This is a genomic window from Brucella pituitosa, from assembly GCF_965577835.1.
GTDB lineage: Bacteria > Pseudomonadota > Alphaproteobacteria > Rhizobiales > Rhizobiaceae > Brucella > Brucella pituitosa.
Genome location: NZ_OZ264092.1, coordinates 115343 through 173013, shown reverse-complemented (window position 1 = coordinate 173013; position 57671 = coordinate 115343). Strand labels below are relative to the sequence as shown.

Below are 57671 nucleotides of genomic sequence, written 5' to 3'. Positions count from 1 at the left end.
TATATCCTTAGCCTGTTTACTGAATTTCACTAAGTATAATCCTCAAAAAATTGAGCGAAATAGTTCAATCTAGTTAGCTATTAAAGTATAGCCTTATATAAGAATTCTGATATTGGAACTGACCGTCGTGCGCCCTTTGATGTTTAGACACAAGGAATGTTTATCGCAAAATAATGCCCACTACCGTATAGAGGACGCAAAAACACTCGGAACAGGTGGACATTTCCGCGCGTCAACCAAAATCCGGTTGATTGGTAGGAGCGCTTGGTGGCATGTCTACCGCCATAAAAGAAGCAGTTTCATTTGTAATACCCTGCGGCTGCGGAATAACTGCTTCTTGAAATCGAGCCTATAGTGATTTGATAGTTTGAGATAAGAACGATAATGGCTCAAAAGACGCAAATTTGCGTCACTGCGCGGTTCCCTCTCCCGGCTGCGCGTATGAACCGGAAAGCGATGCGATAATGACCAACAAAAAGACCCCCTCCACTTCCACGCGTTCAGATTTTGACGAAGCGGCACTGTTTTTCCACCGCTATCCAAAGCCCGGTAAGCTGGAAATTCAGGCCACCAAGCCGCTTGGCAATCAGCGCGATCTTGCGCTTGCCTACTCGCCTGGCGTCGCGGCCCCTTGCCTGGCAATCCATGAAGATCCTGCCGCTGCTGCCGAATATACGGCGCGCGGCAATCTGGTAGCAGTCGTTTCCAACGGTACAGCCGTTCTCGGTCTCGGCAATATCGGCGCGCTCGCATCCAAGCCCGTAATGGAGGGCAAGGCTGTCCTCTTTAAGAAATTTGCTGATATCGATGTTTTCGATATCGAAATCGACGCTCACGAAATCGAACGAATTGTGGACGTGGTTTCTGCTCTGGAGCCGACCTTTGGCGGCATCAATCTCGAAGACATCAAGGCACCTGAGTGCTTCGAAGTTGAAGAGCAGCTCCGCGCCAAAATGAATATCCCGGTTTTCCATGACGATCAGCACGGAACGGCGATCATCGTCGCTGCGGCAGTGCTTAATGGTCTGGAACTTGCCGGCAAAAAGATCGAAGACGCAAAGATAGTAACGTCAGGTGCCGGTGCAGCAGCACTCGCCTGTCTTAATCTCCTCGTCAATCTCGGTGCCAAGCGCGAAAATATCTGGGTCTGTGATCTCGAAGGTGTGGTCTATGAAGGCCGTAACACCCTTATGGATCGTTGGAAGGAAATTTATGCGCAGAAGACTGACGCGCGCGTACTCGCCGATGTCATTGGCGGCGCCGACGTCTTCCTTGGACTGTCAGCAGCGGGCGTTCTCAAGCCTGAACTGCTCAAGCAGATGGCAGACAAGCCGCTTATCATGGCGCTTGCAAACCCAAATCCGGAAATCATGCCGGAAGCCGCTCGTGAAGCACGTGCTGATGCCATGATTTGTACCGGACGGTCGGATTATCCGAACCAGGTCAACAATGTTCTCTGCTTCCCATATATTTTCCGTGGCGCGCTTGATGTCGGTGCGACGGCGATCAACGAAGAAATGAAGCTTGCAGCGGTTCGTGCCATTGCAGCACTTGCACGCGAAGAACCTTCAGACGTAGCCGCCCGCGCCTATTCAGGCGACACACCGACTTTCGGACCGGACCACATTATCCCGTCGCCTTTTGATCAGCGTTTGATCCTGCGCATTGCTCCTGCGGTCGCTAAGGCTGCGATGGAAAGCGGTGTTGCGACGCGTCCAATCGACGATTGGGAAGCCTATATGGACAGGCTGAACCGCTTTGTTTTCCGCTCCGGCCTCATTATGAAACCGGTCTTCGCTGCAGCGCGCGCGCAGAGCAAACCAATGCGCGTAATTTATGCTGATGGTGAAGACGAGCGCGTATTGCGTGCCGCACAGGTGGTAATCGAAGAACGCATCGCACTGCCAATCCTGGTCGGTCGTCCGCATGTTATCGAAACACGCCTTCAGCGCTACGGATTGAAGATTCGTCCGGGCAAGGATTTTGATCTTATCAATCCGGAGGATGATCCACGCTACCGCGACTATGTCGATCTTTATTTGTCCTACACCGGTCGTCAGGGCGTAACGCCTGAGGCTGCACGCACAATCGTTCGTACCAATTCAACCGCTATTGCAGCGCTTGCTGTCATGCGTGATGAAGCTGAAGCTATGATCTGCGGTCTGGAAGGACGTTTTGAACGCCATATGCGCGTTGTGAAGCAAATTATCGGCAAGCTGCCGGGCATCAGCGATTACTCAGCACTTAGCCTGCTTATTTCGCAGCGCGGCGCTCTATTTCTCACTGACACTTATGTCAGCGTTGAACCGGAAGCTGAAGAAATTGCGGAAATGGCAATTTTGGCGGCAAAAGAAATCAGCCGCTTCGGCATTGAACCCAAAGCAGCCCTCGTTTCGCATTCGAACTTTGGTTCGAAAGAGTCGGCAAGCGCCGAGAAAATGCGCCGGGCGGCAGCAATCCTTGCTGAGAAGGCACCAGAACTGGAATCGGACGGCGAAATGCATGGTGATTCAGCGCTGTCACAGGCTCTGCGTGATCGTGTGTTCCCGAATTCCCGTCTCAAGGGCGAAGCCAATCTTCTGGTTTTCCCTAATCTCGATGCGGCGAATATTACGCTGAACGTCGTCAAGACTGTTACCGATGCACTGCATGTCGGGCCCATCTTGCTTGGTGCGGCGCGCCCTGCCCATATCCTTACACCATCGGTTACATCGCGCGGTGTGGTTAACATGACTGCACTTGCGGTTGTTGAAGCACTTCAGCGCTCCGGCGAAGTAAAAAGACAGGGCTAAATAAGCTATTGCTTTAATATAAATAATACGCTTTAATAAAAAACGCCAAGTATGATTAATCATACTTGGCGTTTATGCTTTTTTAATCGCAATAAACGACAATCGACACATACGAACAACAGAACGGGCTTGTTCTATGATGATTGCTTATAAGATTTTTTTTCGTGTATCTTCTTGGGCGGCGCTGATGGCGACCGCAGTGTTGGTTGCTGGCTGCACGACAACACAACCAATACAGCAATGTACTCCAAAAGAAAAAGCACGTTTAACGAGTAATCTCGCTTCTGCAAAATTAAAGCTTGATCGCAATAAAGCAGAACTTTCGCGAACTCGCACCGAGATGGCTAAACTGAGCTGTATTGGAATTTCTGCAAGTAAATCTTCTGGTTGCTCGCGTCTTAAGTCAAGAGCGGACAAGCTTCAATCAGAGATCAGGACACTAGAGAGCCAGCTTTCTGAGCTGAATGCTACAATTGCAGGTAGGTCTCATGCTGGCAGGTTTGTGCAGGCATGTTCCGCAAACTGGATGCCAGCTCGGAAGATGCAAAAGGCTGCACCAAAGAAATCATCAGCGAGCAAGGTATCGAAACAAGGTCAAGCCAAAGTCGCGAACGCAGTGAGCGAGCCGGTTGAAGATTTCGTTGTGCCGGCATATGAAACGCCCGAAACGGGTTATGCGCCCACGGCTCTACCAAAGGTGCAACCAACCGCTTATGTCGCTCCGGCAGCAGCTACACCGCCGACGGAGCGAACTTATACGGAAAGTTCGAAAGTCAGAGTAGTCGGCTCTTCGTTCTATCCGGACCAATCAAAACCAGTAGGTCCGCAAGCTCCGGACCATGCGCCTGCCCCGTAAGTGCTAAGCGCAAGGGCATGAACAGTGTCTTACCCTTGCGTCCCGTTGCTGCTTTGACAGCATCGGTCCAGATCTTCCAGGTCTGTTTGTCCCAAGGCTCAGTCGGCAGCATCGTGGATGATTCACGTACGAAGGCACGATCCTCTTCGGATAGCTCAGGATTTTCAGGTAAATCAGCATTGATGATCTGCCACCAATGAGCAGCATCATTAAATCGTTCAAGATTGCCGCGTACAGTCAACCAGAACTGCTCTGCATTCTCACCATGAATGCCCAACGCTTCGAGACGACTTGTTGCCTTCTCATAAGGCATCTCGTGTAATAGCGCCCGATTGAGCGTATCAAGCTCAGCCGGATCGAATTTTGCCGATGACTTAGAAATGGAAGCAAGGTCAAAGCGGTCTGCAAGCGCATCCATATCTGTAGCAGCAGAAACCGACTCGGAAGTGCCGATAAGCACGGCGAGAGACGCAACAGACATTGGCTCATATCCACTGTCGCGCAGCGAGCCGATCGATAGTGCACCGGAGCGCTTGGAAAGGCCCTCGCCCGAAACCGTTGTCAGAAGATTATGATGCCCAAACACAGGCGATTTAGCGCCGAGTGCGTTGAAGATCGCAATCTGGACACCTGTATTGGTGACGTGATCATCACCACGAATGATATGCGTGACGCCCAGATCAATATCGTCAACAACCGATGGCAGCGTATAGAGATAAGTACCGTCTTCACGAACAAGAACAGGGTCTGACATCGATGCAAGATCGACCGTCTGTGGACCGCGAACCAGATCGTCCCAATGGACTTCTGTGCGCGTTGTTACGAACGGGTCGCTCTCGAAATTAGGCAGAAGAAAACGCCAGTGCGGTTTATGTCCTTCTGCTTCAAAAGATGCCTTTTCTTCATCAGTGAGCTTCAGCGCTTCCCGACCATAAACAGGTGGAAGACGGCGAGCTAATCGCAGCCGGCGACGGCGTTCCAATTCATCTGCTGTTTCATAGCAGGCATAGAGCAACCCCGCCTGCTTCAGCTTCTCGACAGCCTTCGCATAAACGTCAAAACGCTTTGACTGGTATTCAATGCGGTCAGGCTTCACGCCGAGCCATTCGAGGTCAACCGCAATAGCGTCAGCATATTCCTGCTTGGAACGTTCGACGTCGGTATCGTCGTAACGCAGAATAAAACTGCCGTTATTCTTTTTGGCGTAAAGCCAGTTCGAGAGTGCGGTACGCGTGTTACCAATATGAATATAGCCCGTCGGAGACGGTGCAAAACGAACGGTTACGGTCATTATAAAATCTTTCAGCGGTCGCGGAAGCGGTTCGTTATTGGATAACGACGATCACGTCCGAAATTCTTCTTGGTAATTTTTACACCTGGCGCAGATTGCCGGCGCTTGTATTCGGCCAGATTGAGCAGATGTTCGATGCGTTGCACCGTTTCAAGCGCATGACCGCGTGCGACAATCTCTGCGTTACTCATTTCATTTTCAACGAGGCATTCGAGAATGTCGTCCAGCACCGGATAAGGCGGCAGACTGTCCTGATCGGTCTGATTTTCGCGCAATTCTGCGGATGGTGCCTTCGAAATGATGTTCTGCGGGATCACTTCGCCATCAGGACCAAAGCTGCCAACCGGAACATGGCTGTTCCGCCACTCAGACAGCGCATAGACCTGCATCTTATAGACGTCCTTGATGGGGTTGAAGCCGCCATTCATGTCGCCATAAAGCGTTGCATAGCCGACAGACATTTCCGACTTGTTGCCCGTGGTCACAACCATTGAGCCAAACTTGTTGGAGATAGCCATAAGAATGGTGCCGCGCGCGCGGCTTTGCAGGTTTTCTTCGGTTACGCCGCTTTCCGTACCTTCAAACAAAGGCTTGAGTGCAGACAAAAAGCCTTCGACAGGTTCCGCAATCGGCACAATGTCGTAACGCACGCCGAGCGCCTTGGCGCAATCAGCCGCATCTTTCAGCGACTCATCCGACGTATAGCGATATGGCAGCATCACGCAGCGCACGCGATCCTTGCCCAATGCATCGACGCCCAGCGCAGCGCAAATTGCCGAGTCAATACCGCCCGATAGGCCTAGAACGACGTCTTTAAAGCCATTTTTGTTCACATAATCGCGCAGGCCCAACATACAGGCCGCGTAATCAGCTTCGAGACCTTCGGGCAGTTTTGCTTTTTCAGTATCTTCACAGCGCCATCCGTCGCCATCCCGCTTCCAGACGGTCAGTGCGATTTTCTCTGCAAATTGCGGCATCTGCAGGCAAAGGCTCTTGTCTGTATTGAACGCAAACGAACCACCATCGAAGACCAGCTCGTCCTGTCCACCCATCTGGTTGGCATAGAGAACAGGCAATTCAGTTTCGATAACCTGCTTCAGCACAACCTGATAACGGCGCTCGATCTTGGCGCGATGATAAGGCGAGCCATTAGGCACCAGCAGGAATTCTGCACCACTTTCGGCCAGCGTTTCCGCAACACCCAGATCACCCCAGATGTCCTCACAAATCGGAATACCAATGCGCACGCCACGAAAATTGACTGGGCCAGGCATTGGGCCGGGCTGGAAAACGCGCTTTTCATCAAACTCGCCGTAGTTCGGCAAGTCGACCTTGAACCGTTCGGCAATGATTTCGCCACCGTCGAGAACGGCGATTGAATTGTGCAAGCCGCTATCGCGCTGCAATGGCGTACCGATAATAACGCCGGGGCCGCCATCGACTGTGTCTCTGGCAAGCTCTTTCACTGCCTTTTCACAGGCTGCGACAAAGGCTGTCTTCAGAACCAGATCCTCAGGCGGATAGCCTGCAATGAACAGTTCGGTAAACATTACAAGGTCGGCATTTAATTCGGCAGCTTCTGCGCGTGCTGCACGTGCCTTGGCAAGATTTCCGGCAATGTCGCCCATAACAGGGTTGAGCTGTGCAACGGCAATACGAAGCATATCGAGATTCTCGCTAGCGCTGATCATGCCCAAGCTTTAACGCGCTTGTGCAATTAATTGCAACGGATGGTGTTGAAGAACAGTCGTTCTTTGTCAGATCATATAGGTCGTGAAGAGGATATAAATCCATACTGCAGCGACAAAAATGATAGAGATCAGCACAGCAAGCGAACCGCAATCCTTGGCGATCTGAATTTCTTTATGAAAATCGCGAGAAACCGCGTCGCAGGTCGCTTCAATGCTGGTGTTGAGCACTTCAACCAGAATGAGAAACAGGATCGCCCCTGTCATCATCAGGAATGTAAGCCAGCTCGGCGCAATGAAAAAAGCAACAGGAAGTGACAACAGAAACAGCACCAGCTCCTGCTGAACTGCCTTTTCGTGTTTGGCCAGATGCCTGAGAGCACGCATGGAGTTGAGAAACGCCAGCAAAATTCGCTTCATCGATGCCCCCTAAGAGTTTTCGTGAAAATCAATAAGCGAGTTCAGCTTAAATGCAACAGGGCGGAGAATGAATTCTCCGCCCTGTTCAATTGAAGTGGCTTTACCCAATCAGGCGTTAACGGCCTGCTTTTCCGAACCCAAATCACGTTCCTTCTTGAGAAGCTCTGCCAGAAGGAAGGCCAGCTCAAGCGCCTGATCTGCATTCAGGCGTGGGTCGCAATGCGTGTGGTAACGGTCGTGCAGGTCTTCCGCCGAAATTGCGCGAGCGCCACCTGTGCATTCGGTGACGTTCTTGCCAGTCATTTCGACATGGATACCGCCCGGATGTGAGCCTTCGGCGCGATGGATTGCGAAGAAGGATTCTACTTCCTTGAGGATACGGTCGAACGGACGCGTCTTGTAACCGCCAGCGGTGATCGTGTTGCCGTGCATCGGGTCACAAGACCAGACAACCTTGCGGCCTTCACGTTCAACAGCGCGAATGAGCTGAGGCAGATGATCGCCAACCTTGTCGTAGCCGAAACGGGCAATAAGCGTCAGGCGCCCTGCTTCGTTTTCAGGGTTGAGAAGGTCGATCAGACGGATGAGATCATCCGGCTGCAAAGATGGACCACATTTCAGACCGAGCGGATTCTTGATGCCACGGCAATATTCGATATGTGCATGATCGGCCTGACGTGTGCGATCGCCAATCCAGATCATGTGACCTGAAGTGCCGTACCAGTCGCCCGACGTCGAATCGACGCGTGTGAGCGCTTCTTCATAGCCAAGCAGCAATGCTTCATGGCTGGTGTAGAAATCAGTTTCACGGAGCGAATGATTGCTATCGGACGTGATGCCGATAGCACGCATGAAGTTCATCGTCTCGGAGATGCGCTGAGCGAGAGCTGCATAACGCTCTGCCTGCGGGCTCTTGCCAACAAAGCCGAGCATCCACTGATGCACATTCTCCAGGTTAGCGTAGCCACCCTGCGCGAATGCACGCAGCAGGTTCAGCGTCGCAGCAGACTGGCGGTAAGCCATGTCCTGACGCTGCGGATCAGGGATACGCGAAGCTTCATCGAAATCGATGCCGTTGATGATGTCGCCACGGTATGATGGCAGCTCTACACCATTCAGCGTTTCCATGTCGGAAGAACGCGGCTTGGCGAACTGACCAGCAATACGGCCAACCTTAACAACAGGCTTGGAGGCACCAAACGTCAGAACAACGGCCATCTGCAAAAAGACGCGGAAAAAGTCGCGGATATTATCCGCGCCATGTTCTGCGAAACTCTCCGCACAATCGCCGCCCTGAAGCAGAAATGCCTTGCCTTCGGCAACATCCGCGAGCTGGTTCTTCAGCTTGCGGGCTTCACCTGCAAATACGAGCGGTGGATAGGTACGAAGGCGAGCTTCAACATCGGTCAGAGCCTGTGCGTCTGGATAAAACGGCACTTGCTTGATCGGTTTGTCTCTCCAGGAATTCGGGGTCCAGTTCTTCGTCATTTCACACCTGTTTAATTATCCGCGCGATTTCTCTCGGATTGCTTCCTCCTTAACACGAAAGCCGGAATCCACTTCATCAGACAAATCAATGCCTGAACACGGATACCGGCATACGTGACCGCGTTGATATAATGCAGACGCTCGCTTTATACCAGTGAGAATCGTTAACAGGATAAAAGCCCCGAAAGATTAGCTTTCGATCTTTTCTCCGTTCACGACGCGGTAGGTCGGCTTGTACATTGTCAACAGCTCTTCTGCCGCTGTTGGATGGACCGCCATGGTGCGATCAAAGTCATCCTTGGTTGCACCCGCCTTCAGCGAAATGCCGAGCAACTGTGCCATTTCACCTGCATCCGGACCCATTATATGCGCGCCAATAACCCTGCGGCTCTTGGCGTCTACAATGAGTTTCATCAGCATTTTCTCGTTTCGGCCCGAAAGCGTGTTCTTCATTGGGCGGAACAAGGCGCGATAGACTTCCAACTCAGTATATTTCTTCGCTGCTTCATCTTCCGGTAAACCGACTGTGCCGATTTCAGGCTGCGAGAAGACCGCTGTCGCAATCAGTTCGTGATCGGGTTTTGTCGGATTGTTCTTGAAGGCGGTTTCAAGGAAACACATAGCCTCATGGATGGCTACGGGCGTCAGTTGAACCCGGTTGATGACATCACCAACAGCCCAGATGTTGGAGACGCTGGTGCGTGAATAATCATCTACTTCAATTGCGCCGAGCACATCGGTTTTGACCCCGGCCTTCTCCAACCCAAGGCCTTGCGTATTCGGCTTGCGACCAATGGCCAGCATAGCCTGGCCGGCATGCAGCGTTTCGCCATTGGTCAGCGAAACTTTCAGCTCGCCATCAGCCTGCTTTTCGACTTTCTCGAAAACCGCACCGCAAATAATTCTGATACCCTTTGCTTCCATCGTTTCATGAAGCAGGCGTCGAATATCTGGATCAAAGCGGGAGAGGATTTCTTTACCTCGATATACAATCGTGGTTTCAACTCCGAGGCCATGGAAAATATTGGCAAATTCGACAGCGATATAGCCACCACCTGCAATCACGATTGCTTTCGGCAGTTCTTCGAGATGAAAGGCTTCGTTGGAGCTGATGCAATATTCGTTGCCTGGCAAGGCTTCATGTGCGCTTGGATGTCCGCCTGTCGCGATCAAAATCTGATCAGCAGTTACGCGGCGTCCGTCCGCCTTGAGTTCAATTGTGTGCTCATCGATCAGTTCAGCGCGGCTTGCGAATATCTCAACTTTCGAATTTTCGAGACCTTTGCGATACAGGCCTTCAAGGCGGGTGATCTCTTTGTCCTTGGCTTCGATCAGCTTCTTCCAGTCAAAGCTGCTTTTGCCAACTTCCCAGCCATAACCGGCAGCATCTTCAAAATGCTCGGGAAACTGTGAAGCATAGACAAAAAGCTTCTTGGGAACGCAGCCGCGAATGACGCAGGTGCCGCCCATACGATATTCTTCGGCCAATCCGACCTTTTTGCCCATGGCGCCAGCAAGACGCCCAGCTCGCACGCCACCGGAGCCACCGCCGATAACAAAAAGGTCATAATCGTAGCCGACCATGGTGTTCTCCGTTCAAAATCTGGAGCGCGTTTCAATCAGATTGCATCAGATTGGCGCTCTAATCCTTTGTTTAAACGCGCATCCTTCCCGAAAACCGCTTAACATTTTTCCGGATGCGCTCTCATGTTGAAACCTATGTAAGCAAAAGAAAAAGCCCGGCCAAGTAGCCGGGCTTTTAAAATCTGCGTTACAATAGCAAATTACTGCTGAGCTGGCTGTTCAGGAGCTGGGGCAGCGGTTGCGCCAGCCTGGGCTGCGAGAACTTCTGCAACAGATGTTGCGAGATCGCGTGCAATGCCATTCTGCCAGATATTAGCGGCCTTAACGACTTCACGCGTCACGATTGGGCCTTCTGCAAGAAGCTTCTTGCCAGCGTCCGACGTGTAAAAAGCAGCGATTGCCTTGAGTTCGTCTTCGCTGAAAGCATTTGCGTAAGCGCGGGCAGATTCGGTTTCGAGGTCTGCACGGCGGGCTGCAAGAGCCAGAGCCTTGTCATCAACCGTCTTGGTGATGAGTGCTTCAAGGTTTGGATCTTTCTGGATGAGCTCACCCTTGAGGGCGCGCGCAGCACTCGGCAAGATCTCGTCGAACTGCTCAGTGGCATTGATCGAGGAGATTGCTGCACGTGCAGCTTCCAGATGAGATGCTGAAATCTCCTGAGCAGAGGCCGCATGAACGCCTGACATCAGGACGAGTGCGGAAAACGGTGCAATCAGACGGCGGAAGCCAGTTGCCGGGATCATATGGTCAGTACTCCGTTCAAACAATTCTTGTCGGCGTTTCAAAGCCGGTTCATGGTTCGGATGCCGTCAGCGCCTGCGATAACCGCGGCATTTGCCAGTCCGATGAAAAGTCCATGCTCAACAACACCCGGTATGGCGAAGAGAGCGTCAGATAGAATCTTTGGATCGGGAATGCGGCCAAAAGATGCATCCACGATATAATGTCCACCATCCGTTACAAACGGCGAGCCATCTTTTAACCGCAGGACCAGTGGACCTGCAAGGCCGCATTGCGATGCAGCCATTTCAATAGCGCGTAAAGTTGCGCCAAGGCCAAAGCGATTGACTTCAATTGGCAAAGGAAAACGGCCAAGTGTTTCAACCACTTTCGATCCGTCCGCGATAACAATCACTGAGTCGGAAGCAGCTGCAACGATCTTTTCGCGCAACAAGGCACCACCGCCCCCCTTGATGAGGGTCAGGTTCACATCCAACTCGTCCGCACCGTCAACGGTGAGATCGAGATGTGGAGTTTCTTCGAGGGTTGTCAGAGGAACGCCGAGTTCAGCGCAAAGAGCAGCGGTACGTTCGGAAGTCGGCACGCCGATGATGTTGAAACCGCCACTTACTTTTTCAGCGAGCAACCGTACGAATTCTTCGGCGGTAGAACCGGTCCCAATTCCCAGACGCATTCCGTCCTTGACGTGCGTCAATGCCTCTGCTGCAGCGGCGATCTTCAGCTTGCGTGCTTCATCCATGCCTGAATTCCTGATTTCCTAGTGGATTGAATTTGACGTTTGAATCCCGACCGAGTGAGATGCTGTTTCAAACGTCAAATTCGAAAAATCCACTAGTTTAATACGGTTCCTAGTGGTCCTTTTGATTCCGATATTTGCTCGACGCTTGTTACAAAGGGATACAAATATCGGAATCAGACCACTAGCGGATTCTCATCCGGCTCCGAGAACGCCTCTAGCATGTGCGTGCAGCGCAACAAAGCTCTCAATACAAAATATCGCGATTTTTGCGATAGGCCCTCGTTTCGGCACGAAGTTTAGCCTATTTGAAATAGCGATTAGAAATGCGCTCGCAAGTCTCATTCCTGAAGGAAGTCATATGTCCGCTGCAAATTCCAAGCCTATCATCGTTTTCGACCTCGACGGTACACTGGTCGAAACGGCACCGGACCTTCTGGATAGCTTAAATCATTGTCTCGCAATTTCAGGTCTGCAAACTGCTGACAAGGATTCCCTGCGCCGTTTTGTCGGACAAGGTGGTCGCGTCATGATCGAACGTGCCTTTGCTGCACAACAGAAGCAGATTGACGATGTGAAACTCGATCATCTAGTTGAAGAATTTCGCGAGCATTATGCAGCCCACATGCCGGGGCATTCGACGTTCTATCCCGGCGTTCTGGAAGCAATGGACCGCTTCTCCGCGAACGGATATACGCTCGCCGTATGCACAAACAAGTTTGAAGCCCTTTCCGTCAAGCTGCTCACTTCAATGGGCGAAGCGCATCGCTTTGCCGCTATCTGCGGCGCGGACACATTTGCTTTCCGTAAGCCCGATCCGCGTCATCTGACGGAAACAATTGCCAAAGCCGGTGGAAATCGTGACCGCGCAGTGATGGTTGGAGACAGCCGCACCGATATCGACACGGCCAAGGCCGCAGGTATTCCTGTCGTTGCGGTCGATTTCGGTTATACTGATTTGCCAGTGCAGCACTATGAGCCAAGCCGTGTCATCTCTCACTATGATGAATTTACGCTGGAAATGGCGGAACAGCTTTTGGAAGCAGTCGCAGACAAAGTCTGAGATAAGGCGATATGATTATGAAGCGATTTCTTATGTTTACTGCCGTTTTCTCAATGGCATTGTCAGCAAGCGCTTTTGCAAATGATCCGTCACCTACTGGTCTTCCCGGCGTAGAACCACAGAAGCCGATCGTTTCGGCTCCTCCACCTGCGCCGGAGCCTAACTCTCAGCCTGCTGGAACATGGAAAAACTTCCGTGTGGGCAATACCGACGTTTCGATCTCCGGCAGCATCACGGTCGATGTCGGCACTGGAGGCAGCCGCAGTTCAGGGCGTTAACCCAGACCACACCGCAGGCAACTGGTTTGGCAAGTCTTCCGCGATAAGTCCATGGCCAAAACGTCGAGCGGCATCAGCATGAACCCACACGGCAGCGCTTGCCGCTTCAAAGGCGGACATTCCCTGTGAAAGCAATCCGCAAACAATACCCGATAGTACGTCGCCCGATCCGGCAGTTGCCAGAAAAGGCGTTCCATTTGCGTTGATAACGGCTTGCCCATCAGGTGCTGCAATCACCGTATCTGGACCTTTGTAGATCACCACTGCATTCGCGCGTTTCGCTGCTTTACGTGCCTTATCGGTCTTGGACAGATTGTTCTCAGCCGAAATGTCAGGGAAAAGACGGCGAAATTCGCCTTCATGTGGTGTGAGAACGAGAGCATTGTGCGAGTTACGCTTCGCGTTAAAGAGTTGCTCAGGCTTGCTTTCAAATGCCGTGATGCCATCGGCATCCAGCACCAGTCCTTTTAGGCTTTCTGCGCGCCCATCAGCGGCTGTCAACAGCATCAAGGCATGATCGCGCGCAAATGATGGGCTGCCATAGCCCGGCCCCAGCACACAAGCAGCGACTTTTCGGTCGATCAAAAATGCTTCTATATCTTTGATGCTGCGTGTTTCTCGCACCATAATGCTCGTCAAATGCGCCGCATTGATTGACAGCGCATCCGGTGGAGAAAGCAGCGTTACCGCCCCTGCACCACTTCGCGCCGCTGCCATTGCTGACAGGCGGGCAGCGCCAGTCGAATGTGCAGGTCCAGAGAATACAGCGGCATGGCCACGGCTATATTTATGTGCGTTGGTTGAAAGCGAAGGTAAGCTATCTCGCCAAAGCTCGGGCGCATTTTCAAAAGTACTGGGTTTTATCTTATTGAGCACATTGTCAGAAATACCGATGTCTGCGACATGCAGCACGCCGCAATGAGTTCGGCCAGGCTGCAACAGGTGTCCGGGTTTCTTCCGGAAAAACGTTACGGTCGCCCGTGCATGCATTCCCGTTCCAAGAATCTGTCCACTTTCACCAGAAACCCCGCTCGGCAAATCTACCGCGAGCACAGGAATATCCGACGCATTAACCGCTTCTATCACACGAGCCTCTGCCCCTCCCACGGGACGCGCCAACCCGGCACCATAGATTGCATCAATAACACCGATAAAGTCTGAAGGTATCAAAGCGCTTATGCGCCGCACTTCGCCTTTATAAAAGAGAAGCGCCCGCATGGCGTCGCTTCCCTGACGCGGTTGCGCTGTTCCGAAACAGACGACATCACGTCCAGCTTCGTGGAGGAATTGCGCGGCAACATAGCCATCACCGCCATTGTTTCCCGGCCCGCATAGAATTGCCACCGGCCCTTCGCCGACAAACATGCGCTGAGCGACATCCGCCACAGCGTGACCTGCAGCAAGCATAAGAGAAAAGCCGTCGCGTTGTCCGGCATCAATTGTCAGGCTATCAGCTCGTGCCATTTCTTCCGGTGTCAGCAGTTCGAACATGGCACACTCTTTCCCTCTGATAATGCGGATGATTAATTACGCGGCAGTCGTCCCGACACGAGATTGACTAACTTCTTTGCATTTTGTCTAATTTTTAATCACAGCTAACGAGATCGAAACCCTATTAAAAATCTTTCACACAGACCGTCTTGTCGAGATAACAATAATAATGCCACTCTAGGGCAAAGAAAGTTGCACTTCTGAGATTATTGAAATTACGCTAACCTCGACAATAGCGCTCTTTTCAACAGGAGCCATACGGTAATTGCGGGAAATTTTGCTTGAAAGAGCAACGAACTTAAAAAATCTGGTCAGCACTTACCGAGTTGGCACAGTTCGTGCTTCTATATCAGCGAAACGGGCACGATGCCCATTTCCGAACAAGAGCGGAGACCATTCTCTGATGAAAAAGATCGAAGCCATCATTAAGCCTTTCAAGCTCGATGAAGTGAAGGAAGCCCTTCAGGAAGTTGGTTTGCAGGGAATTACTGTAATTGAAGCCAAGGGCTTCGGCCGACAGAAAGGCCACACTGAGCTTTACCGCGGTGCGGAATATGTTGTCGATTTTCTTCCCAAGGTGAAAGTCGAAGTCATCGTCGCCGACGAAACCGTCGATGGCGCCATTGAAGCTATTCGCAAGGCAGCCCAGACGGGTCGTATTGGCGACGGTAAGATTTTCGTCTCCAATATCGAAGAAGTTATCCGTATTCGTACCGGTGAATCCGGCGTGGATGCTATCTGATAAAACCAGCCTACCCGACCCCAGTCTACCGACCATCGTCGTGCAAACAGGATACTAAAATGACGACTGCCAATGACATTCTGAAACAGATCAAAGACAACGACATCAAGTTTGTTGACCTCCGCTTCACTGACCCAAAGGGTAAGCTGCAGCACGTCACGATGGATATCGGCCTCGTGGACGAAGAAATGTTCGTTGACGGCGTTATGTTCGACGGCTCTTCGATTGCTGGCTGGAAGGCCATCAATGAATCCGACATGGTCCTCATGCCAGATCCGGAAACGGCTCATATTGACCCATTCTTCGCTCAGTCCACGCTGGTTATTCTCTGCGACATTCTTGATCCGATTTCGGGTGAAGCTTATGGCCGCGACCCACGCACGACTGCGAAGAAGGCTGAAGCCTACATGAAGTCGCTCGGCATCGGCGACACTGTTTACGTCGGCCCGGAAGCCGAATTCTTCGTCTTTGATGACGTGAAGTACAAGGTTGATCCGTTCAACACTGGCTTCAAGCTCGACTCGACTGAACTGCCATCGAACGACGACACCGATTACGAAACCGGCAACCTCGGCCACCGTCCGCGCGTCAAGGGTGGTTACTTCCCAGTTCCGCCAATCGACAGTGCACAGGATATGCGTTCGGAAATGCTCACCGTTCTGACGGAAATGGGCGTGACCGTTGAAAAGCATCACCACGAAGTGGCTTCGGCTCAGCACGAACTTGGCGTCAAGTTCGACACGCTCGTTCGCAACGCCGACAAGATGCAGATCTACAAGTATGTTGTGCATCAGGTTGCCAATGCCTACGGCAAGACCGCAACCTTCATGCCGAAGCCAGTTTTTGGCGACAATGGCTCGGGTATGCACGTTCACTTCTCGATCTGGAAAGAAGGCAAGCCAACGTTTGCTGGTAACGAATATGCCGGCCTGTCGGAAAACTGCCTGTTCTTCATCGGCGGCGTCATCAAGCACGCCAAGGCTGTGAACGCATTCACCAACCCGTCGACCAACTCCTATAAGCGTCTGGTCCCAGGTTATGAAGCTCCGGTTCTGCTGGCCTATTCGGCTCGTAACCGTTCCGCTTCCTGCCGTATTCCATTCGGCTCGTCGCCGAAGTCGAAGCGTCTTGAAGTCCGCTTCCCGGATCCAGCAGCGAACCCATATCTCTGCTTCGCAGCCCTGCTGATGGCTGGTCTTGACGGTATCAAGAACAAGATCCACCCAGGTCAGGCTATGGACAAGGATCTGTACGATCTGCCTGCCAAGGAACTCAAGAAGATCCCAACTGTTTGCGGTTCGCTTCGTGAAGCTCTGCAGTCGCTCGACAAGGATCGCGAGTTCCTCAAGGCTGGTGGCGTATTCGAAGACGATCAGATCGATAGCTTCATCGAACTCAAGATGGCTGAAGTGATGCGTTATGAAACAACGCCTCACCCAATCGAGTTCGACATGTACTACTCGGTTTAACCAATATTGCGGGTCGACAATCAATAGATTGGAGACCCGCCCTGGTTATCTCAGTTACCGAGGGGAACGACGTGCTGAAGCACGCGAAAGAAAACCCGGCGAAAGCCGGGTTTTCTATTATTATCAATATATTATGTTTATTAATTGAATAAAGACCAGAGCACATCCCGAAAAGTGGGAACCGGTTTTCGGAACAAGATGTGCGCAAAACAAATATTTAGAGCGCTTGCAGAACCTGCGCAGCAACCATCATTTCGCCTTTACGCGTCTTGCGGCGGGCTTGCGCTTCGGCGTCTTCACCCCAATGCTCAATGGTCCAGTCTTCATCGAGATGCGCGCGCGACCAACCGTCTTCGACGGATATCTCGCCCTTGGCAATTGCCAGCGCGATAAGTGCCGAACCTGTCAGCGTCGTCATGGTGTGGAGTGATGCCAGCGCTATCGGATTTTTGAATTCTGTAAGATGAATGCCAAAGGCAGCAATCGCTTCACGGGATTGTTCGACATGCATCACACCTTCAGCCAGTGCGAAGCGCGCGCCAAGACCTTCGGCCCAATCAATCAGCGGGTCCCATTGTTCAGTCTGCCGGGCAACCAGTTCCTTGGGACTTGCCGCACGATAGCAGATCATGTCTGTACCAGCGAAACGCAGGATGTCTTCGAAAACCGCCTGTGGGTCTTGCGCGATGCCATCGATGGCTGTGTTTACCAGACGTGTGGCCGGCATCTTGGAAGGATCAATGACCTTTTCCTGCGCACGGAACTCTTCTGCAATAATTTCGGCAGCTGATGCAGTTGGCAAAAGCAGAACAGCACGTGCCGGCGTTTTGACCGGGCGACCATCCAGATGCACGGTGAAACCGCCTTCGACTTCCGCCACTTCTGCTTTTTCGTAAAAGCGTTTCGGCAATGGCGTCCGCATGAGTTCCTGCGAGCGCGCCACCGGGTCTTTTTGCGAAATTGGCATTTCAGATTGAGGATCGCTCAGAGTATCGCGCATAATATTGTCCAGTTGTTTAGAGCATTTCCTGTTTTTCTTGAAACATTGGAAATGCTCTATCTCTTTGTTTTTTCGCATTATCCGACGCAAAACCGCTTCGCACTTTTGCTGGAAATGCTCTAGTGTCAGGAAGCCAAAGCATCCATTTCATGCAAGATCGCATGGAGTTCTTCAGGCCGATTCAGGACATGATGAGCGCCTGCTTCTACAAGTAAGCTCGGGCCATGATAACCCCAGGAAACCCCTGCGGCACGCGCACCTGCTGAACGAGCCATTTGCATGTCGTAAATCGCATCGCCGATCACGATTGTTCGATCCGGTTCTATCCCCATTTCGACACAGGATTCAAGCACCATGGCCGGATGCGGTTTGGACGGACAATCATCAGCAGTACGAACGACCATGAAATGGTGTCCGATACCGTGTCGTTCAAAGATAGACCGAACGCCGCGCTGCGACTTGCCGGTGACAATCCCCAGCAGAAGATCGTCACGACTGCCAAGCTCGGTCAGAAGCGGCAGAATACCATCATAAAGCGGCTCAGAGAAATCCGGCGTCTGACGCAGGCGCACGAAGTTTTCCTTATAGCGCTGTGTAAGCCAGTTAACCTGCTCATCAACTTCACGACCCAGTAATTGCGCAATGGCCAAAGGAAGCGAAAGACCAATGATCGAATGCGTCTGAGCAAGTTCCGGTGGCTCCAGCCCTGCGTCGGCAAAGCTTGCAGCCATACAATGGTGAATCGTGTCACCGCTATCGACAAGCGTGCCGTCACAATCAAAGAGAACGAGTTTCATCGGGCGGCCCCCGTTTTTGCTGGTCGGTTGATGATAATGAGGCCCAGCCCGATGAGAGCAAGCGCCACAAAGATTTTCCAACCCAGATGTTCGTTGAGCAGAACGCCGCTCAACAGCACGCCGAAAGCGGGGGTGAGGAATGCGAAATTAGACAGTTTGGATGCTGGATAGCGCCGCACCATCCAGAACCACAACGGATAAGTCACAGCTACCACGAACATTGACTGAAACAGAAATGACAGAACCGAGAGCATATCGGGATCACGGATCAATGGTCCGCTCAATGGTATGAATGGCAATGGCACGAGTGCTGCCACGGCAAGCTGATAAAGCAACGTCTTCTCAGGCGCCGCACTTGCAAGCTTCGACCGCTTAATGACGAGCGTGGTCATTCCCCAAAGCATACCGGAAATCAGCGCGAGCAGATCGCCGTAGACCGCATTGGGACCGGGACGGCTGATATGGTCTGAAAAGACCACGAAAACTCCCAGAAACGCCACGCACATGCCAATGAAGGCGCGCACGGACATACGCTCCCCCAAAAGAAAATGACTGCCGATCGCTACCCAGAACGGCATAACGTTCATCATCAGTGTGACGCGACCGACGCTAGTCAGCTCCATCGCGAGAAAGATCAGGACGAATTCGACACCAAAAAGAAGACCAGCCAGAATGCCAGGCTTTAACGTGCCGTCGCGCCCGAAAAGCGGAATACGTTTCCAGTAGCACCAGAGAAAAACGCAGAAGCCACCCAATGCCGCACGGCCTGCTGCCATGAGCATGGGGTTAAAACCGCGATTGCCGATCTTGATGGCAACCTGATTAAGTCCCCACGTGAACATGATGAACATGACGAGGGCGATTGCCAGCCCGTCGAATGACACCCGGCCCGGAACTATTCCTCCTGCCGATCCTCCCCCAGCACCCGACATTCTTATTCTTCCGCGTTTGCCTCATCGAAGCCTAGCAAATTCCACGACTGCACCATGTGCGGTGGCAAAGGGGCCGTGACGTCAATGATACCGCCTGAGGGATTAGGAATACGAATGCGGCGCGCATGCAGATGCAGCTTTTTCTGAATACCGCCCGGAAATTCCCAGTTTTGATCTGCCTCAAAATATTTCGGATCGCCGATGATCGGATGGCCAATATGCGCCGCATGCACACGAAGCTGGTGGGTGCGGCCTGTATAGGGCTCCATCTCCAGCCAGGTCAGATTGTTACCAATCTTTTCGATGATCCGATAATAGGAAACTGCGTGATCGGAATCCGGTTCGCCATGCTGGCAAACGCGCATCTTGTCGCCATCCGGCGTCTGCTCTTTGACCAGCCATGTCGAAATCTTGTCTTCACGCTTGCGCGGAACGCCCTTCACCAAAGCCCAGTAAGTCTTTTTGGTTTCTCGTTCGCGGAATGCAGCGGTCAGCGCCTGTGCGGCGCCGCGCGTGCGTGCCACAACCAGAACGCCCGATGTATCACGGTCGATACGATGCACAAGGCGAGGCTTTTCACCTCTTTTATTGCGCCATGCTTCGAGCATGCCGTCAACATGGCGAACTAGTCCTGAACCACCCTGCACTGCCAGACCTGCCGGCTTATTGAAAACAAAGACCTTGGGATCTTCGTAGATCAGCATCTGTTTGAGAACATCGCCATCATCCTGACTGCGGATGGTGCGAGCCGTTACCGGGCCAGCTGCCTTCTCATCAACACCAAGCGGCGGAATGCGTACCGACTGACCTGCCTGCAAACGCGTGTCTGATTTGGCGCGACCGCCGTCGACGCGGACCTGACCGGAACGCAGCAATTTCTGCAGGTGTCCGAACCCCAGTCCGGGGAAATGGACCTTGAACCAGCGATCAAGACGCATACCCGTCTCGTCTGCAGCCACACTCTTCTGTTCAACGCCTGCCATGGAAAACCCGATCAATACTTTTTGGGCACGAGCCTGCGTGCCTGTCTTTTTTGTGCGTCTTATATCCGAGAGCCCGTTTCGTCTTTCGAGATGCGCTTTAAATCAGTCAATAGACGCGCCAAGGGCGGATTGCTAGGCTAAATTGGGGAAAACAACAATCTGCCGCTGTTTTGCTAAAGCGTGAACCATCCACAAAGAATAGGAATGCGGCTATGAATCTTCACGCTCGGTTACATGCATTTTTAATTTATGGTCAATCTTAACACGCATTCGCCACTTCTTGCCTTCATTTCATATTGATAGAACAACAGGACTGCACCATTTAGTTCTGTGAAATAGAACGAGCGGGAGTGCGAAGGTGTCATTGCTCAAAATCTACTGGCGTGCCATGGAATATCTTGCGGCTGAAAAGGCTGCAACGATAACTATGTGTATTGCAAGCGTATTGGTTGCCCTTGTCATGCTGGCCGAACCGATCCTTTTCGGTCGGGTTATCCAGGCTATCTCGGACAAGGGAGATATCGTTACGCAGCTCGCCATGTGGGCTGCACTTGGTGCGTTTAATATCATTGCCGCAGTCTTCGTTGCGCGTGGGGCTGACCGCCTCGCCCATCGTCGCCGTCTCGGTGTAATGATCGACTCTTATGAGCGCATCATTACCATGCCGCTTTCCTGGCATCAGAAGCGCGGTACTTCGAACGCGCTGCACACACTGATCCGTGCCACCGACTCCCTTTTCACGCTCTGGCTTGAATTCATGCGACAACACCTGACCACAGTCGTGGCACTGGTTGCGCTTATTCCGGTCGCTATGAGCATGGATATGCGTATGTCCACGGTGCTAATCGTGCTCGGCATCATCTATGTGATGATTGGCCAGCTCGTCATGCGCAAGACCAAAGACGGTCAGACCGCTGTTGAAAAGCATCACCACAAGCTGTTCGAGCATGTGAGCGATACGATCAGCAACGTGTCTGTTGTGCAGAGCTATAATCGCATTGCTTCTGAAACGCAGGCGCTGCGTGATTATGCCAAGAACCTTGAAAACGTTCAGTTCCCTGTTCTTAACTGGTGGGCGCTTGCCAGCGGCCTTAACCGCATGGCTTCGACCTTCTCGATGGTTATCGTGCTGCTGCTCGGTGCGTACTTCGTGACCAAGGGCCAGATGCGCGTCGGTGACGTGATTGCCTTTATCGGCTTCGCACAGCTTATGATCGGTCGTCTTGACCAGATCAGCGCGTTCATCAACCAGACTGTAACGGCACGCGCCAAGCTTGAAGAATTCTTCGAGATGGAAGATGCGACTGCTGACCGTCAGGAACCACAGGGCGCAACCGATCTTGAAAACGTCAAGGGCGACATTGTTTTTGACAACGTAACCTTTGAGTTCCCGAATTCGGGTCAGGGCGTCTATGACGTGTCATTCGAAGTGAAGCCTGGCCAGACTGTGGCTATTGTCGGCCCAACAGGCGCTGGCAAGACAACGCTGATCAACATTCTTCAACGCGTGTTCGATCCTGCTGCCGGTCGTATTCTGATCGATGGCACCGATACACGGACTATCAGCCGTCGATCGTTGCGCCACGCGATCGCAACCGTCTTCCAGGATGCGGGTTTGTTTAACCGTTCGGTCGAAGAGAATATCCGCGTCGGCAATGAAAACGCGACCAACGAAATGGTCCATGCCGCCGCAAAAGCCGCCGCTGCACACGACTTCATTCTCGCCAAGGGCAATGGTTACGACACGGTCGTCGGTGAGCGTGGTTCGCAGCTTTCGGGTGGTGAACGTCAGCGTCTGGCAATTGCACGCGCTATCCTCAAGGATTCACCGATCCTCGTGCTCGATGAGGCGACCAGTGCGCTCGACGTAGAGACCGAAGAAAAGGTCAAGCAGGCTGTCGATGATCTGAGCCAGAACCGAACGACCTTCATCATTGCGCACCGTCTGTCGACTGTACGCTCTGCCGATATTGTTCTGTTCATGGACAAGGGCCATCTAGTCGAGCGTGGCAGCTTCGATGAACTGGCTGCTCGCGGTGGCCGCTTCTCCGACCTGCTTCGCGCAGGTGGATTGCAGCTTGAAGACAAGTCTGAGAAGGCTAAGGACGAAAGCAGCAATGTCATGCCGTTCCCCGTCAAGGGTTCAGCTGCCTGATCAACAACTACAGCTCAAAAAGAAAAGCCCGCTGCGAATACCGCAGCGGGCTTTTTTCAGATGGAAACTTCAAAGCGCAACCCGTCATAGCCGGGCTCTACGTGATCAGGTGTTTCACGCATGACTGTTTCGTAATCGAGCGGTATGTGCATGTGGGTTAGTATCGCGCGCTTCGGTCCGAAAAACTCGATCCACTCCAGCGCCTGTTCCAGTGAAAAGTGACTTGGATGCGGCCGATATTGCAGAGCATCGATAATCAGCACATCTGCCCGGCGGATATATTTCAGGCTTTCATCGGGGAAAGCGCTGACATCTGTGCAGTAAGCGACATTGCCGATAAGGAAACCAAGCGATTCAATATCACCATGAACCTGATTAAATGGCTCAAAGCGGATGGGCCCGCCAGCACCGGTGATCGAGAATGCCGTTTCAGCCATGATATCATGCATCGACAGGATCGGCGGATAGCTCGATCCCGCTGGCGTCTCGAAACAATAACCGAAAGCTTCAAACAGACGGTTCCGCGTCAGGCGGTTGGCGTATACATCCATCAGCCGACGGTTTTCCACGACATAGGTTCTCAGATCATCAATGCCGTGAATATGATCGGCATGAGGATGCGTGTAAACGGCAGCATCAAGCGAGCGCACATCGGCATCGATCATTTGAGCGCGGAAATCGGGGCCTGTGTCGATCACAACAACTGTGCTCTTTCCCTCTGCGTCGAAACGTTCGACAAGCAACGAAGCACGACCGCGCTTGTTTTTGGGGTTTTTCGGATCGCAATTGCCCCAATCGCCATTGATGCGCGGCGTTCCCGGGGATGAACCGCATCCCAAAATCGTAAAACGCAGGCAATTGCGAGGAGAACCCACGATGACTATCCCTCAACCGGCTTTGGCATTTTGGAGAAAAGTCGGAAGACATTTTCGCTGGTAATGTCAGCGATTTCATCTTTGCTCACACCAATTGTTTCTGCAAGCACAGCTGCTGTATGCTGCACGAAGGACGGCTCATTGCGCTGACCACGGTGCGGCATGGGCGCGAGATAGGGCGCATCAGTCTCAACCAGCAAACGGTCACGCGGAACAATCTGAGCTACTTCGCGAATATCAGCCGAGTTCTTGAAGGTCAGAATGCCTGAGAGCGACACATAACCACCAAGCTCTACGCCCTTTTCAGCCAGTGCTTTGCCTGATGAGAAGCAATGCAGGATGAAGGGGAATGCACCTTTCGCCGTCTCAGCTTCCAGAATATCGGCCATATCCTGATCCGCACTGCGTGCATGGATCACAAGCGGCAACTGCGTGCGACGTGCAGCCTCGATATGCACGAGAAAGCCCTGACGCTGGGCTTCCTGTGGCGCATAATCATAATGATAATCAAGCCCCGCCTCGCCTATGGCGACAACTTTCGGATGCTCTGCCAGCTTCACGAGATCGTCGGCGGTCACATCGAGTTCTTCATGCGCATTGTTCGGATGGGTGCCAACCGAACAATAGACGCTTTCGTATTTCTCGGTGAGTGCGAGGATCGTATCGAACTTGCGCACACGCGTTGAAATCGTGACCATGCGCTTGATGCCGGCATCAAGCGCGCGTTGTACAACAGCGTCGCGCTCTGGCTCGAAATCCGCAAAGTCGAGATGGCAATGACTATCGACAAGCATAATAGGCTCAGTTCTGTTCTTCTGGTTCCACATAGCGCGGGAAAACCGGCTGCGGCGCTGGCAGTTCTGCACCACCGACAAGCGGATGCGCGCTTACATCAGAGAACTGACGCTGATCTGCCGGAATTGCCAGAGTATCGAGCAGCTTTTCTGCCGACTGCGGAATGAAAGGCTGAACCATGATGCCGACGCGGCGGATCACTTCAGCCGTCACATAAAGCACCGTGCCCATGCGTTCCATGTCAGTCTTGCGCAGTGCCCAAGGCTCCTGCCCGGCAAAGTAGCGGTTTGCTTCCGCAACAACCGCAAAAATGCCGCCAAGCGCGATGTGCAATGCCTGATCGCCGACCGCCTTACGCGCGGTTTCCAATGCTGCATCAGCCTGATCTAGAATGGCCTTGTCGGCATCAGAGAATGCACCCGGAACCGGAACTTTGCCTTCGCAGTTCTTTGCAATCATCGATAGCGAACGCTGTGCGAGGTTGCCAAGATCGTTGGCAAGATCGGCATTGGTGCGGTTGACGATTGCATCGTGGCTGTAGCTGCCATCCTGACCAAACGGCACTTCACGCATCAGGAAGTAACGCAGCTGGTCAAGACCGTAGCGCTCGACCAGTTCAAACGGATCGATGACATTGCCGAGCGACTTCGACATTTTTTCACCGCGATTGAACAGGAAGCCATGTGCAAATACGCGCTTTGGCAGCGGAACGCCCGCCGACATCAGGAATGCTGGCCAGTAGACCGCGTGGAAACGCGAAATATCCTTGCCGATGATATGTGCATCTGCTGGCCAGTAAGCCCACTTGTCGTTCGTCGTGTCCGGATAGCCGAGCGCCGTGATATAGTTGGTCAGAGCATCGACCCAGACATACATGACGTGCTTTTCATCGCCGGGAACAGGAATGCCCCAGTCGAATGTCGTGCGCGAAATCGACAGATCCTTCAGGCCAGACTTTACGAAGCTCACAATCTCATTGCGACGCTCCGCAGGCATGATGAAGCCGGGATTGTTTTCATAGAGTTCAAGTAGCTTGTCCTGATAATTGGACAGACGGAAGAAATAGCTTTCTTCTTCAACCCATTCAACAGGTGTGCCCTGTGGACCGTAGCGAACATTGTCGCCACGCACTTCAGTTTCTTCCTCGCCGTAATAGGCTTCATCGCGCACCGAATACCAGCCCGCATAACCGCCCTTATAAATATCGCCATTGGCCGACATTGCCTGCCAGATTGCCTGACTGGCCTTATAATGGCGCTCTTCCGAGGTGCGGATATAATCATCGTGCGAGCTGTTCAGAAACTCGCCCATGCGCTGGAAAGCAGCTGTGTTGCGATCTGCGAGTTCACGCGGCGTGATGCCTTCCTTGCGTGCGCTCTGCAACATCTTGATGCCGTGTTCGTCCGAGCCGGTCAGGAAGTGAACATCCTTGCCATCCAGACGCTGGAAACGCGCCATGGCATCAGTCGCAATCAATTCATAAGCATGACCGATATGCGGCTTGCCATTTGGGTAAGCGATTGCGGTGGTGATATAGAATTTTTCGCGGCTCATCAGAAATCCGGCTTCTTCAAGTGTGATGTTTAAAAAACGTTAGCGGTGACATAACGCAAGTGAAGCACCATGTCACGTAAGCGGAGGCATGCCAGATCGAAAAGCGCGATGCGTTTTTTCTAAAAGGATCATAACAGCCTGTTTCCGGTCGAGATTATAGGTCTCGGCGTTCGAAATTTCGCGCGTCAGTTCACTCCAGTAGCGCGACCATTGATCGGCATCCGGCAACCGGCCCGAATCTGCATAGCGTCGAGCCTCGTCCGCGATCCGGCTCATAAGATAATCGCGGAACAGTTCATATTGGACTTCGGCCTCCCGGCCGTTCAGAACGCCTGAGAGTGTTTGAGCCTTTGGAAGATCAAAAGTCTGTCCTTGCAAGATTGCATCGACAGTATCCGATATCTCCAAACCGCCATGGGCTACGAGAAGCAACGCCTTGCGAACGCTGCCTTCTGAGCGGGCCAGAAGTGATTGAGTGATGTTACCCGCATCAAGCCCGACACTCGGTCCAATATATGCAAGCGCATCGGTCAGCGCATCATCTTCGAGCGGCTTAAACTGGATGCTCTGGCAGCGCGAACGGATGGTTGGCAGAAGCCGTCCCGACGAATGCGAAATAAGAATAAACATCGCGCGTGCCGGTGGCTCTTCCAGAGTTTTGAGAAGCGCATTGGCTGCGTTGCGGTTCATGTCGTCGGCTGGATCGACAATGACAATACGCCATGCGCCATCCGATGCGGTGCGGGTCAAGAAATGGGTGACGCGGCGAATTTCCTCGACAGGAATGCCGGTTTTGAACTTGCCTGTTTTCTGATCGAAGGGCCGGTTAATATGCAGCACGGCAGGATGCATACCACCCGCGATCTGTCGCCAGAGCGGCTTGCTGAAATCAGGCACGCCGATAGTTTCAGGGGCAAGCGCCTGATCTGCATGGCCCAGCATATGGCCTGCCAGATGAAAGGCCAATGTTGCCTTGCCGATACCCTGCTCTCCCTCAAAAAGCAGTGCATGATGCATACGGCCTTCACGATAGGCCTGTGCCAGGAAAGCTGCTATTTCGCCGTGACCTGTCAGATAATCGCAGGCGGACGGCTCGGCCACGCCTTCAATGGAATCATGGGCTTTTGGGACATCAAGTTCTTCGATCACAGAAGTCCCTTTTTCTTCAAAATCTCGTCTGCAATGCCAACAATATCTGCTGATATCACATCCTGAGATCGATCAGCATCGACCACCTTGCAGCGATCGGGCTCGTCTTTCGCGATTGCAAGAAACGCCTGACGACGCGCTTCATGCACGGCAATCGCTTCTTTCTCGAAACGATCGGCCACATCAGCGCCGCGACGCTTGACTGCGCGTGAGAGACCTTTTTCAGCAGGAATATCAAGAATGATTGTCAGGTCGGGCATTGCGCCGTCGATAGCAATACGCTCGATGGCTGCCATATAAGTAGCATCCAGATTTCCGGTCACGCCCTGATAGGCACGGCTTGAATCGATAAAACGGTCGCAAAGCACAACACGACCCTCGGATAATGCGGGTCGGATTAGCTGATCCACGTGATCGGCACGAGCCGCAGCGAAGAGCAGTGCCTCCATGGCAGGACCGTAGCTTTCAGCATTGCCGCTTAGAATCACATGTCGCACAGCTTCAGCACCTGCGGAACCACCGGGTTCGCGCGTGATCAGCGGATCAAAGCCAAGAGTGCGCAGATGCTCTGCCAGCAAGGCGATCTGGGTCGATTTACCCGCGCCTTCCCCACCCTCGAATGTAATGAACAATCCGGTCACACTGACTTCCGCAAAATTGAGTTCATGCCTGTTTAGGCTTTCAAACTGTTTAACGGCGTTTGCGAGCTAGGTCGAGAGTTTACAAATATTTCCTCAGCCAGCCCGTGGAGAGTTCAAGTGCTGCCCCCATTGCTCGCTGTGAGAGACTGCCAACAGGCACCGCTTGCGCCGTGTAAAGCGGTATTTGCTGAACCACATTGCCGTTCAGTTCAAACTGCAGCATCCCGACTTGTGTATCGGCCTCGATAGGCGCGTTTAACGGCCCCTCGTAGAAAATACGTGCTTTGAGCTTGTCGCGCCCTTCCTTGGGAAGCAGCAACTGGACACCATCTTTGACTTTCAGCGGGACGCTGGATGCTGATCCACCAAAGACCTGCGCAGCGCTGACCTTTTCATTAGCCGCATAAATACTGACAGTATCGAATGAAGTCATACCCCATTGAATGAGATTTTTCGCTTCTTCCTCACGCTCCCTGATACTGGTCAAACCGCTCATTGCAAGAAACAGTCTGCGACCATTCTGCTCAGCCGAGCCCACCAGAGCATAGCCAGACGCTTCGGTGTAGCCTGTTCCCAAACCATCAGCGCCAATGTCGAGCCGCAAAAGCGGGTTGCGATTGCGCTGCATGATATTGTTCCAGGTAAATGCCGGTTGGGCGTAATAGGTGTAACGTTCGGGATGAGCGCTATGAATATGACGTGCGAGCTTTATGAGGTCGGATAGCGTTACCGTTTGTCCTGCCGCGGGCAATCCGGTTGAGTTCACAAAGTTTGAGCCGGTGAGTCCCAGCTCTTTTGCACGCTCGTTCATCTTTTGCGCAAAGGCCGCTTCACTGCCTGAGAGCCCCTCCGCGAGAATGATTGCACCATCGTTGGCAGCCTGTACAATCATACCTTGCAACAAATCAGCTACTGTCAGAGTCGATTTTATCCGGGCAAACATCGTTGAAGTGCCTGAAGGCGCACCGCCGGTGCGCCACGCATATTCAGAAACGGGATAGCTGGTTTCGAGCGTTATCTGGCCTTTTTCAAGCGCTTCAAAGACAACTTCGGCCGTCATCAGTTTGGCAAGCGATGCGGGCGGCACCTTCATGCCCGGATTTTTTGACAGAAGAATGGTGCCACTCTTATCGTCCAGCAACAGTACTTGGGGTGCCTTGGTAGCGAATGCAGCCTGCACAGTCTCTGCATAGCCCGGCGCGGTCATTGAAAGCGCAACGGAAACTGCTGCCGCAAGCTTTACGCTGTTTGAAAAACGCCCCATGCCTCACCCGTCCGCTTAGAGCGATTCCAGTTAAGACTGAATCGTTGGAACCGCTCTATCTATTTGTTTTTAAGCATTTTCCTATGCAAAACCGCTTCACGCTTTTGGCTCAAATGCTTTAAACTTCCGACGAGCCTACGCAGCTTTTCCGGCCAAAATTAGTCAGGGCGAACGACAAAAGCGTCGGTCGCTCCAGCATTCCATGCGGCACGAAGCAAATCGTCATTGTTGCCTTTTTCAGCAAAAGCCGTCAGCTCGTAAATATCGCCCTGCTCCGTCGGTATTTTTGTGCGAGTCACACGCGCAGAGCGCGGCAGAGATTTTTCAAGCTTCGCCACATCTTCCAGCGAATTGAACACACCGATCTCAACATATTCACGCTGTTCTTCCGCATTTCTGCGCTTCCATGCGTTCGAAACCGCGCTTGCAGTCAGGATGCTGCCATAAGTGCGTTCTTCTGCAAAGGCGGACGCTGCCAAGCGGTCGGACGCATAGCCAAGCCCACCAATATGAGCCGCAGTGGCGACACCGAAGCTGCCCGCTGGTCGCTGTGAAGGAACCGGAACATTTGCAGGCAGCAAAGGTATCTCGCCATCACCATAAGCCGGATTGACCTCAAACGGCGATGACTGTGGAACCGGCATTGCCGCAATCCCGGCTGGTGTCGGCGTTGGCGCGTTCATAGCCATCATCACACCCGTGGCCGGCTGCCCAATTGGATCACCATTGCCCGGACGGTAGGATGCCATAAGATACTCGTCGTCCTGGCCATCAAGTGGCGCGCGTCCGACATATTCGACCTTCACATCAGCAGTGCCATGATGCTGATAATCCAGCAACTCAGCAGCCTTTTGCGATAGATCGATAACGCGATCACGCTCGAATGGCCCGCGATCATTCACACGAACGATAATGGAACTGCCATTGTACGTGTTGGTGACACGCGCGTAACTCGGCAGCGGCATCGTTGGATGCGCCGCCGTCAGATGCGTCATGTCATAGATTTCGCCATTGGCGGTCAGACGCCCATGGAAAGCGCTGCCATACCAGGAGGCGCGCCCCGTTGAGGCGTAATTCTTGTTTTCCTTCGGGTAATACCAGCGGCCTTTGACCTGATAAGGCTTTCCAACCTGATTACGTCCACCGCCACGCGGCAGAGGTTTGCCTTGAAGGTTGGTTACGCGCGGGCTGGCTTTGACGCCATATTTGGATTCCGCGAAATATTCTTTGGGGTGCTTTTTCTTCGATTTCGGCTGCGGAGCGCTTGCACAACCCGCCAAAACCACGGCCAGCGCCATGAATGTCAACATCGCAGTCGATCCGCGCTTTTCACGCATCATCGATAGCTCTGCACTTTTAGCACGGTTTCGCCACCCGTTTGAACTCATACGCCACACGCCCGCAATACACTAACTATGACCGTAAGGCCGATCGTATCTTTTAGAAATAAGTGATGTCACTGAATTATTGACGGATCATTAAAGTTTTTGCGAATCCCCTGAAATGAGTCGAGCCGAAGCCGTTGCAAACATAATCACTATGGGAACCAATTTTCTGCCAGATCGTTGAAATTACAACATGAAGGAGAGACAATATGTTCCGTGCACTAATTCTTTGGCTTCTCGGCGTACCATTCATCGTTGTTCTGTTTATCTGGTACTTTTTCTTCTGATGATGGAACGATTAGACGTCTCAGCCGTTTCATCTACGGCTCTTATGACCTCCGAGCCAGTCACCTAACGTCATGAATTAGGCCCGCTCTTTATCGAGCGGGCCATTTTTTATGTTTTAATCAGAATGAGGATGGCCTGTAAGCATTGACCACTTCGCGATGCAGGCGAAAGTGGGCTGGCGTCCAGGTTGATAGCTCACCGTCAGTGTTCACCGGCCTCGTTTTTTTGGTGCGAATGATAACTTCTGTTGTCGGAAATGCGCGCACATCATCCCATTTCGACTGCGTCCCTTGACGCAGGCTGGGCAGCAGGCGCAACAATTTCCACCAATGATCGACTTCGAGGCTGTAAAAGTCGAGCTTGCCATCATCTATGGCTGCATCTTTTTCGACAGCCATGCCTCCGCCGTAAAACTTGCCATTTCCGACCGAAACTTGAAGCGTCTTTATCTGTTCCGTAATCCCGTCATGTTCGAGATAGGCTGTGAACAACTCCGAACGCATCAGAATACGGCCTGCCGCAATGGCGTAGCCTAGTTTACCCCACTTCTTCTTGGCTTCTGCGCTGAGTTTCTGTGCGAGTTCCGCACTAAAACCGATACTGGCCACATTGAAATAGAGGTGGCCGTTCACTTCACCTAGATCGATGGGATGCTGTTTATATGTGAGCAGCTGTCGCGTCGCTTCTGTAGGATCGGCGGGAATGCCAATTGTACGAGCAAAGTCATTCGCGGTGCCAAGCGGCAGGATAGCCAGCGGCACCTTCGTTTCAACGAGGCCCGGTGCGGCTGCATTCAATGTACCGTCGCCGCCCCCGACAATAGCTAAATCCACTTCGCTGTTGGCACGAATAACATCAGAAATGGTTTCATCGCCCTTCGCCGTCTTCTCAATAAGAGAAATGCCGCCGCGCTCGAGTATGCCGCGCATGTCGGCATTAAACCCTTTGCCGTTGCGGGCTTTTGGATTGACGATCAGCAATGCTCGGCGCTTGGAAGATGTGGCCATAGGTACCTGTTGGACATTCCGATTTGAAATATTGAGTACCGCAAATGGCGACGGATTTACGGATATCAATGGGAACGGCAATGAAATCTTCTTACGTCCATTAATGATTGGATCGGATGACAATAAAATTGCGATGAGCATGTTGATACTTTTAACAACACTGGCGTGCTACCGTGTCTCTTGCTAGGATGGATCAATACCGGGCGGGTATGATGTAATGGTAGCCTGCTAGCTTCCCAAGCTGAATGCGCGGGTTCGATTCCCGCTACCCGCTCCATTTACATTTGGGCTGTTACGGACGGAAAACACTATGGCGCGACTGAAATTGGCTCTCGGCACCCTCTCCCTGCTTCTCGTCACGACCAGTTCACAAGCAGCACTTGCCCCAAACTATCAACGCGCGAAAGAACTTACCGCTGTCATTGAAGCGGCTGCAACCGCGCTTCCGCAACATCCGATAAGCAAAGTGATCTATCAAAAAGAGGACCAGTATCAGATCATTGCCGGGCCGTGTTCTCTCAGAGCTACTATTGTCTCCAAGCCCATGAAAAATGGAGTGGTCGGGCCGCGTCAGTTTGAGGTGAAACTCGGGCAATCGCGCTGTCGCTAGTGGATTGAATTTGACGCTTGAATCCCGACTGACATAAATGCTGTTTCAAACGTCAAATTTGAAAAATCGACTAGATAGGTTTGCGTAGAATATAAATTAGCAACTGCTTGCATTTTTCCGCATTTCTGGCTTCATGAGTTTGTTGAATTTAAAACTCATATTTGGAGAAACTGATGGCAGAACCAAGCTCGCTCAATAAATATCAACCCTATGCCATTGGCATCCTGCGTATTGTGACCGCACTGCTCTATTTTGAGCACGGTACGCAAAAGGCGTTCGGCTTTCCAATCGCGGGCCCCGACAGCCTGTCTGCGATTCAGCTCGCATCGGCCTTGCTTGAAATCGTCGGTGGCGCGTTGATTTTCCTGGGCTGGTTCACTCGTCCCGTCGCCTTCATTCTTTCAGGCCATATGGCCTTTGCCTATTTCATGGCGCACTTCCCGAAGAGCTTCTTCCCTGTCGCCAATGGTGGCGATGCCGCCATTCTCTTCTGCTTCGTATTCCTGACACTCGTAGCGACCGGGGCAGGCGCATTTTCGGTCGATAATCGTAACCGTTGATCGAAATCATTCACTCAAACCGGTCAATCTGACAGGTTCAGATCACATACAGTTTTCTTGTATGTGATCTGAACAATGCGGATGATCAGAAAATGAAAATACTCTTGATCGCCCTGGCCATATTGGCCTTCCTCGTGTTTGGCTGCTTTTTGCAGACACACTTTGGCTCGTGGCAATAAGAGAGCCAGCGTAGCGCGACCTTGATTAGCAGTTTTGTAGCCTTACCTAGAGGGTTGTAACAATCAAAGGGAGTTCTTCATGCGCACTATGCTCGCAGCCATTATTCTTACGGCAACCTCCGCTGGCGCTTTCGCCGCCGCTCCAGAGGGTGCAAAGCTCTCTGAAATTATTGCCAAGATCGAACAGACTGCCGATGTGCAATATATCGATGAAGTCGATTGGAATGATCGCGGCTACTATGAAATCGAATATTTCATGAAAAATGGTGCGAAGGTCGAAATCAAAATCGATCCCAAGACCGGCGAATCCATCAAGTAACAGCGAATCTCATTGCGAGCGGCACGCACTTTAGGGTGCCGCTTTCGACTAAAATCCCGCCCGAATGGACATTTATCCCCCTTCAGAGGGAGCGGATTTCAGACGTTTTCCACAAATGCGGGTCTAAATTAGAATTATCCGAATTTTTTTATGGTCTTACGCATAGAAACGATTGACGCTGCTCCACTTCCCGAATACATGAGCAGCGTTCCTGATTGAAAAACATCAGAACAATGCGCGGGTGTAGCTCAGTTGGTTAGAGTGCCGGCCTGTCACGCCGGAGGTCGCGGGTTCGAGCCCCGTCACTCGCGCCATTCTTCTCTAAAGGGAAGAATGTTTGGAAACGAAGTTTCGTTTATTATCAATCGTATATTTTAGTTAGATAATGTAAACGCGGAGCTTTCGCTTCGCGCGTTCCTCTTGGCTTATGTCCAAAAAAATGGCGGGCCTTTCGACCCGCCAATGTATTAAATACCGAATTATTCCTGCGTAATGTTCAGCATAGGGATGGAGCCGTTTGGCAGCATGGTCGTTGGCAGCTGACCATTCCACCGCTCAGCCTGTGTGAGAGAGACCAGACCTGGATTGTCCCGCAATGCATCACCGCGCGCCTTAATGGCCTGCGCCTCTGCATCACCCTTCAAGCGAATGGCTTCTGCGTCAGCCTGTGCTTGCAAACGCACGGAATCCGCCTGCGCCTGAGCATCAGCACGCCGCGCATCTGCCTGCGCATTGGCCTGTGTAACGGTAATTTCTGCCTGTACTTTTTCGCGTTCAGCATTCTGGCGAAGTCGCTGAACCTCCACTTCGGCCAGCATACGCTGCTCGATGCTTGCTTCATATGAGTCAGAAAAATCAATATTTTCGATCTGCACGCTGTCGATAATGACTGGACCACTCACGCTTTTCTGGATTGCGTCGGCGATCTCTTGATTGAGCCGACTGCGCTCCTGAATAGCTGTCACGGCAGCAAAGCGCCCAAAAACTGTTTTACTTTCTTCAAACACGCGACGCTCGACCAGACGAGACAGGAGCCCGTCTTCACCGCCATAAGTGGCATAGACTTCTTCCACACGATCTGGCGGAATGCGGTAGTTTACCGAAAGGTTCATCGTCGCGGGCTGCTGATCCCGGCTATAGGCTTCCATGCCGTTATAAATTGCGGCCTTGGACTGCACCGAAACCCGAATTACAGAGTCGATCAAAGGAATCTTGAAGCCAAGTCCTGGCTGGGCGACACCAGCAACCGCTCCATAACGGAGAATAACACCGCGCTCACCTTCGTCGATAGTATACCAGGATCCCAGAATGACGCTCAAAATAGCTAAGCCAATAAAACCGGCAATAGCTGTTGGAATATGACGCATATCATCTCCTCATACGCTCAATTAATAGATGCTCAATAAGCGCAAAAGTCAGATATTAAAAACGAAACAAAGCTGAATAGACGAGTATCGACAATTATTTTGAGATTTTTAGATTTACTCTAATTCTCATGGACAATGACATAGCTGAATAATCACCACCTACCCTCAGAAGGCACCCCGATAGATTATCGCGAGAATATTATTAAAACTGCACATACTATGTGAATTACGGCGTATTTCCCTTTTATATTCAGACCACTATACGGGATTGTCTAATATAACTTTGAATAGTCACGAGGAACGAACAATGAAAGCATACCTTCTTGCAATCGCTGTTGTAATGGCCGCTGCTTCACCTTCGCTCGCTTGCACCGCTGAAGAAGTAAGTGCAAAGGCAACAGAGTTTTCCACGAAGATGCAGGAACTTGCAGCCAAAGACCCACAGAAGGCATCCGAAGTTGCACAGAAGCTTTCTGGTGCGCAGTCGCAGCTCACGACTGATCCTGAGAGCGCCTGCAAGGTCTATGACGATATTCTTGCTGACCTGAAGTAATTCTCTGAATGGCGGCGTTCGCATTTGAGCGCCGCCACCAAATATGCATTCTATCAATGAATTAGAAGGTCAGCTGCACATCGAGCGCCTTCTCGCACTCGGTAAGATCAGCACCCAATTTGGTCAGAGCGGTGTCGTATTCCGGCTCCTGAGTGCTGTCGCTTTTGATATAGCCAGCGATGATTTTCACGATATTCTGAAGCGAACTGGCAGCCGTATCGCACATCTTATACGTCTCATATGCCGCTGCATCGGAGCTATTTTTAGCGATTTCCTGCCATTCGGACTGCGCTTTGGCGACAGGTACCTGCACCTTCTCTTCCATCGCAATGCCGAGCGCTTTCGAGCGCCCATCGGAATTCTCACCCAGTTCAATATAGGTGAACAGCCCTTCAACTACAGATTTCCTGAGTTGAAGCGAATCCGTCTTTGCATCCGCAAGTGCCGGAGAAACCATCAAAATAGCAATTGCACTGGCTATGACTGCTTTGCCGAAAGAACGCACTTTTAGCTCCAGTAAAAAATTTGCGCCTTCTTTAAGCACATTGGGACCAAGGCGGAAACCCGTTTTGCGGATACCGCCATTGCCTGACTGTCAGCGATTGAATGCCAGCTTCAAGTGCAGCTGGCATTCGTTGTCAGCTATTCGCTAAGCTTCCTCGCGCGAGACAGGCCAAAGAGCCCGGAAACCAGAAGGGCTATGCCCACGCCCATAAGCCCATAACCCAAAGCGCCTGAACCAACTTCAGACTGATTGGCTGAAGCTATTGCTGCTGCCGCATCGAATGCACCTGATCCGTTTGCCTGTGCATCCATCATGGCAACAACTCCCGGCTCAGCGCATGTCGGAATGAGTGTTTTTTGGGCCTCGGCACTGTCCTTATATATATTTTTGACGTTCTGCTCACAGCGCAACTGATCAGCCGAAGAAACACCCGATGCACTAAACTGAAGATAAAAGCCACCGATTAAGAATACTACTCCTGCGGCAACCATAATAGTTGGAGCTTTAATTGCACTTTTCTGAGCCATATCGCCTTTTCCTATATAATCTTGGCGTAATAGATCGTGAGTCTTGTTACGAGACAAGGCGACAGTTCTCGTATTTAACGACTAACGACGCTGGAATCTGAAATTACAGTGATGAACTGCTGAAACCGGCGCGATTCTTCACGCCTCGCACGCTTAATGCGGCATCTGCCTTAAACTTCCAGGTTCATTCAAACCCCAGGCCTATGCTATTTTCAATATTAAGTTATTGATTTTATGGCGCACCCGACAGGATTCGAACCTGTGACCTCTGCCTTCGGAGGGCAGCACTCTATCCAGCTGAGCTACGGGTGCATTGCCGGGAGGCTTAAGCCTCGATCCAGCCGTTTCTAGCTGAACCACGTCATTGCTTCAATGGTCTATTTGGCAAAATAACCATGAAAATCCGCGTGTTCTGTTTGTGTGCCTCCATCACGGGATTATTGGTCCTCCCCAAACCTAACGCGGGAAGGAAACCATGTCGCCATAAAGCTCATGGAGCTTGGCCTTCACCGCAGGTGAGTTTTGATAAATCTCAATAAACCGTCTCAGACGAGGATCATCACGCAGTTCAGGTCGTGTCACGAATTGAAACGCATAGATCGGCTCATTTTCGAAAATCAGACCTGATGATGCTTCCAATCCAGCGAGTTTGGCAAATGTTGGATAAGTTGCAGCAGCATCCACATCATCCAACGATCGCGCAATCTGCGGACCGTCAAGCTGCACGATCTTAAGCGGTTTCTTCCAGGTCAATACATCCTCAAGGCTGGCGCGTTGATCTGTACCGGGCTTGAGTTCCAGAAAGCCCGCCTGTTGCAAAAGAAGCAAAGAGCGCGCCGTGTTAATCACATCTCCTGAGAAGACGATCTGGGCATTATCGGGGAGATCCTCGAGCTTTGAGTATTTTTTGGAATATAGCCCGAAAGGTGTGCTGAACGCCGGTGCAACTGGGACAAGCCCATTGCCTGTGTTCGAGTTTGTGTAGTTCAAATAGGGAATATGCTGAAAGAGATTGGCATCGACCGTCTTGTCCGCTACGGCGGTATTGGGTGTGTCCCAGTCGCTGAACTCCACCAGCTCCACGTTTAATCCCTGCTCTTTTGCTTCAGCGGCAGCTATTTCAGCAGCCTGATTGGATATGCTCGTGGCAAGCGCAATCCGCAACGTGCCCTTCTCTTCAGCATGAAGACCAGCAGGCAACGATAGTCCGAAGAGTATTGCTGCGGAAAGAAACAAAAAATGGCGACGGTGCAGCTTGCCGGAAATGTTTGGAATAGTAGATTTTGGAAGGACGGTCATGTCAGGCCTAAAGTTGATATTCTTCGTCCAGTATATAGATTAACGTGAACATTAAGAAGCAAAATCGATAGCTTGATCGCAATTCAGAGGACACTTGATCACGATCAATGAGGACAGCGTTAGTTGTCTCTAATTGTCTTATTAACGTCATTGGACGGTGACAGTTTCACGATTTACAGCCGTTTATGACTGCATAAATACCTCCCCCGCTTAACAGCAGAAAGGATACATCATGTCAAACACAGCTAAGGTTGCATTGGTAACAGGTGCAGCACAGGGTATTGGACGCGGCATCGCTCTCCGTCTCGCCAAGGATGGCTTTGATATTGCACTGGTCGACCTGAAAGCAGACAAGCTCGAAGCCGTTAAAAAGGAAGTTGAAGCGCTTGGGCGCAAGGCATCCACCTTCTCCGCCGATGTCAGCAAACGCGATGATGTTTATGCTGCAATCGACCATACCGAGAAGGAACTGGGTGGATTTGATGTCATCGTCAACAATGCCGGTATCGCACAGGTTCAGCCGATTTCCGATGTTAAGCCGGAAGAAGTTGACCGTATCCTGAAAATCAATATCGAAGGCGTTCTGTGGGGCATTCAGGCAGCGGCAGCCAAATTCAAAGCGCGCGGACATAAGGGCAAGATCATTAATGCCTCATCGATTGCGGGCCATGATGGATTTGCGATGCTGGGTGTTTATTCGGCTACCAAGTTTGCCGTTCGCGCGCTCACACAGGCCGCTGCGAAGGAATATGCAAGCTCTGGCATCACGGTGAATGCTTATTGCCCTGGCATCGTCGGGACAGACATGTGGGTCGAAATCGATGAACGTTTCTCGGAGTTGACCGGCGCGCCAAAGGGCGAAACCTATAAGAAATACGTCGAAGGCATCGCGCTTGGCCGTGCTCAGACGCCAGAAGATGTTGCCTCGCTGGTATCGTTCCTCTCGAGCCCAGATTCAGACTACATCACCGGACAGGCGATCCTTACCGATGGTGGTATTGTTTACCGCTAAACATGGGGCAAAAAAGGCGGGAATTTCCCGCCTTTTCCTTATCCCACATGCAGACCCGGTGCTTCCTGGCCGGTGCTCTCAACATATTCGGTGTAGCCGCCGCCATATTGCTGAATGCCATCTGGCGTAAGTTCCAGTACACGATTGGACAGTGCCGCAAGAAAACGACGATCATGCGATACGAAAAGCATCGTACCTTCATAGGATGAAAGTGCCTTGATCAGCATTTCCTTAGTATCGAGATCCAGATGGTTCGTCGGCTCATCAAGTACGAGGAAGTTCGGTGGATCAAACAGCATTGCCGCCATCACCAGCCGGGCTTTCTCGCCGCCGGAAAGCACGCGACACTTCTTTTCGATATCGTCGCCCGAGAAACCAAAACAGCCGGCCAAGGCACGTAGCGGTGCCTGCCCTGCTTTTGGAAAGCGCTGCTCCAGCCATTCAAGAATGGTGCTGTCGCCATCCAGAATATCCATCGCGTGCTGCGCGAAATAGCCAAGCTTCACGCTGGCACCGAGGTTTACGATGCCCTGATCTGGCTCGGTCGCTCCTGTGACGAGCTTAAGCAGCGTCGATTTTCCTGCGCCATTTACACCCATGATGCACCAGCGTTCACGACGGCGGACCATAAAGTCCAGACCATCATAGATCGAGCGGCTTCCATAGGCCTTGTTGACGCCCTTGAGGCTGACCACATCTTCTCCTGAACGCGGCGCCGGCGCAAAATCAAAGGCAACGGTCTGACGGCGACGTGGCGGCTCAACCCGGTCGATTTTCTCAAGCTTCTTTACACGGCTCTGCACCTGTGAGGCATGGGACGCGCGTGCCTTGAACCGTTCAATGAATTTTATTTCCTTGGCCAGCATTGCCTGTTGGCGCTCAAATTGGGCCTGCTGCTGCTTTTCATTAAGCGCCCGCTGACCTTCATAGAAACCATAATCGCCGTTGTAGGAATTAAGCGAGCCACCATCAATTTCGATGATCTTGGTGACAATACGGTTCATGAACTCGCGGTCATGCGAGGTCATGAGCAGAGCACCGTCATAATTCTTGAGAAATGCTTCAAGCCAGATAAGGCTTTCGAGATCGAGATGGTTGCTCGGTTCATCGAGAAGCATAACATCGGGACGCATCAAAAGAATACGGGCGAGAGCCACACGCATCTTCCAGCCGCCGGACAATTTACCGACGTCGCCGTCCATCATTTCCTGACTAAAACTCAGACCTGCAAGCACTTCGCGTGCACGACCATCCAGCCCGTAGCCGTCCAGCTCTTCGTAGCGGGCCTGAACCTCGCCATAGCGCTCAATAATTGCATCCATTTCGTCGAGACGATCAGGATCGCACATCGCGGCTTCCAGTTCACGCAACTCTGCGGCCACAACACTGACCGGGCCTGCCCCATCCATCACTTCCGCAACAGCCGAGCGCCCACCCATTTCACCAACATTCTGGTTGAAATAGCCGATCGTTACGCCTTTCTCGACTGTGACCTGACCTTCATCAGGCAACTCTTCGCCGGTAATCATACGGAAAAGCGTTGTCTTGCCAGCGCCATTCGGTCCGACAAGGCCAATCTTCTCACCACGGTTCAAGGCGGCGGAAGTTTCGATAAAGAGAATACGGTGGCTGTTGGACTTGCTGATATTGTCGATGCGGATCATGTGCGTGGGAGGCCTTGTGATAACTTGGCCTCCCTATGGCATGGCTTGCCCGCGCTGTCACGTGGCGCAATGACAGTTGCGGCCATTCTTCGCTTAAGGAATGTGATGCAACCACTTCTCAGTAGCGAATTTTTCCTCAGCGAGTTGCTCGGCTGCAGCAAACTCCTCTGGTGTGATTGATCCGCTCACGCCACCGTTCAATGATACGAACATTTCCGTCATGCGATCAATGACTTCGCGGCGCGGCAAGCCGGTCTGGCTGCGCACAGGGTCAACGCGCTTGACAGCACTGGCCGTACCCTTATCTGAAAGTTTTTCTCGCCCAATGCGCAGAACTTTCACCATTTTCTCGGCGTCCATATCATAAGCCATGGTGACATGATGCAGAACGGTGCCGCCGGAATACCGCTTCTGGGCTGCTCCGCCGATCTTGCCCTTTGAGCTCGAAATATCGTTAAGCGGTTTATAGAATGCGTCAATTCCAAGCGAATTCAGCGATTTCAGAACCCATTCATCGAGGAATGCGTAGGAATCGGCAAAGCTCATGTCGCGGACCAGATCGCCTGGCGCATAGAGCGAATAGGTAATCGAGTTGCCCGGCTCGACAAACATGGCACCGCCACCCGTTACGCGACGCACGGTTTCCACACCCAATTCCCTGGTTGCGTCCATATCCACTTCATTACGCAGCGACTGAAACGCACCAATGATGATCGACGGACGTTCCCACTCCCAGAAACGCAAAGTCGGTGCACGGCGTCCTGCGGCCACTTCACGTGCCAAAACTTCGTCCAAAGCCAGATGCATTGTCGGCGTAAGAGGCGGAATATCAATAATCTGCCATTCGTAGTCGCGCCATGTACGAGCAACGCCGAGCGCGCGACGAACGGCAATTGCCACAGCTTCCGGGCTAAAACCGATCATGAATGCATCGGGACGAAGTCCCTTACGAACTGCATCGGCAATCTCTTCGGCCGAGGCGGTTGCTGGCAAGCCGTTCAGTGCATCGCGAATGTCGTCGAGGGCTTCAGCCGGTTCGAGAAAAAAGTCGCCTGCAACCTGAACCTGGCTCAGCTTGTTATCCTGAACTTCCAGATCAATAACGACCAGCTTGCCACCGTGGACCTTGTATTCACCATGCATTTTCTTACGACCTTGCTGACGGGAAACATCAGACTGCACTCTTGCGGATTCAACACAAAAAGGGAACTATCTAACTGGAATTTTTACACGATTTGCATTCAATTAGCCGTACGCGCATGAAATTCGACCAGTTGAAATGCGGGCCGCCGTTCATTCTATATTCAAGAACTAAATTCTATAAGAACGCATCAGACATTCAAACAATGGTGTTAGCCATGACAGCTCTTCTGTCTAATAAAATCAGCCTCATCGCAGGCCTGTCAGCCTTCGTTGCATCTTTATACGCATTTGCTCCCGCGCTAGCGGAAGCAGCACAATTGCAGCGTTGTGCTGGTGAAAATGAAACCTGCAGGCTTCCGTATCCGACCGAAGTCATCTACGGCGCAAACGGTCGTGGAACGTCTCAGTTCATCGATGGCCCGAACGTGCGTTGCTCCAACCAGGTTTTTGGTGATCCCGCACCTGGCGCACGAAAAAGCTGCTCTTTTGTTGTCCGTGATCGTTATGAAGACCGGCGTGATGATCGCCGCAATGATTGGCGCGACGATCGACGCGATGACCGCCGCAATGACTGGCGTGACAACAGGCGCGATGATCGAGGTCGCGGTGACTGGCAACAATGCGCGAAAGAAAAAGGATTCTGCGATTTTTATGGCCGTAAGGTCGTGCGTTACGGAGCCAAGGGGCGTTTCGTAGAACGCGTATTCCGTGATGGCGTTCGCTGTGACAACCGTAGTTTCGGCGATCCTGCGCGTGGTCAGGGAAAAGCTTGTTACATTCAGAACTAAAATATCTATAGCGAACAAATAAAGCGCCGATCTGATTCAATCAGATCGGCGCTTTATCTAATTTCTTTAGCTCTCATCTTATATGGCAGAAGCAGGAGAGCACTCGCTTCACACGCGAGGGGTCACAGGTTCAATCCCTGTCGCGCCCACCATTCTTGCAACGATTTACTTATAGATAGCCGGATAAGAATTGACCGCTCAAAGAGCGGCCAATCGAGATTCTGCCGTTTTATCGAACGCTTTCTGCAAGCCTGAATCACGGTCGTAAATGTCGTTGAAGAAACGAACATTGCCGTTCGCATCCGGCCAGGCTGTGAAATAGGCAATGTAAACCGGAACAGGATTTGCCACCTTGAGGCCGCGCTCGTCCTTGCCGAAATATTTGCCCAGCTCTTCGACCGGCTTACCCAAAACGGCTGCTGCCATATCGCGTGGACGCTCCAGACGAATACAGCCATGGCTCAGCGCACGCATGTCACGACTGAAATAGGATTTCGCCGGGGTATCGTGCATGTAGATATCATGGGCATTGGGGAACAGAATCTTCAATTCACCCAAGGCGTTATCAAGGCTCGGCTTCTGGCGGATGCCAACATGGGCTTTACCGGCAGCAACTGCGCTCCAGTTTACAGCGCTTGCCGAAACCTTCTTGCCGCCAACATAGACTTCATAGCCATTACGATCGAGATAGCTCGTATCGCGCATGACCTTGGGGAGCATTTCGTTCAGGATAATCGAGCGAGGCACGCCCCAGGACGGATTGAAAACAACCGTCTGGACCTTGTTATAGAAGAAATAGGTCTGATGCGTTGGCGAACCAATGACCACATTCATCGCCAGCTTTTCTTTGCCGTGTTCGAAATATTCAGCCCGATAGGATGGCTGGTTGACCATCACATAGCGCGAACCAAAATCGTGTGGCAGCCAGCGCAGACGCTCCATCGAATAGAGAATACGATCACGTTTGACCGAATCCTGTTCGCCCTGAAGTGCTGCAATCGTGTTCTTGCCGATGATGCCATCCGGCGTGCTGCCGGAAAGCTTCTGATAATCTTTGATGGCTACCGCCAACTCTGGATCATAGATGCTGGCATCCGCATGGGCCTGCAGCACATTGCGATGCTGTTCGAGATAGCTGGCAGGCGCATGTCGCGTAATCAACGCCACGACTTTGCCCAGCTGATCGTTGGTGTCGCCGGGGCGGATCGCCTTATCGAGCGAAATTCGGATAGGTTCACCTGCTGGCGCTTCGGTCTGTGCCAGTTCGCGTTTCAATGAAGCGTAAGCCTCATTGTTGGGCTGGAAACTCTTAAGATAAGCGACCGGATCGCTTTCGGATGCGAGCCGCGCCAGCACAGCCTTTGGATCAACGCGACCACGTGGCAGATCATGGAACCCACTCAACCTGTCGGCAACAACACGGCCCTCGCCAGCATCAATTGCATAACGCAGAGCGCGCGCAGACATGCGGATTTCAAAGTCAGCAAGCTTCTGCTGGCGTTCCGTCAGCTCTGCTTCATCAAAATGATCACCCGGTATAGCGACAGCATATTCTTCAGGGTTCAGACCGTCATCGTCAGCCTGCGCGAAGAAAGCTGCAACGTTCCGTGCTTTATCGAGCGCCTTGTTATCTGATGACCAAAGGAATGTGCGCTTTTCTGAATAGAAACTGACGATCGCTTCGGCGACCTGCTTTTCAGCTTTGACATCGACGGTTTTGAGATAATCCGTTGCCGCATCAAAAGCGCGTTCGCCCTGGGTTTCGTCAACCTTTTTCGAACGGCCAATCGGCGACATGCCTGACGTCAAAGGATCGACGTGAGCCGGATCAACTGCAGCCGTCACCTGCATATCAACAGCCGAAAAATCGACCTTTATCAGAGCGTCCGGCTTGTAATTGTAGATTTGTGGACCTTTGACCGTGACACGCTGCGCTGGCGGCACGGCTGCCCTCGGCACTGAAACAGGCTTCGCGGCACGCCGTTCGGGAGCCACTGGTGCAGCCTGCACAGGAGGTTGGGCTTGCTGCTGGCGGCGCTGCTGAAACAGCTCCAGCAACGAATTTGCTGCCTGCGCCTGCGCTGTCGAGAACAGTGTCGATGCTGCGAGAGCGAAAGCAAGCGCATTACGGACATAAGGACCGCTCTTGCGGTTATCGTTGATGTCCCGATTCAAATGTCTGGAGAACTGCATTCTAACCGCCAATTCAATGCAATCGCTAAAAAGCGAATCCGCTTCAATCTTTGCCCATAGAATTGATGAATGTCGTATAGAATCTTTTAACGTTAACGCATCCTCCAATAATTTTGGCCCCAACTCCATCAATTTTTCTTGAAAAGTGCCTTGGCGGACACACCGCTTGCCGTTTTAGTACCCGGCTGAACAATGTGCCGCAGTGGATTTCGCCCTCCATCACGATAAAAGCCCCGCAGAATATGCCCCGACTTTGGTATTGGGCAAAATAACGGAGTGCATCTCACGAGATGCCGCAGGCAAGCAAGCGAGGTACCACAATGGCAGAAGCAAGCGCCGCCGATCTTTTCCCAATTGGCGAAGATAAAACCCCTTATCGCAAACTGACGTCGGATCATGTTTCGGTCGATACGTTCAAGGGACAGGAAATCCTGAGCGTAGATGCTGAAGGCCTGCGCATTCTTTCGGAAGCGGCATTTGCTGATATCAATCACCTGTTGCGCCCGGGGCATCTGCAGCAGCTTGCCAACATTATGGAAGATCCGGAAGCCACCGATAATGACCGCTTCGTGGCCTATGACCTTTTGAAAAACGCCAATATCGCGGCCGGTGGTATTTTGCCGATGTGTCAGGACACTGGCACTGCGATCATCATGGGTAAGAAAGGCCGTCGCGTCTGGACTGAAGGCGGCGACGCTGATGCGTTGGGTGCTGGCGTTCTTGATGCTTACAACAAGAAGAACCTGCGTTATTCGCAGCTTGCCCCCCTTTCGATGTTCGAGGAAAAGAACACCAAGAACAATCTGCCTGCTCAGATCGACATCTATGAAGAAGGCGAGGATGCCTACAAATTCCTGTTTGTAGCCAAGGGCGGCGGTTCGGCCAACAAGACTTTCCTGTTTCAGGGCACGCCATCGCTGCTGACGCATGATCGCATGATCGACTTCCTGAAGGACAAGATCCTCAGCCTCGGCACGGCCGCCTGCCCGCCTTATCATCTGGCGATTGTCATTGGTGGCACGTCTGCTGAAATGAACCTGAAGACAGTGAAACTGGCATCGACACGCTATCTCGACAACCTGCCCACTGAAGGTTCCGAAACCGGTCATGCTTTCCGTGATCTGGAAATGGAAGCCGAGATTCACAAACTGACCCAGTCGCTTGGCGTCGGCGCGCAGTTCGGCGGCAAATACTTCTGCCATGATGTCCGGGTTATCCGCTTGCCGCGCCATGGTGCATCGCTGCCTATTGGGCTTGGCGTATCCTGCTCTGCTGACCGTCAAGCCAAAGGAAAAATCACCAAGGATGGTATCTTCCTTGAGCAGCTGGAAACCAATCCGGCACAATATATGCCGGAAATCGACGAAGAAAAGCTGTCGTCGCACGTGGTCAAGATCGACCTCAATCAGCCGATGGAAGACATTCTCAAAGAATTGTCGAAGCATCCGGTAAAGACGCAGCTCTCGCTGACCGGATCGATTATTGTCGCACGCGATCTCGCACATGCGAAAATTCGTGAACGCCTGGAAAATGGCGAAGCGATGCCCGATTATTTCAAAAACCATCCGATCTATTATGCAGGTCCCGCAAAAACTCCGACAGGCTATGCGTCTGGTTCATTCGGCCCGACAACGGCAGGTCGCATGGATTCCTATGTCGATCAGTTCCAGTCGTTTGGCGGCTCGATGGTGATGCTCGCCAAGGGCAATCGTTCACGTCAGGTTCGCGAAGCCTGTGGCACGCATGGCGGCTTCTATCTGGGCTCTATTGGTGGCCCCGCCGCCCGTCTTGCGCAGGACTGCATCAAGAAGGTTGAAGTGGTCGAGTATCCAGAACTCGGCATGGAAGCCATCTGGCGCATCGAAGTGGTCGATTTCCCGGCCTTTATCGTTATCGATGACAAGGGCAACGACTTCTTCAAAGAACTCAATTTAGGTTAAAGCACAAAGGGGCGGTCTTTATTTCAACGCGCATCTTATCCGAAAACCGTTTCACACTTTTCGGGATGCGCTGATACCGCCCTTTTCTTTATCTCGGATCGCGTTTCAGCCCTTTTTCAGAGAGCTCATCGAGATAAGTCTGCCAAAGCGTGTCTTTCTCTGTGCCAAGCTTATGGAGATAGGTCCATGAGAACAGGCCTGTATCGTGCATATCGTCAAAGGTAATGCGGACGGCATAATTACCAATCGGGTCCATGCGCATAATTTCGACATTGCGCTTGCCGCCAACAGTCACGCGTTGCTCTGGCGAGTGCCCCTGCACTTCCGCCGATGGAGACAACACACGCAGAAGCTCCGCAGTCAGCTCGAACCGTTCGCCGCTTTCGAACGCCACCGTCAGAAGCTTGCGATCTTTCGAGACACGCAATTCAGTTGGCCAGACATCACTCATAATTGTTCTCCGTCATTCCAGCGGCTGTTCATTTCTGAATTTCGCCAAATCAAAGAGATATTGATGTTCAGCCTCGAAGAGAAGAGACAAAAGGCCTGACGCGTCAGATTAATGCCTTATCACTTGAAGGTGCTTAGCAAACGCGTAAACTGGACAAAGCGTTCGAGGCCACTTATCTAGAACCAAGATGCAGAATGGGTTCTGCAGCGCGTGGAAACAATGGCTTACTCTATGCAAGGTTCTCAAGTTCTGCCTGTTGTTTCTCCCACCGGACAAATGATTGATCCGTTTGGGCGCGCGGTAACCTATTTGCGCGTTTCAGTCACTGATCGTTGTGACTTCCGCTGCACATATTGCATGGCGGAGCACATGACTTTTCTGCCGAAGAAAGACCTGCTGACGCTCGAGGAACTCGACCGGATTTGCAGCGCATTCATCGAGAAAGGCGTTCGCAAACTGCGCCTGACAGGCGGCGAACCGCTTGTCCGCAAGAATATCATGCATCTCATTCGCGGGCTGTCGCGTCACCTTAAAACAGGCGCACTCGACGAATTGACGCTCACCACCAATGGTTCCCAGCTGGCCCGATATGCGGATGAACTGGCAGATTGCGGTGTGCGTCGCATCAATGTTTCGATGGATACACTCGATCCTGATAAGTTCCGCACCATCACGCGTTGGGGCGATCTTGATCGTGTCATAGAGGGTATCAATGCGGCTCAGAAGGCTGGCATTCGCGTTAAAATCAACGCGGTTGCGCTGAAAAGCTTCAATGAGTTCGAAATCCCGGAACTGATCCGCTGGGCGCATGGCCGCGACATGGACATGACCTTGATCGAAACCATGCCCATGGGCGAAATCGAGTTTGATCGTACCGATCAGTATTTGCCACTTTCGCAGCTGCGCACCGATCTGAGCCAGCAGTTCACGCTGTCAGACATTCCATACCGCACAGGCGGCCCTGCCCGTTATGTTAACATTGCTGAAACCGGCGGGCGTCTTGGTTTCATCACGCCCCTCACACACAATTTCTGCGAAAGCTGCAATCGCGTGCGCCTCACCTGCACCGGCATGCTCTATATGTGCCTCGGACAGAACGACGATGCGGATTTGCGCGTTGCAGTGCGAGCGAGTGAAAGCGACAGCATACTAAACGATGCTATTGATGAAGCCATCTCTCGCAAGCCCAAAGGTCATGATTTCATCATAGATCGTGACCACAACCGCCCGGCTGTTGCGCGTCACATGAGCCTTACCGGCGGATAATAATTTAAATACATACGCAACAAGTGGTCTGATTCCGATATTTGCATCCCTCGATACAGGCGTTAAACAAATGTCGGAATCAAAAAGACCACTAGCAAGAATTTGAATCTAGTGGATTTTTCGAATTTGACGTTTGAAACAGCATTTGTGTCAGTCGGAATTCAAACGTCAAATTCAATCCACTAGTATAAATTGGACCGAATCCAATTGATGCGATAGCGATATACATTCCTAAACCGGATTCCATATCGTGCCGCAGTCAGCTAATTTTCGCGCAAGTATATTTATGCTCCTCGCCATGGGTACATTCACCATCGGCGATACTATGACGAAATATCTGCTGACGCAGATGAACAGCGGTCAGTATATGTTTATCCGCGGGATATTCGCGACAATTGCGATAGGCCTGCTTGCCTGGCGCAACGGCGCATTGCGCCATTTGTCGATGGACTTGATGACGGTTTTGCGCGTCTTGGGCGAAGTGCTGGCGACCGTCACTTATATCTTCTCTCTCGGTCATCTTTCACAGGCATTTTGTTCAGCAGTATTTCAGGCAACGCCTCTGGTCGTCACCCTGGGTGCCGTACTTTTCCTCAATGAGAAAGTTGGCTGGCGGCGTTGGATGTGTATCTCCTTCGGGCTTGTCGGCGTTATCATTATTATTCGCCCCGGCGCCGATAGCTCGGCAAGCCTTGCTGCTGTTGGCATTCTGCTATCCAGCGTCTGTTTTGCAGCCATGCGTGATATCGCAACCCGTCGTGTGCCAGCACATGTCCCGACACTATATCTGTCCACGCTGACCGCCGGTGCCATAGCTCTCACTGGCGGTGGCCTCATCCTGCCTATGGGTGGCTGGCAACCCGTTGGCCTCGTACCAGTTCTTATCATGGCTTTGGCTGCAGGACTTCTGCTGGTCGGATACCACTTCATCATCATGGCCATGCGTGAAGGTGAAATCTCTTTTGTCTCACCATTTCGCTATTCGAGCCTGCTTTGGGCGATTCTGTTGAGCACCGTTGTCTTCAATGAAGCTCCAGATTCCTATACAATTGCCGGGTCAATTCTCGTCGTCGGCAGCGGCATCTATATGGTTTATCGTGAAAATGTTCGCAAAAAGCGCGAACAGAACAAAAGCACATTGGCCGCAACACCAACCGGAGTGGAACCTTCGTAATGGGAGGCGCGATCCGCATTGCAGGCGCAATTATTGCGGGTGGAAAATCCAGTCGTATGCAAGCGGGCGGTGTGGCTGGTGATAAATTCCTGCAAAAACTCGGCTCACAAACGATCATCGAACGTGTTGCAGAGCGGCTTTCGCCACAAGTCGATCATGTTTTTCTCAATGCAAATGGCGATCCCAGCCGTCTACCAAAGCTGAATATTCCAGTAATCGGAGATAAGCCTTCTTCGCATGGTGGACCACTCCTCGGGCTAAAGACCGCACTGGAATACAGTCGCGAGTTCTCTGTCTTACTAAGCGTTGCAGCCGACAGCCCGTTCTTTCCCTGCGATCTAGCGTCCCGACTATATGAGCAGCAAAAGAAAACTGCCGCTCGCATTGTGCTGGCGAGCTCGAATGGTCGTGTCCATCCGATTTTCGGGCTTTGGAGAACTGACCTATTGCAGCCACTCGACGAATGGCTCGCACATACTGACAAAGCCAGCGTCCTCGCCTTCGCACACCATATAGGCTTTGAAGAGGTCGAATTTCCTCTTATACAGCTTGCTAAAAGCGAGAGGTATGATCCTTTCTTCAACATCAACAGACCTGATGATCTGATTGAAGCGACCCGTCTCAATGAGGCCCTGAAATGACCCATAAGCTATTCGGCATCACTGGCTGGAAAAATTCGGGCAAGACCACGCTGACCGAAAAGCTCGTTCAGGAACTGACCAAACGCGGCTACCGAATCTCCACTGTGAAACACGCACACCACAATTTTGATATTGATCACGTCGGCACGGATTCGTGGCGACACCGAAATGCAGGAGCCGCAGAAGTCGCAATTGTATCCTCAGCGCGCTTTGCAATTATGCATGAAAATCTGGGTGAGGAAGAGCCATCATTAGAAGCGATTGTGGGTAAACTCGCCCCGTGTGACCTGGTTCTGATTGAAGGTTACAAGCGCGAATCTCATAAGAAAATCGAACTTCGACGCTCTGGTGGACATGAAGGCCCACCGCTATCCGACGTTGATCCCAGCATCGTTGCAATTGCAAGCGATCACGTGGTGCAACATGAAAAATTGCCCGTGTTTAGTCTGAATGCAGTCGAAGAAATTGCCGACTTCGTTGTGCAATTGATGGAGCTTTGAGGATTTCTCCGTTAATTTAATCAAAGTCCGTAAAAACCACGGCCATATTACCTTATTCTATAGAAAACCCTTTTAATTCCCCTTTCTGCATGCACAATTAAATTACGCAAACCGTCTTGCAATGACATAGAAAATGGTGGGATTATCAAGTTCTGGGCGGATGATTGGGCATAAGTGCGAAAAAATATTGCGCATCGTCAACTCTAGCATCTATTTGTAATGAACGGGGGATCCACTGTCAGACTTACTACTTAAAGTTTTATGTCGACAGCGTCTCTTGAAGCGGCTGAACCAGAAAAAGAATCAGGGAACCAGCCACAACTAAACGAGAGGACTAAGAATGCGCGTTATGAAGCGTATCGCTGCGGCGACATCAGTTGCAGTACTGGCAATCACACTCGGCAGCATGAGCGCCGGTATTGCCAATGCTCAGGACCCCCTGAAACTCAAGATTGGGACGGAAGGTGCCTACCCTCCATTCAATTTCATCAAGCCAGACGGCACACTTTCCGGCTTTGACGTTGATATTGCCCGGGCGCTCTGCGACGAAATGAAAGCCGAATGTGAGTTCGTGACGCAGGAATGGGACGGTGCTATCCCTGCCCTTCAGTCCGGCAAATTCGATGCCTTCATCGCGTCCATGTCCATCACAGACGAACGCAAGAAGCAGGTCGACTTCTCAAACAAATATTACAACACACCTCCCGGTGTTGCAGCGCCTAAGGATACCGACATCAAGGGCGTGACCAAGGAAGACCTCGCAGGCAAGACAATTGGCGTACAGGTTTCGACCACGCACTCCAACTATTCGGAAAAAACCTTCACCGACAGCACGATCAAGGCTTACCCGACTGCGGAAGAATATCGTCTCGATCTCGCAAATGGTCGCCTAGATGCCGTTAACGACGACAGCGTGACACTGGCCGAATGGCTGAAATCGCCAGATGGCGCTTGCTGTAAGATGGTTGGTACTTTCCCACCAGTTATCGAAATTCACGGTCCTGGTGCTGGCGTTGCCTTCAAAAAGGGGCGTCCTGAGCTGATTGAAAAGTTCAATGAAGCGATCAAGGCAATCCGCGCTAACGGTAAGTACAAAGAAGTCAATGACAAGTACTTTGATTTCGATGCGTATGGTGCAGAAAACTAAGATATTTTAACATTCAAACGCCGGTTTACTTCTATGTAAACCGGCGTAACTATTTGGGCTATAATGAGAAAATCAAAATTTATCAGGTTCTGTTTCACTACAGACCTGAAGCCCTCGGGAAGAGATTAGGCGCATGGAACATTACGCCACCTTATTGAGTTTCGGCCCTGACGGTTGGGGCGTCAGTATCGCCAACGGGCTTATGGTGACAATCGCATTGGCCGTCGCGACCCTACCCGTTGGCCTCGCTCTTGGCTTTATCGTTGCCTTGGGCAAGCAATCGGAAGAACCATCAATCCGGCTTGCGAGCAATATCTACACGACTATTTTTCGCGGACTACCGGAGCTACTGACGCTCTTCCTTGTATACTTCGGCGCGTCGCTTGGTTTGCAACGCCTACTCACCTTGTTCGATATCAATGCAAATATCGAGATCAATGCCTTTGTCGCAGGTATGATCGCACTTGGCTTCGTTTTTTCATCTTATTCGAGCGAAGTCTTCCTGTCGGCATTTCGGGCTATACCGCGTGGACAGTATGAAGGCGGTTATGCAGTTGGTCTTTCGCACTGGCAGACGATGCGCAAAATCATTCTGCCGCAATTGATCAAGATTGCACTTCCGGGCCTCGCCAATCTCTGGCTTGTGCTGCTGAAAGACACATCGCTCGTTTCGGTCATTACACTATCTGACATTCTGCGCCAGACGTCGATTGCCGCACGCGTGACCAAGGAGCCATTCCTGTTCTTCGGCGTCGCCTGTTTGCTCTATCTCGCACTTGCAATCATCTCCTCATATTTCATCAACCGCATCGCTCGTTGGGCAGATGCGGGTAGTAACGCGTCGCGGGGAGCCTGATTATGAGTGAAATCACCTCTCGCAGCGCAGCAGATGTCCTGGCCCCGCCTCCGGTTATCAGAGGCTGGACACGCGCACGCATTGCAGGCCATATCATCGTTGCATTCTGGGCACTGCTTTTCGTCGGACTGGTGCTGTATCTTTATAATGCGTGGCGTATTGATCTGTTTGAAACCTATGCCCCGCGTTATTGGTCCGGACTGCTGGTCACGTTGCGGCTTGTTGCAGTTTCGATTGTTATTGGCGCACTCTTGTCGCTACCGATCACAGCGGCTCGCATGTCGAAGAATCGATGGCTACGCGGCATCGCTTTTGCCTATGTCTATTTCTTCCGTGGCACACCGCTGCTCGCCCAAACCTTCCTGATCTATTACGGTTTCGGCACCTTCCGTCCTTTCCTTGAAAGTGTTGGCCTTTGGGTATTCTTCCGCGACGCATGGAACTGTGCGATTCTGGCCTTCTCGCTCAACACCGCAGCCTATCAGGCGGAAATCCTGCGTGGCGCTATTCAGAGCGTTGCCGTCGGACAGTGGGAAGGCGCAGCGGCTCTCGGTATCTCCAAGCGTGTGACGTTCTGGAAAGTGATCCTGCCTCAGGCTTTGATCGTGGCTCTGCGTCCGTATGGTAATGAAATCATCCTGATGATCAAGGGATCGGCTATCGTCGCAATCATCACCGTGCTCGACCTCATGGGGGAAACACGCCGTGCCTATTCAAGGACATTTGATTTCCAGACTTATATTTGGGCAGCAGTTATCTACCTGCTGATTGTCGAATGTCTGCGACACGTCTGGGACTTTCTTGAACGGCGACTGACAAGACATTTGATACGCTGAACTGACGAATAAAAGAAAATTTATCGCCCCCGTTAGCCTTGCAGCTACCGGGGGCGATCTGCTTTAAATACACGCTTGTTGTGAGGCGCAGCTCGCGTCTTTTAATCGCAAATCGATAGGCTCAATCATGCTGAAAATCTGGGGTCGAACCAATTCCACCAATGTAAAAAAGGTGCTTTGGATAGCTGAAGAACTTGGTCTCGAATATGAACAGATCGATGTCGGTGGACAGTTTGGCGGTCTGCAGGATGCGAATTTTCTGGCCCGCAACCCCAATGGTCTCATCCCGCTTCTTGAAGACGGCAACACCACACTTTGGGAATCCAATGTAATCGTTCGCTATCTTGCTGCAACGCATGCAAAGAGCGGCCTGTGGATTGAAGCTCCTGCAGAACGTGCTCAAGCAGAAAAATGGATGGATTGGGCACCCTCCACGCTCTATGCCGACTTTCGTGATGTGATCACGAACTTGATCCGCCTCCCGGAAGATAAGCGCGACAAGGCGGTCATGCAGCGGGGGATTGATGGCATGACGCGATCGCTCAAAATTGCTGATCAGGCACTTGCCAACCAGCCGTGGTTATCGGGTGAAAATTTTGGCGTCGGCGATATTCCGCTGGGTTGCTATGCTTATGCATGGTTCGAGTTTCCAATCGAACGCGCATCAACGCCTCATCTCGAAGACTGGTATAACCGTCTTACGCAGCGCCCCGCCTATCGCAAAGCGGTTATGACGCCCCTTACCTAATCTATGTTTCGACGCGTTTCCTCTGGAGGTTTTAGACAATGACAGCAATTAAAGTGGCCTTCCTCGGCCTCGGCGTGATGGGCTATCCGATGGCTGGCCATCTGAAGACCAAAGGTGGCTACAACGTTACAGTTTATAATCGCACGAGTGCAAAGGCCCTCAAATGGGCCGAACAATTCGATGGCAACCATGCGGCCACACCTGCTGAAGCAGCACGCGATGCTGATTTCGTTTTCTGCTGCGTTGGCAATGACAATGATCTGCGTGAAGTGACAACCGGTTCAAATGGCGCTTTTTCGACAATGAAAAAGGACGCTATTTTTATCGACAACACCACGGCTTCCGCGGAAGTCGCACGTGAACTCGACGCTGAAGCGCAGAAGCGTGGATTTCATTTCATTGACGCGCCTGTGTCTGGCGGCCAGGCTGGTGCAGAAAACGGCGTTCTGACCGTGATGGCCGGCGCGTCAAATGCCGTTTTTGACAAAGCCAGACCAATCATCGAAGCCTATGCGCGCTCGGTCGGGCTGATGGGGCCTGTTGGATCAGGCCAACTCGCCAAGATGGTCAATCAGATCTGCATTGCGGGTCTTGTTCAGGGCCTCGCGGAGGGTATCCACTTCGGTAAAAAGGCTGGCCTCGATATTGAGAAGCTGATCAGTGTCATCTCCAAGGGCGCTGCAGGCTCATGGCAGATGGAAAACCGGCATAGCACCATGAACGAAAGCAAATATGAGTTTGGCTTTGCTGTCGACTGGATGCGCAAGGACCTCGGTATCTGCCTTGAGGAAGCCAACCGCAATGGTGCGGCTCTGCCTGTAACCGCCCTGGTTGATCAATTCTACAAGGAAGTGCAGAAAATCGGCGGTGGCCGCTGGGATACGTCTTCCCTGCTTGCCCGCCTTGAACAGTAAAATCTTCGCTCTCAAACGAAAAAGCCCGGCTTGAAGCCGGGCTTTTATTGTCCTGATTAAACAATCAGAACTTGACCTTAGCCGTCAGCGACAACGCACCGACGAAGTCATTGCCGAAATCACCCTTAGAGCCCGTGGCACTATATACGCCGTTTACGTAGGTATCATCGATTTCACCCGACGACAGCCAACCAGCAGCGCCCGCAAGGCGAACTTCAAAGTTTTCGGTTGCTTTATAATTGGTACCCAAACCAAACAACCAGATATCAGTCTGTGATGTCAGGCCCGTCGATGTACCACGATCCCAAGTTACAGTCGCTGCGGCCGACCACTGATCATTGAACTTATGCCCAACGCCACCGCTAACGGTCCATCCATCCTGATAATACAGGTTGAGACCCGTGACCCTCTGCCCCTGCGGCACAACCTGGTTCGCTTTGGCAAGGAAATTAACATCCGTAACTGTAGACCAGTCTGTCCACTTAACCGAACCAAATGCAAGCCAATCCGGTGCGATACCTGTCTGGAACTTGAACTCAACCGACTGAGGGGTTGCAACATCGCCGTCAACAGCAATCGGAATGCTGGCTCCAGTCCGTGGATTCAAAGCCAGATTATCAATCGTTCCGTCGAGAGTGTACTTCACTTCAGACTGGTATACGACGCTCGCACGAATTGCATATTCAGGGATTTCATAGGCAGCACCAAGGCGCCAGCCCACAGAGCTGTCCTCAACGTCCAATGATGCAACACGCCACGAGCCACCGAATGGATGACCGAATGGAGGTATCGCTTTGGTCTGTTCACCCTTCAGTTCCTGATAGCTGACGCCGCCGAGAAGACGGAAATAACCCTTTTCACCAGCAGCAAATCGATAGGAACAGTTCAGGCCGTAATCATGAGAAGAAATCTTCTGCTCAATCGCAACGAAGCTTCGAACAGTATCTAGTCCAACATCGGTCTCGATACCCCAAGGCTGACGATACTGAGCAGAGCAAGCCAGATCTTCCGTAAGATCAAATTTGGCCGAAAACTTCGGAACCCAATAGCTCTTTGCTTCATCAACATCAGTTCCATAAGCCTGTCCAGTGAACGGGTTTCTCCCGCCGGTTAAAGCCCCGATACCGGACCCCCGGATGTTCTTCAGCTTACGCTGTGGGGCTACGAACGTGCCTGTTGTGTCAATTACGGTGCCTTGCTCAAACAGGGTATCAAAATCCTGCGAACTGCGTTCAAGCCCGCCTGCATGTGCACTAACGGCACTCCCCAACAGACCGACTGCGATCCCGACAGCTTTCATGCGCTGCAGCTTCATAAAATGTCCTCCCAAACAGAATGCGATGAACTTCAGCAATTTACTTTGACGCAAACGTAAATCAGGAAGGATTCAGCCTGCAAGATGCATAAATTGGGAGAACAGCAAGTAGCGAAGATGTGTTTTGACGAAAAGCGTAAAATCGGGGTGCCAATTATGAATTCTTCTAAGTTTCAAGGCACAATTAACGCCAAAAACTGCCAGATTTCGCCATTTTTTGACCCAAATAGAGCCTTGTTGCTAAAGCGCAACAGCCCTAAAAAACAATCGAAACGGCGGTTCGATGAACTTCGGAACGCCTTGAAACACTAAATTCCAATCCCATTGAACGCAAAAGCCCGGCAACTTGAAGCTGCCGGGCCATTGATTCGAAATGAGGTTGGATCTGAAGGACGAATCAGCCTGCTTCGCGGATCCGCGCTTCTGCGGTTGCAACACGTGCAGCCGCGTCTTTCAGTTCTGCCAAACGCTCACGTTCCGCCTGAACGACCTCTTCTTTTGCGTTCGCTACGAACTTTTCGTTCGAGAGCTTCTTCTCGATCTTTTCCATCTCAGCAGCAATCTTACCCGCTTCTTTGGCCATGCGAGCGGCTTCTGCCTTCAGATCGATCAGACTGCCCAAAGGAAGACAGATCGTGGCTTCGCCATGCACCAGCTGGGCTGATCCCTTTGGCGCTTCCTGTTCAAAGGAAACGGATTCAACACGTGCCAGACGCTTGATTGCAGCATCGTGACGCGCAAAGCGGTCAATGGTTGCAGCATTTGCCTCAAGCACGACAATAGGAGCCACAGCGCCCGCTGGAACATTCATCTCCGCACGGACGGAACGAATGCCCATGACAAGATCAACCAGCCAGTTGACGTCAGCCGCCGATTCTTCATCTTCAAACGACAGTTCCGGCCATTCTGCCAAAGCGAGAACCGTTTCGCGCTTTGCACCCTCGCCTGCAGTCAGGGTCCAGAGCTCTTCGGTCATGAATGGCATGAACGGATGCAGCATCTTGTAGATTTCATCCAGACAGTAAGCTGCCGTTGCCTGTGCTTCAGCCTTTGCTGCTTCATCATCACCCATGAAGATCGGCTTGAGCAATTCCAGATACCAATCGCAGAACTGGTTCCAGACAAAGCGATAGGCAGCACCTGCCGCTTCATTGAAGCGATAGTTCGCAATGCCATCGGTTACAGCGCGCGTAGCCTTTGTCAGTTCCGTCAGAATCCAGCGATTGACAGCGAGCTTTGCGTCATCCGGTTTGAAATTCGGATCAAGCTTCACACCATTCATCTGGGCAAAACGCGTCGCATTCCAAAGCTTGGTACCGAAGTTGCGATAGCCAGCAATACGCGCCGGATCAAGTTTAACGTCGCGGCCCTGAGCAGCCATGATGGCAAGTGTGAATCGCAGCGCATCCGCACCGTACTCGTCCATCAGCTCAAGCGGATCAATAACGTTGCCCTTAGACTTTGACATCTTGGCGCCATGCTTATCGCGCACGAGTGCATGGAGATAAACCGTATGGAACGGAATCTCTCCCATGAAATGCATGCCCATCATCATCATGCGGGCAACCCAGAAGAACAGAATGTCGAAACCGGTAACCAAAACACTGGTTGGATAATAGGTTGCAAGTTCCGGCGTCTTGTCTGGCCAACCGAGTGTCGAGAACGGCCACAGGCCCGACGAGAACCACGTGTCCAGAACG

General features: G+C 51.9%; 53 protein-coding genes and 3 tRNA genes (1 of these 56 cut by a window edge). 25 read left to right on the top strand and 31 right to left on the bottom strand.

The window, feature by feature from the left end:
- Positions 1 to 464 precede the first annotated feature (464 nt).
- Both ACSME1_RS00840 and ACSME1_RS00835 read left to right on the top strand, forming a co-directional pair.
- Positions 465 to 2792 (top strand): NADP-dependent malic enzyme, encoded by a 2328-nt coding sequence (locus ACSME1_RS00840; RefSeq protein ID WP_105705945.1) that lies wholly within the window; start codon positions 465 to 467, stop codon positions 2790 to 2792.
- Positions 2793 to 2928: 136 nt separating this feature from the next.
- Positions 2929 to 3648 carry a hypothetical protein gene (locus ACSME1_RS00835; RefSeq protein WP_146113555.1) on the top strand — a complete coding sequence of 240 codons (720 nt, stop codon included), beginning with the start codon at positions 2929 to 2931 and terminating at the stop codon, positions 3646 to 3648.
- On the opposite strand, the gene gltX is transcribed toward ACSME1_RS00835, so the two are convergent.
- The 7 genes from gltX to rpiA all read right to left on the bottom strand — a co-directional run bounded on the left by gltX (position 3566) and on the right by rpiA (position 11599).
- A complete protein-coding gene (gene gltX / locus ACSME1_RS00830) occupies positions 3566 to 4939 on the bottom strand; it encodes a glutamate--tRNA ligase (protein WP_105705947.1) in 1374 nt (457 codons plus the stop codon). The two genes, ACSME1_RS00835 and gltX, sit on opposite strands and share 83 nt — an antisense overlap.
- 11 nt (positions 4940 to 4950) lie before the next feature.
- Complete coding sequence (locus ACSME1_RS00825; protein ID WP_105705949.1) at positions 4951 to 6630, bottom strand: NAD+ synthase; 1680 nt, start codon at positions 6628 to 6630, stop codon at positions 4951 to 4953.
- Between the two features lie 66 nt (positions 6631 to 6696).
- The gene (locus ACSME1_RS00820) at positions 6697 to 7047 is read right to left on the bottom strand and encodes a diacylglycerol kinase (RefSeq protein ID WP_105705950.1); all 351 of its coding nucleotides are present in this window, start codon (positions 7045 to 7047) and stop codon (positions 6697 to 6699) included.
- A 108-nt stretch (positions 7048 to 7155) separates the two neighbouring features.
- Positions 7156 to 8535 (bottom strand): class II 3-deoxy-7-phosphoheptulonate synthase, encoded by a 1380-nt coding sequence (locus tag ACSME1_RS00815; RefSeq protein WP_024898723.1) that lies wholly within the window; start codon positions 8533 to 8535, stop codon positions 7156 to 7158.
- 189 nt (positions 8536 to 8724) lie between these two features.
- Positions 8725 to 10119 carry a glutathione-disulfide reductase gene (gene gor, locus ACSME1_RS00810; protein WP_435654930.1) on the bottom strand — a complete coding sequence of 465 codons (1395 nt, stop codon included), beginning with the start codon at positions 10117 to 10119 and terminating at the stop codon, positions 8725 to 8727.
- A gap of 200 nt (positions 10120 to 10319) precedes the next feature.
- Positions 10320 to 10862: a DUF2059 domain-containing protein gene (locus ACSME1_RS00805; RefSeq protein ID WP_024898725.1), complete on the bottom strand. Its 543-nt coding sequence runs from the start codon at positions 10860 to 10862 to the stop codon at positions 10320 to 10322.
- 38 nt (positions 10863 to 10900) lie between these two features.
- Positions 10901 to 11599, bottom strand: a complete 699-nt coding sequence (gene rpiA / locus ACSME1_RS00800) for a ribose-5-phosphate isomerase RpiA (protein ID WP_105705953.1) — start codon at positions 11597 to 11599, stop codon at positions 10901 to 10903.
- A 358-nt stretch (positions 11600 to 11957) separates the two neighbouring features.
- Here rpiA and ACSME1_RS00795 point away from each other — a divergent pair, with 358 nt between their 5' ends.
- On the top strand, positions 11958 to 12659 hold the full coding sequence (locus ACSME1_RS00795) for an HAD family hydrolase (RefSeq protein WP_105705955.1): 702 nt from the start codon (positions 11958 to 11960) through the stop codon (positions 12657 to 12659).
- 11 nt (positions 12660 to 12670) lie between these two features.
- Positions 12671 to 12937 carry a hypothetical protein gene (locus ACSME1_RS00790; protein ID WP_105705957.1) on the top strand — a complete coding sequence of 89 codons (267 nt, stop codon included), beginning with the start codon at positions 12671 to 12673 and terminating at the stop codon, positions 12935 to 12937.
- Here the strand turns inward: ACSME1_RS00790 and ACSME1_RS00785 are convergent.
- Complete coding sequence (locus ACSME1_RS00785) at positions 12926 to 14428, bottom strand: NAD(P)H-hydrate dehydratase (protein ID WP_100559024.1); 1503 nt, start codon at positions 14426 to 14428, stop codon at positions 12926 to 12928. The genes ACSME1_RS00790 and ACSME1_RS00785 overlap by 12 nt on opposite strands.
- 403 nt (positions 14429 to 14831) lie before the next feature.
- Here ACSME1_RS00785 and ACSME1_RS00780 point away from each other — a divergent pair, with 403 nt between their 5' ends.
- Positions 14832 to 15170 carry a P-II family nitrogen regulator gene (locus ACSME1_RS00780; RefSeq protein WP_007874909.1) on the top strand — a complete coding sequence of 113 codons (339 nt, stop codon included), beginning with the start codon at positions 14832 to 14834 and terminating at the stop codon, positions 15168 to 15170.
- Positions 15171 to 15229: 59 nt separating this feature from the next.
- Complete coding sequence (gene glnA / locus ACSME1_RS00775; RefSeq protein WP_024898730.1) at positions 15230 to 16639, top strand: type I glutamate--ammonia ligase; 1410 nt, start codon at positions 15230 to 15232, stop codon at positions 16637 to 16639.
- Positions 16640 to 16856: 217 nt separating this feature from the next.
- On the opposite strand, the gene ACSME1_RS00770 is transcribed toward glnA, so the two are convergent.
- From ACSME1_RS00770 to ACSME1_RS00755, 4 genes are all read right to left on the bottom strand, one after another.
- Positions 16857 to 17639 carry an ATP12 family chaperone protein gene (locus ACSME1_RS00770; RefSeq protein ID WP_105705959.1) on the bottom strand — a complete coding sequence of 261 codons (783 nt, stop codon included), beginning with the start codon at positions 17637 to 17639 and terminating at the stop codon, positions 16857 to 16859.
- A gap of 125 nt (positions 17640 to 17764) precedes the next feature.
- Complete coding sequence (locus tag ACSME1_RS00765; protein ID WP_105705961.1) at positions 17765 to 18436, bottom strand: HAD-IA family hydrolase; 672 nt, start codon at positions 18434 to 18436, stop codon at positions 17765 to 17767.
- Positions 18433 to 19368: a DMT family transporter gene (locus ACSME1_RS00760; RefSeq protein ID WP_105705962.1), complete on the bottom strand. Its 936-nt coding sequence runs from the start codon at positions 19366 to 19368 to the stop codon at positions 18433 to 18435. The genes ACSME1_RS00765 and ACSME1_RS00760 overlap by 4 nt, the downstream gene beginning before the upstream one ends.
- Positions 19369 to 19370: 2 nt before the next feature.
- Positions 19371 to 20351 (bottom strand): RluA family pseudouridine synthase, encoded by a 981-nt coding sequence (locus tag ACSME1_RS00755; protein WP_024898734.1) that lies wholly within the window; start codon positions 20349 to 20351, stop codon positions 19371 to 19373.
- 358 nt (positions 20352 to 20709) lie between these two features.
- Between ACSME1_RS00755 and ACSME1_RS00750 the strand changes: the two genes are divergently transcribed.
- Positions 20710 to 22506, top strand: coding sequence for a glucan ABC transporter ATP-binding protein/ permease (locus ACSME1_RS00750; RefSeq protein WP_024898735.1), 1797 nt, complete (start codon positions 20710 to 20712; stop codon positions 22504 to 22506).
- A 56-nt stretch (positions 22507 to 22562) separates the two neighbouring features.
- On the opposite strand, the gene ACSME1_RS00745 is transcribed toward ACSME1_RS00750, so the two are convergent.
- From ACSME1_RS00745 to ACSME1_RS00710, 8 genes are all read right to left on the bottom strand, one after another.
- A complete protein-coding gene (locus ACSME1_RS00745) occupies positions 22563 to 23381 on the bottom strand; it encodes an MBL fold metallo-hydrolase (RefSeq protein ID WP_024898736.1) in 819 nt (272 codons plus the stop codon).
- Positions 23382 to 23386: 5 nt separating this feature from the next.
- Positions 23387 to 24175 carry a TatD family hydrolase gene (locus tag ACSME1_RS00740; protein ID WP_024898737.1) on the bottom strand — a complete coding sequence of 263 codons (789 nt, stop codon included), beginning with the start codon at positions 24173 to 24175 and terminating at the stop codon, positions 23387 to 23389.
- Between the two features lie 7 nt (positions 24176 to 24182).
- A complete protein-coding gene (metG, locus tag ACSME1_RS00735; protein WP_024898738.1) occupies positions 24183 to 25730 on the bottom strand; it encodes a methionine--tRNA ligase in 1548 nt (515 codons plus the stop codon).
- A gap of 72 nt (positions 25731 to 25802) precedes the next feature.
- Positions 25803 to 26879: a DNA polymerase III subunit delta' gene (locus ACSME1_RS00730; protein ID WP_105705963.1), complete on the bottom strand. Its 1077-nt coding sequence runs from the start codon at positions 26877 to 26879 to the stop codon at positions 25803 to 25805.
- Positions 26876 to 27520, bottom strand: a complete 645-nt coding sequence (tmk, locus tag ACSME1_RS00725) for a dTMP kinase (protein WP_024898740.1) — start codon at positions 27518 to 27520, stop codon at positions 26876 to 26878. Before tmk ends, ACSME1_RS00730 begins: the two co-directional genes overlap by 4 nt.
- 79 nt (positions 27521 to 27599) lie before the next feature.
- On the bottom strand, positions 27600 to 28727 hold the full coding sequence (locus tag ACSME1_RS00720; protein WP_432206024.1) for a D-alanyl-D-alanine carboxypeptidase family protein: 1128 nt from the start codon (positions 28725 to 28727) through the stop codon (positions 27600 to 27602).
- A 215-nt stretch (positions 28728 to 28942) separates the two neighbouring features.
- Entirely contained in the window at positions 28943 to 30124 is a 1182-nt protein-coding gene (locus tag ACSME1_RS00715; RefSeq protein ID WP_024898742.1) for a septal ring lytic transglycosylase RlpA family protein, read from the bottom strand.
- Positions 30125 to 30576: 452 nt separating this feature from the next.
- A complete protein-coding gene (locus tag ACSME1_RS00710) occupies positions 30577 to 31464 on the bottom strand; it encodes a lipid kinase (protein WP_435654929.1) in 888 nt (295 codons plus the stop codon).
- 203 nt (positions 31465 to 31667) lie between these two features.
- Here ACSME1_RS00710 and ACSME1_RS00705 point away from each other — a divergent pair.
- The 5 genes from ACSME1_RS00705 to ACSME1_RS00685 all read left to right on the top strand — a co-directional run bounded on the left by ACSME1_RS00705 (position 31668) and on the right by ACSME1_RS00685 (position 33446).
- Positions 31668 to 31741, top strand: a tRNA-Gly gene (locus tag ACSME1_RS00705).
- 33 nt (positions 31742 to 31774) lie between these two features.
- The gene (locus ACSME1_RS00700) at positions 31775 to 32074 is read left to right on the top strand and encodes a hypothetical protein (protein WP_024898744.1); all 300 of its coding nucleotides are present in this window, start codon (positions 31775 to 31777) and stop codon (positions 32072 to 32074) included.
- A 173-nt stretch (positions 32075 to 32247) separates the two neighbouring features.
- Positions 32248 to 32634, top strand: coding sequence for a DoxX family protein (locus tag ACSME1_RS00695; RefSeq protein ID WP_024898745.1), 387 nt, complete (start codon positions 32248 to 32250; stop codon positions 32632 to 32634).
- Positions 32635 to 32892: 258 nt separating this feature from the next.
- Positions 32893 to 33132: a PepSY domain-containing protein gene (locus tag ACSME1_RS00690; RefSeq protein WP_024898746.1), complete on the top strand. Its 240-nt coding sequence runs from the start codon at positions 32893 to 32895 to the stop codon at positions 33130 to 33132.
- A gap of 237 nt (positions 33133 to 33369) precedes the next feature.
- A tRNA-Asp gene (locus ACSME1_RS00685) sits at positions 33370 to 33446 on the top strand.
- Positions 33447 to 33611: 165 nt separating this feature from the next.
- Here ACSME1_RS00685 and ACSME1_RS00680 read toward each other — a convergent pair.
- Complete coding sequence (locus ACSME1_RS00680; protein ID WP_024898747.1) at positions 33612 to 34499, bottom strand: prohibitin family protein; 888 nt, start codon at positions 34497 to 34499, stop codon at positions 33612 to 33614.
- A gap of 307 nt (positions 34500 to 34806) precedes the next feature.
- On the opposite strand from ACSME1_RS00680, the gene ACSME1_RS00675 reads away from it, so the two are divergent.
- Positions 34807 to 35052 carry a hypothetical protein gene (locus ACSME1_RS00675; protein ID WP_024898748.1) on the top strand — a complete coding sequence of 82 codons (246 nt, stop codon included), beginning with the start codon at positions 34807 to 34809 and terminating at the stop codon, positions 35050 to 35052.
- Positions 35053 to 35113: 61 nt separating this feature from the next.
- Here ACSME1_RS00675 and ACSME1_RS00670 read toward each other — a convergent pair whose 3' ends face one another.
- The 4 genes from ACSME1_RS00670 to ACSME1_RS00655 form a co-directional block, all read right to left on the bottom strand.
- On the bottom strand, positions 35114 to 35557 hold the full coding sequence (locus ACSME1_RS00670; RefSeq protein WP_024898749.1) for a hypothetical protein: 444 nt from the start codon (positions 35555 to 35557) through the stop codon (positions 35114 to 35116).
- A 137-nt stretch (positions 35558 to 35694) separates the two neighbouring features.
- Entirely contained in the window at positions 35695 to 36141 is a 447-nt protein-coding gene (locus ACSME1_RS00665; protein ID WP_235822339.1) for a hypothetical protein, read from the bottom strand.
- A 178-nt stretch (positions 36142 to 36319) separates the two neighbouring features.
- Positions 36320 to 36396 (bottom strand) — tRNA-Arg (locus ACSME1_RS00660).
- Positions 36397 to 36540: 144 nt separating this feature from the next.
- A complete protein-coding gene (locus tag ACSME1_RS00655) occupies positions 36541 to 37383 on the bottom strand; it encodes a MetQ/NlpA family ABC transporter substrate-binding protein (RefSeq protein ID WP_105705965.1) in 843 nt (280 codons plus the stop codon).
- Between the two features lie 232 nt (positions 37384 to 37615).
- On the opposite strand from ACSME1_RS00655, the gene ACSME1_RS00650 reads away from it, so the two are divergent.
- Entirely contained in the window at positions 37616 to 38395 is a 780-nt protein-coding gene (locus tag ACSME1_RS00650; RefSeq protein WP_100559050.1) for an acetoin reductase, read from the top strand.
- A 38-nt stretch (positions 38396 to 38433) separates the two neighbouring features.
- Here the strand turns inward: ACSME1_RS00650 and ACSME1_RS00645 are convergent, their stop codons facing one another.
- Both ACSME1_RS00645 and ACSME1_RS00640 read right to left on the bottom strand, forming a co-directional pair.
- Positions 38434 to 40059, bottom strand: a complete 1626-nt coding sequence (locus ACSME1_RS00645) for an ABC-F family ATP-binding cassette domain-containing protein (RefSeq protein ID WP_024898857.1) — start codon at positions 40057 to 40059, stop codon at positions 38434 to 38436.
- Positions 40060 to 40152: 93 nt separating this feature from the next.
- Positions 40153 to 41241 carry a lipoate--protein ligase family protein gene (locus ACSME1_RS00640; RefSeq protein WP_235822338.1) on the bottom strand — a complete coding sequence of 363 codons (1089 nt, stop codon included), beginning with the start codon at positions 41239 to 41241 and terminating at the stop codon, positions 40153 to 40155.
- 176 nt (positions 41242 to 41417) lie between these two features.
- Between ACSME1_RS00640 and ACSME1_RS00635 the strand changes: the two genes are divergently transcribed.
- Complete coding sequence (locus ACSME1_RS00635; RefSeq protein WP_105706065.1) at positions 41418 to 41990, top strand: hypothetical protein; 573 nt, start codon at positions 41418 to 41420, stop codon at positions 41988 to 41990.
- A 198-nt stretch (positions 41991 to 42188) separates the two neighbouring features.
- Here ACSME1_RS00635 and ACSME1_RS00630 read toward each other — a convergent pair whose 3' ends face one another.
- On the bottom strand, positions 42189 to 44183 hold the full coding sequence (locus ACSME1_RS00630; RefSeq protein ID WP_105705966.1) for a L,D-transpeptidase family protein: 1995 nt from the start codon (positions 44181 to 44183) through the stop codon (positions 42189 to 42191).
- 320 nt (positions 44184 to 44503) lie between these two features.
- On the opposite strand from ACSME1_RS00630, the gene ACSME1_RS00625 reads away from it, so the two are divergent.
- On the top strand, positions 44504 to 46123 hold the full coding sequence (locus tag ACSME1_RS00625) for a fumarate hydratase (RefSeq protein WP_024898860.1): 1620 nt from the start codon (positions 44504 to 44506) through the stop codon (positions 46121 to 46123).
- Positions 46124 to 46211: 88 nt separating this feature from the next.
- Here the strand turns inward: ACSME1_RS00625 and ACSME1_RS00620 are convergent, their stop codons facing one another.
- Positions 46212 to 46574 carry a gamma-butyrobetaine hydroxylase-like domain-containing protein gene (locus ACSME1_RS00620; protein ID WP_024898861.1) on the bottom strand — a complete coding sequence of 121 codons (363 nt, stop codon included), beginning with the start codon at positions 46572 to 46574 and terminating at the stop codon, positions 46212 to 46214.
- Between the two features lie 231 nt (positions 46575 to 46805).
- On the opposite strand from ACSME1_RS00620, the gene moaA reads away from it, so the two are divergent.
- From moaA to ACSME1_RS00575, 9 genes are all read left to right on the top strand, one after another.
- A complete protein-coding gene (gene moaA, locus ACSME1_RS00615; RefSeq protein ID WP_105705968.1) occupies positions 46806 to 47840 on the top strand; it encodes a GTP 3',8-cyclase MoaA in 1035 nt (344 codons plus the stop codon).
- A gap of 286 nt (positions 47841 to 48126) precedes the next feature.
- The gene (locus ACSME1_RS00610) at positions 48127 to 49014 is read left to right on the top strand and encodes a DMT family transporter (RefSeq protein ID WP_051514848.1); all 888 of its coding nucleotides are present in this window, start codon (positions 48127 to 48129) and stop codon (positions 49012 to 49014) included.
- A 56-nt stretch (positions 49015 to 49070) separates the two neighbouring features.
- Positions 49071 to 49655: a molybdenum cofactor guanylyltransferase gene (mobA, locus tag ACSME1_RS00605; protein WP_435654957.1), complete on the top strand. Its 585-nt coding sequence runs from the start codon at positions 49071 to 49073 to the stop codon at positions 49653 to 49655.
- Positions 49652 to 50155 (top strand): molybdopterin-guanine dinucleotide biosynthesis protein B, encoded by a 504-nt coding sequence (gene mobB / locus ACSME1_RS00600; protein ID WP_100559065.1) that lies wholly within the window; start codon positions 49652 to 49654, stop codon positions 50153 to 50155. The genes mobA and mobB overlap by 4 nt, the downstream gene beginning before the upstream one ends.
- 340 nt (positions 50156 to 50495) lie before the next feature.
- Positions 50496 to 51302 (top strand): ABC transporter substrate-binding protein, encoded by an 807-nt coding sequence (locus ACSME1_RS00595; protein WP_105705972.1) that lies wholly within the window; start codon positions 50496 to 50498, stop codon positions 51300 to 51302.
- A gap of 133 nt (positions 51303 to 51435) precedes the next feature.
- Entirely contained in the window at positions 51436 to 52158 is a 723-nt protein-coding gene (locus ACSME1_RS00590) for an ABC transporter permease (RefSeq protein WP_100559069.1), read from the top strand.
- 2 nt (positions 52159 to 52160) lie between these two features.
- The gene (locus tag ACSME1_RS00585; RefSeq protein WP_024898868.1) at positions 52161 to 52994 is read left to right on the top strand and encodes an ABC transporter permease; all 834 of its coding nucleotides are present in this window, start codon (positions 52161 to 52163) and stop codon (positions 52992 to 52994) included.
- A gap of 127 nt (positions 52995 to 53121) precedes the next feature.
- Positions 53122 to 53742 carry a glutathione S-transferase family protein gene (locus ACSME1_RS00580; RefSeq protein ID WP_105705974.1) on the top strand — a complete coding sequence of 207 codons (621 nt, stop codon included), beginning with the start codon at positions 53122 to 53124 and terminating at the stop codon, positions 53740 to 53742.
- Positions 53743 to 53780: 38 nt separating this feature from the next.
- Positions 53781 to 54656 (top strand): NAD(P)-dependent oxidoreductase, encoded by an 876-nt coding sequence (locus ACSME1_RS00575; protein WP_105705975.1) that lies wholly within the window; start codon positions 53781 to 53783, stop codon positions 54654 to 54656.
- A gap of 64 nt (positions 54657 to 54720) precedes the next feature.
- Here ACSME1_RS00575 and ACSME1_RS00570 read toward each other — a convergent pair whose 3' ends face one another.
- Entirely contained in the window at positions 54721 to 55956 is a 1236-nt protein-coding gene (locus tag ACSME1_RS00570) for an OmpP1/FadL family transporter (protein WP_268877375.1), read from the bottom strand.
- A 412-nt stretch (positions 55957 to 56368) separates the two neighbouring features.
- Positions 56369 to 57671 carry the final stretch of a valine--tRNA ligase gene (locus ACSME1_RS00565; protein WP_024898873.1) on the bottom strand. It continues 1430 nt past the right edge of the window, so 1303 of the gene's 2733 nt are visible here — the last part of the coding sequence; its start codon lies off the right edge, out of view; the stop codon is at positions 56369 to 56371.

Excerpts from the sequence above, each read along its gene's own strand:
- ACSME1_RS00840 (WP_105705945.1), top strand. The coding sequence starts at position 465 with ATGACCAACAAAAAGACCCCCTCCACTTCCACGCGTTCAGATTTTGAC.
- ACSME1_RS00835 (WP_146113555.1), top strand. The coding sequence starts at position 2,929 with ATGATGATTGCTTATAAGATTTTTTTTCGTGTATCTTCTTGGGCGGCG.
- gltX (WP_105705947.1), bottom strand. The coding sequence starts at position 4,939 with ATGACCGTAACCGTTCGTTTTGCACCGTCTCCGACGGGCTATATTCAT.
- ACSME1_RS00825 (WP_105705949.1), bottom strand. The coding sequence starts at position 6,630 with ATGATCAGCGCTAGCGAGAATCTCGATATGCTTCGTATTGCCGTTGCA.
- ACSME1_RS00820 (WP_105705950.1), bottom strand. The coding sequence starts at position 7,047 with ATGAAGCGAATTTTGCTGGCGTTTCTCAACTCCATGCGTGCTCTCAGG.
- ACSME1_RS00815 (WP_024898723.1), bottom strand. The coding sequence starts at position 8,535 with ATGACGAAGAACTGGACCCCGAATTCCTGGAGAGACAAACCGATCAAG.
- gor (WP_435654930.1), bottom strand. The coding sequence starts at position 10,119 with ATGGTCGGCTACGATTATGACCTTTTTGTTATCGGCGGTGGCTCCGGT.
- ACSME1_RS00805 (WP_024898725.1), bottom strand. The coding sequence starts at position 10,862 with ATGATCCCGGCAACTGGCTTCCGCCGTCTGATTGCACCGTTTTCCGCA.
- rpiA (WP_105705953.1), bottom strand. The coding sequence starts at position 11,599 with ATGGATGAAGCACGCAAGCTGAAGATCGCCGCTGCAGCAGAGGCATTG.
- ACSME1_RS00795 (WP_105705955.1), top strand. The coding sequence starts at position 11,958 with ATGTCCGCTGCAAATTCCAAGCCTATCATCGTTTTCGACCTCGACGGT.
- ACSME1_RS00790 (WP_105705957.1), top strand. The coding sequence starts at position 12,671 with ATGATTATGAAGCGATTTCTTATGTTTACTGCCGTTTTCTCAATGGCA.
- ACSME1_RS00785 (WP_100559024.1), bottom strand. The coding sequence starts at position 14,428 with ATGTTCGAACTGCTGACACCGGAAGAAATGGCACGAGCTGATAGCCTG.
- ACSME1_RS00780 (WP_007874909.1), top strand. The coding sequence starts at position 14,832 with ATGAAAAAGATCGAAGCCATCATTAAGCCTTTCAAGCTCGATGAAGTG.
- glnA (WP_024898730.1), top strand. The coding sequence starts at position 15,230 with ATGACGACTGCCAATGACATTCTGAAACAGATCAAAGACAACGACATC.
- ACSME1_RS00770 (WP_105705959.1), bottom strand. The coding sequence starts at position 17,639 with ATGCGCGATACTCTGAGCGATCCTCAATCTGAAATGCCAATTTCGCAA.
- ACSME1_RS00765 (WP_105705961.1), bottom strand. The coding sequence starts at position 18,436 with ATGAAACTCGTTCTCTTTGATTGTGACGGCACGCTTGTCGATAGCGGT.
- ACSME1_RS00760 (WP_105705962.1), bottom strand. The coding sequence starts at position 19,368 with ATGTCGGGTGCTGGGGGAGGATCGGCAGGAGGAATAGTTCCGGGCCGG.
- ACSME1_RS00755 (WP_024898734.1), bottom strand. The coding sequence starts at position 20,351 with ATGGCAGGCGTTGAACAGAAGAGTGTGGCTGCAGACGAGACGGGTATG.
- ACSME1_RS00740 (WP_024898737.1), bottom strand. The coding sequence starts at position 24,175 with ATGCTTGTCGATAGTCATTGCCATCTCGACTTTGCGGATTTCGAGCCA.
- metG (WP_024898738.1), bottom strand. The coding sequence starts at position 25,730 with ATGAGCCGCGAAAAATTCTATATCACCACCGCAATCGCTTACCCAAAT.
- ACSME1_RS00720 (WP_432206024.1), bottom strand. The coding sequence starts at position 28,727 with ATGACCGCGCCGGGCTATGCAGAGACTGTGCAGGCTGCATTCGCTACC.
- ACSME1_RS00715 (WP_024898742.1), bottom strand. The coding sequence starts at position 30,124 with ATGATGCGTGAAAAGCGCGGATCGACTGCGATGTTGACATTCATGGCG.
- ACSME1_RS00710 (WP_435654929.1), bottom strand. The coding sequence starts at position 31,464 with ATGGCCACATCTTCCAAGCGCCGAGCATTGCTGATCGTCAATCCAAAA.
- ACSME1_RS00700 (WP_024898744.1), top strand. The coding sequence starts at position 31,775 with ATGGCGCGACTGAAATTGGCTCTCGGCACCCTCTCCCTGCTTCTCGTC.
- ACSME1_RS00695 (WP_024898745.1), top strand. The coding sequence starts at position 32,248 with ATGGCAGAACCAAGCTCGCTCAATAAATATCAACCCTATGCCATTGGC.
- ACSME1_RS00690 (WP_024898746.1), top strand. The coding sequence starts at position 32,893 with ATGCGCACTATGCTCGCAGCCATTATTCTTACGGCAACCTCCGCTGGC.
- ACSME1_RS00680 (WP_024898747.1), bottom strand. The coding sequence starts at position 34,499 with ATGCGTCATATTCCAACAGCTATTGCCGGTTTTATTGGCTTAGCTATT.
- ACSME1_RS00675 (WP_024898748.1), top strand. The coding sequence starts at position 34,807 with ATGAAAGCATACCTTCTTGCAATCGCTGTTGTAATGGCCGCTGCTTCA.
- ACSME1_RS00655 (WP_105705965.1), bottom strand. The coding sequence starts at position 37,383 with ATGACCGTCCTTCCAAAATCTACTATTCCAAACATTTCCGGCAAGCTG.
- ACSME1_RS00650 (WP_100559050.1), top strand. The coding sequence starts at position 37,616 with ATGTCAAACACAGCTAAGGTTGCATTGGTAACAGGTGCAGCACAGGGT.
- ACSME1_RS00645 (WP_024898857.1), bottom strand. The coding sequence starts at position 40,059 with ATGATCCGCATCGACAATATCAGCAAGTCCAACAGCCACCGTATTCTC.
- ACSME1_RS00635 (WP_105706065.1), top strand. The coding sequence starts at position 41,418 with ATGACAGCTCTTCTGTCTAATAAAATCAGCCTCATCGCAGGCCTGTCA.
- ACSME1_RS00630 (WP_105705966.1), bottom strand. The coding sequence starts at position 44,183 with ATGCAGTTCTCCAGACATTTGAATCGGGACATCAACGATAACCGCAAG.
- ACSME1_RS00625 (WP_024898860.1), top strand. The coding sequence starts at position 44,504 with ATGGCAGAAGCAAGCGCCGCCGATCTTTTCCCAATTGGCGAAGATAAA.
- ACSME1_RS00620 (WP_024898861.1), bottom strand. The coding sequence starts at position 46,574 with ATGAGTGATGTCTGGCCAACTGAATTGCGTGTCTCGAAAGATCGCAAG.
- moaA (WP_105705968.1), top strand. The coding sequence starts at position 46,806 with ATGCAAGGTTCTCAAGTTCTGCCTGTTGTTTCTCCCACCGGACAAATG.
- ACSME1_RS00610 (WP_051514848.1), top strand. The coding sequence starts at position 48,127 with ATGCTCCTCGCCATGGGTACATTCACCATCGGCGATACTATGACGAAA.
- mobA (WP_435654957.1), top strand. The coding sequence starts at position 49,071 with ATGCAAGCGGGCGGTGTGGCTGGTGATAAATTCCTGCAAAAACTCGGC.
- mobB (WP_100559065.1), top strand. The coding sequence starts at position 49,652 with ATGACCCATAAGCTATTCGGCATCACTGGCTGGAAAAATTCGGGCAAG.
- ACSME1_RS00595 (WP_105705972.1), top strand. The coding sequence starts at position 50,496 with ATGCGCGTTATGAAGCGTATCGCTGCGGCGACATCAGTTGCAGTACTG.
- ACSME1_RS00590 (WP_100559069.1), top strand. The coding sequence starts at position 51,436 with ATGGAACATTACGCCACCTTATTGAGTTTCGGCCCTGACGGTTGGGGC.
- ACSME1_RS00585 (WP_024898868.1), top strand. The coding sequence starts at position 52,161 with ATGAGTGAAATCACCTCTCGCAGCGCAGCAGATGTCCTGGCCCCGCCT.
- ACSME1_RS00580 (WP_105705974.1), top strand. The coding sequence starts at position 53,122 with ATGCTGAAAATCTGGGGTCGAACCAATTCCACCAATGTAAAAAAGGTG.
- ACSME1_RS00575 (WP_105705975.1), top strand. The coding sequence starts at position 53,781 with ATGACAGCAATTAAAGTGGCCTTCCTCGGCCTCGGCGTGATGGGCTAT.
- ACSME1_RS00570 (WP_268877375.1), bottom strand. The coding sequence starts at position 55,956 with ATGAAAGCTGTCGGGATCGCAGTCGGTCTGTTGGGGAGTGCCGTTAGT.